This is a genomic window from Rufibacter sp. JT3400010, from assembly GCF_054956755.1.
Window position 1 is genome coordinate 173015 of sequence record NZ_JBUDXA010000007.1, and the last position, 57671, is coordinate 230685.

Genomic DNA, 57671 nt, shown 5'->3' on the forward strand with positions numbered 1-57671 from the left:
GTAGACGGAGAGTTGTTCAGTTGGTACGGCAGCAGACTGCTTTATACGGTACCCTATTTGCAGAAATTAATTAGAGAAGTATCAGGTAAAGAAACTAACTATTGAAGAAAAGAAGAGGCCCTTTGCAATGTTCTGCAAAGGGCCTCTTCTTTTCTGATTCCTCAGATGCCTATCTGGATTTTTCTACCTGCGCAACAGAATTTTTTAACTCTTGCGCTTCAGCCAAATGCTCTTTCAAGACTGGTAAGATTTGGTCAATGAAAGATTGTACATCTGGGTCAGTTACTTCTTTATCTGCCTTTTCGTAAAGCGCGATGGCCTCTTCGTGGGCGGCTACTTCTACTTCAGCAAAGGATTGGTCAAAGGCCTCGCCTTTTTTGGCTTCCAAGCTATCTACCAAGGCTTTTTTAGCACTCCCCATTTCGGCGGGTAAGGTCACGTCTTTTTTCTTGGCTATCTCGGCCAGAGCCGGAGTAGTTCTGGAATGCACGTGGTATATTTTCTGACCCAAGGCACCTACTTCTCCTGTTTCACTTTGGTCTTCGGCCATCATGCCGGCCATTAGCTGGAAGTTATCTGTGGTAGCAGCCTGTTTCAGGAACTGTTCTACTTTTACATGGTCTGCTGCGCTGGCTTCTTTCTCTACTTTATTGCAAGAAACCAATGTCATACTACTCATAAGAAACGATGAGGCGAGCATCCAAACATTGAATTTTTTCATAGTCGTATTTTTTAGTACTTACTACTAGTATGATTCTTATAACGTTAAAACGGAGGGCATGTTGGGAAAGTTCACAAGCATCTAAGTCATACATGTAAATTCACAATTATTTAATCAAAATTGTTCTATTCTTCAACACAGCAGTAATATAAAATAACAAAGACAAAACAGATGAAACCGTGCGCACCTTATTGTATTCCTGATTACAGTTACGCCACAGTTTAGCAATTGAACCAGCTTACTTATAGCTACTTGCACAACATCTTTAGACAGTAAAAACTCCTATATAACAAGAAGCCCTTTGCTGTGGGGCAAAGGGCTTCTTGTTATATCTTAGGAAAACTACTGTTCTTCTATCGCAAATCCGGCTTTCACCAGTTCATCCCAATATTTGGGGTAAGACTTGCGCACCACCTTCGGTTCTTCAATGACCAACGGTTGTGTCAACGCCAGCGGCGCGAAGGCCATGGCCATGCGGTGGTCTTCATAGGTATGAATCACGGCTTCCTTTTCGGGCTGATTTCCTAAAAAGACCTTGAAAACGTTGGGCTCCACTTCACGCAGCTCTGCTCCCAGTTTTACCAGTTCATTTTGCAAGGCAGCAATGCGGTCTGTTTCTTTTATCCGGAGGCTTTCCAGGCCGGTCATTTCAACTTCCACGCTCAACCCGGCGGCCAGCGCGGCTACGGTTTGGGCCAAATCTGGACAGGCGAAGAAATCAATGCGGGCCAGTGGCTCTTGCAAAGGTTGTTTCGTGAGCTGAACACCCTCTGGAGTAAATTGGGTCCTTACGCCAAAAGGCGCCATTAACTCGGGCAGTACACTGTCGCCCTGCAGGGAATCATTCCTGAGCGCCGGTAAAAACAAATCTGCTTCCTTCGCCAGCGCCGCCATGCTGTACCAGTAACTGGCCGCACTCCAGTCAGACTCTACCGTGTATTCCTTCGCCTCATATTTCTGCTTTTCTACGGAGATTTTCTGCCCTTCAAAGTTCGCCTGCACGCCAAAATGGGCCATTTGGGCCAAGGTCATCCTGATGTACGGTTCAGAGCTGATTTTCCCTTCCAACGTCAGTTCCAGCCCTTGCGGCAACAACGGCGCAATCATGAGCAACGCCGAAATATACTGGCTACTGATGTCTGAGCGCACAGTCAATTGGTTTGTACCCGAAGGCGCAAACCCGTTCATTTTCAACGGCGGATATCCTTCTTCGCCCACATACTCAATCTGCGCCCCCAACTCACGCAACGCGTCTACCAACACCCCAATAGGTCGCTGGCACATGCGGGGCGTTCCGGTTAGGGTAAGTTTTTGCCCGGTAGCGGCGTAATAAGCGGTTAAAAAGCGCATGACGGTACCAGCATCCTCGGCACTTACCTCTTCGCCGGCCGGCGTGGAAAGCAAGCGGTTTAGGAGTTGGGTATCATTGGCGTCCGACAGGTTGTGGATAGGAAAATCTCTCCCAGACAAGGCTCGGATGATGAGGGCACGGTTGGCTTCACTTTTGGAAGCTGGTAAGGTTACGCGTCCGCGCAACACGCCCGTGGGGTGCGATACGCGCACGGCAGCAGCTGAAATCATAGTAATTGGTAATAGCGCAAGGCACTCTGTACCTCGGGCAACGTGATAGGTTGGTCATACACGGCTTCGCCGATTTTCTGCAGCAAGGTGCAGTTAATGGTGGCGCCGTCGTTCTTTTTATCATGCAGGCACAGTTGGCTGATGGCTTGCAGGTCCGTTTCGGGCAGGGTCACTTTCTCGTAAATAGACAGCATAAAGGACTCAATCTGGGTCAACTCCTCCTCCGTCAGCAGTCCCCGCTGCACCGACAGCCAGGCTTCGCAGAGCATGCCTACGGCTATGGCCTCACCGTGCAGCAGCAGCTTGCCGGGCTTCTCCAGGTAAAAACTCTCTACGGCGTGCCCAATGGTATGTCCGAAGTTGAGGATTTTGCGGAGGCCGTTTTCCAGCGGGTCAGCGGTCACCACTTTGGATTTGATGTCAATGGAATGCCGGATTAAATCAGTCCAGTCTTCGGTGAACAGGCCAATATAGCGCTGCTCAAAAAACTTATCACCGTCCATGATGAGCCAGTGTTTGATGATTTCGGCGTAGCCAGATTTCATCTGGCGCATGTCCAGGGTTTGCAGAAACGCGGGGTTCACCAATACGGCCAACGGCTCCTGGAAAACCCCGATGTGGTTTTTGAAGCCCATGAAATCAATACCGGTTTTACCACCCACGCTGGCGTCTACCTGGGCTAATAAAGTGGTGGGCACGTTCACGAAACGGATGCCGCGTTTGTACAGACTGGCGCAGAAGCCACCTAAGTCCGTGAGAACGCCGCCGCCCAGGTTCACCAGCAGACTCCAGCGGTCTAGACCTTGCTGGGTCAATTCTTGCCACACATGTTCGCAGGTAGCCAGGTTTTTGTTCTCCTCCCCGCTCCTAATCTGCACCACGTAATGGTTTTCAGGCAATACGGGTTTCAGAAGCGGGTAGCAGTGCCGATGCGTGTTCTCGTCTACCAGCACCACCGTCTTCTTGAAAGCCCGGTTTTGCAGCAGTTCCTGAAGCTGGCTTACCGCATTGGGCCCTATGAATATCTCTTCGGTCACTATGGTTCTGTTTTAAAGGCCATTTAGGAACCGTTTTTATGAAAACAGCTCCAAAACAGGTTCATACCCCAAAGAACGGAATGACGGTGGCAGTTCAAAATAAAAAAGGCAGAAAATGCAGTAAAATAATTCCTAAAGGAATCTCCGCCAGTGCCAAATTACGTTTAGGAGGTACTATTTGCAAACGGCCTTAAAACAACTAACAACCGTTTTTACGTTATCTTTGTATCGCTTATAAGTAGCCCTTACTCTATGACTCCTGGAATAAAAGTTTCTTTTGAAGATACCGCCATTGCGTTCGCTGATAAATCTGATGCCGAACTCTACAAAACCTACCTCCTATTCGCGGCCATGAACAACAATTCTATGGTGAAAATGGGCGGCGGGCTCATGAAGAAAGCCTTAAGCTGGAACCTGCCGGTCAAGTTCCTCATCAAAAAAAGCATTTTTGAACAGTTCTGCGGTGGTGAAACCATCCAGGAATGTAAACCTACCATTGAGAAACTGGGCAGGTCAGGCATAGGCACCATCCTGGATTACTCCGTGGAAGGGGAAAGTAATGAGGCTAGTTTTGACCACACGGTGCAGGAAATTATTGCCACCATAGAAATGGCGGCCAATTCAAAACACATTCCGTTCAGCGTCTTCAAGGTGACCGGCGTCGCCGATTCTGCCTTGCTGACCAAAGCCCAGACTACCCAGGAACTCACCCAAACGGAAAAAGCAGCCTTCGGGCGGGCCCGAAACCGGGTGAAAGCCATTTGCCAGCGGGCATTTGAGCGCGGCGTACGCGTTTTCATTGACGCCGAGGAAAGCTGGATGCAGGAAACCATTGACCAACTCTGCTTAGAGATGATGGAACTCTACAACCAGGAGCGCCCCATTGTCTACAACACCTACCAACTCTACCGCCATGACCGCCTGGACGTAATTAAGCGGGACTACGAGCGGGCCCAAAAACTGGGCTTTTACCTGGGCGGGAAACTGGTGCGCGGTGCCTACATGGAAAAAGAAGGCCGCGTGGCCCAGCAACAGGGTATCAACAATCCCATCAACCCCACCAAGCAAGCGACCGATGCCCTGTATGATGAGTCGCTGCGGTTCTGCTTGGAGCACATAGACCGAATTGCCATCTGCGCTGGTACCCACAATGAGCAAAGCTGCTACCACCTCATGGAGCTCATGGATGAGTTCAACCTCCAACCCAATGATGAACGGGTCTACTTTGCACAGTTGCTGGGCATGAGCGATAACCTGTCTTACAACTTGGCACACGCCCATTACAATGTGGCTAAATACGTACCCTACGGCCCGGTGGAGGCTGTGATGCCGTACTTGTTGCGCCGGGCAGATGAAAACACCGCTATTGCCGGTCAATCTAGCCGCGAGTTCTCTTTGGTGAAAAAAGAACTGGAGCGCCGTAAACGTAAGTCCTAAACAAAGAAAGCGTTTGGGCCCTGTTTTAGGTAAAACAGGGCCCAAACGCTTTTTGCGTTCTACCGCCTAAAAGAAAAGCGTCTCTCACGCAAACCGTAAGAGACGCTTTTAATTATCTTAGTAAAAAGGTGTGCAAAGGCACACCGTAAATTACTGAGCAGTAGTTGTACCAGCAGTAGTACCAGTAGTACCTGCAGTTGTACCAGTAGTGGTAGCGTCAGTTGTACCAGTAGTAGTGGCATCAGTTGTACCAGTAGTAGTACCAGTAGCAGTAGTGTCAGCACCAGTAGTAGTAGCGTCAGTACCAGTAGTAGTAGCGTCAGTACCTTCAGTAGCAGCACCTTCAGTAGAAGTAGCTTCAGTTGAAGTTCCTTCAGTACCTTCAGCAGATTTAGACTCGCAAGAAGCGAAAACGAACATACCAGCAACTAGAGCAAGAGAAAATACCTTTTTCATTTTAATGTTTTTTTAAGGGTTTTAGCGTTAATTTCAACCTTTATACCACTACCCCCCTTGAGGTAACCCACCTTTTTCAGAAATTTTTTATTTTTTTTCTGTGGGTTACTAAATGATTGAAACTGTATTAATTGACAAGCATGATTAGTAAGGCGCTAGTGACCGATGCGGCCATAATAGAAGGAATTCTTCAAGACGATGATGCGGCACTGAGTAGGTTATACAAACTCCATTTTCCTATGGTGTTGTTCTTTGTACAGAGCAACAACGGGACGGACGATGACGCCAAGGACATTTTCCAGGAAGCGGTGATTGTCTTCTATGAGAAGATAAAAGCCGGGCAACTGGAGCTGAACTGTCAGATAAAAACCTACCTGTACTCCATTTGCCGTCGGTTGTGGCTTAAAAGGCTGTCCAGAAGCAGCCGGTTCAGCCATGGTATGATTGAAGACACCGAGTCTGAACTAACGCCCCAGATTGACGGTGACGCCGAACAGGCCGAACAGAACGAGCTTAAGTTTGAAGCCATGGGCAATGCCCTCAATCAACTGGGCGAACCCTGCAAAACGCTGCTGGAGGACTTCTATATTAGAAGCATGGGCATGCCCGAGATTACCGAGAAGTTTGGCTACACCAACGTAGACTCGGCCAAAAACCAGAAATACAAGTGCCTGATGCGCCTGAAGAAACTCTTCTTCCTAGACTATCAGGTGCCGTCTTGAATGAAAAGGAATATGTAATAACTGCATCTGAAAAGGTGCCTACCTATATATGAGTGACAGGGAATTACTTGAATTAATAGAACGCTTCCAACAGCACCAGGTGACTTCTGCTGAGCGCCGAGAGTTGCAGGAACGCATGGCCTCAGACCCCGTTTTCGCGCAACGCGTACAGGAAGCAAGGCTGTTTACTTCGGCGTTGCAGAACCACGGCCGCCAGAAATCGCTGCGCGATAGATTGAACCACCACCACCAGCAATGGCAGCAGGAAAACGAGAAAGCAACACCAGTGGCTACTCCCGTACTGCGGAAGCGTACCCCCATGCAGATTTTTATGCGCCGGTACGCAGCTACTATGGGTGTGGCGGCTACGGTGGCCATTGTCACGGTATTCAGCAGTTTACTGGGCATGGAAATGTGGCGGTCTGCGACTAAACAGCAAACGGCTCGTTACGTAGAGTTGCGCCGCGAGGTAGATGACCTGAAGCGTAAGCAGAATGCTCTCCTGAACACCAACACCGTTACTCCTAAAGCCTCTACCCTTAACCCCGGGCAATTCTCGGGCACCGGGTTTGTCTTGACGGCAGACGGATATTTTGTGACCAGCTATCACGTCATTGAAGGCGCCGATTCTTTGATGATTGAAAACAAAGCCGGTACCAAGTACAAAGTAGAGGAAATCTACTCAGACCAGGTGCGTGACCTGGCATTGCTACGGGTAATTGATACCACGTTCAGCGGCTTCGGGAAGCTGCCTTACTCTTTCAAACGCTCTGAAAGCGAACTGGGAGAAAAGGTTTTCACCTTGGGCTTCCCCAGAGAAGACGTGGTGTTTGGCGAGGGTACGTTGAGCTCTAAATCCGGCGTGTACGGCGACACCGCTTCTTACCAAATCTCTATCCCATTGAATCCCGGCAACAGCGGCGGACCATTGCTGGATGACCGTGGCAACATGATTGGGGTTATCAGCGGAAAGATGTTGGGCGTAGACGGTGCTGCCTTCGCGGTAAAATCTGCCTACTTGCTCACCCTGTTAGACCAATTACCGGAGAACCGTTTACCTAAGCCAATTTCATTGCCAAAAGTGAATAATCTGGCCGGAAATCCACGTCCGCAACAGCTTAAAAAACTGCAGGATTTTGTCTATATGGTAAAGGTGTATAATTAAAATTAGTACGCTTCTATTTAGAGGCTAAATTCTTCATAAATACCCTAAAACGCCGGTACTAAGTATCGGCGTTTTCGTTTTCATAGAATTAATAGCATGTAACTAATACGTATTGTTTGCGTTAAGCTTAGTCTAATAGCCACTTGCTGGTGTCACTACCAGCCTAGTATTTATAGCTATGTTACATCTACTAAACATTAAACAACGAACTATGGAAAACACAACAGGAAACTCTCTAAATGGCGGCATGAATGGCGGCATGGGTAGCACCGGAATGAATAGTGGAGGAGGTATGTACAGCGGTGGTATGATGACCGGTATGTTCAGAGACAGAGACAGCGCAGAACGTGCGTACAACTCTTTGCACAGCCGTGGCTACAGCAAAGATGATATCAACGTAATCATGAGCGATGATGCCCGTAAGCGCCATTTCTCAGATAGCGACAACAATGACACTGAACTTGGAAGCAAAGCCTTAGAAGGTGCTGGAGCCGGTTCTGCCATTGGTGGTACCTTGGGTGCCATTGTAGGGGCTATTGCCGCTATTGGTACTTCCATTGCCTTACCCGGACTTGGTTTAGTCATTGCTGGACCGTTAGCCGCTGGTTTAGCGGGTGCCGGTGCCGGCGGGTTAACAGGTGGTTTACTGGGTGCTCTGGTAGGTTCGGGAATTCCTGAGGAACGCGCTCAAGTATATGAGTCCGGCATCAAAGAAGGAAATATAGTGATGGGCGTAACGCCTCGTTCACACGAAGATGCTGACTATTTTGAGAATGAGTGGCGTACTAACCGCGGAGAGCACATCTATCGCTAGTATGTAAAAAATCATATAACATAAAAAGCCCCGGTCCTTTAAAGAGCCGGGGCTTTTTGTTTTCAAAACAGCTTTTAATTCTGCTATACCTTTTCTGCTTTTATTTCTGATGTATTTTAGAAAAACAACTCAAAAATCAGGTTTAATTTCAAGCGTATTTTCACCAGTTATTTACGGATTATTTAAGCTCTAACCTGATGGGCAAGGTCATTCTAACAGGTACGTTTCTCCCGTTCTGGTTACCGGGTTTCCAGCGGGGTAATTTTTTCATGACCCGTATGGCCTCCTCCTCGGTGCCATAGCCTAATCCTTTCAGCACCTGAATATCGGTGATGTCGCCGGTGGCGGCTACCACAAAACTTACCACTACGGTTCCTTCTACGCCATTGGCTTGCGCTGCTCTGGGGTAACGGATATTCTTACTCACATATTCCATCAGCTTTCCTAGTCCGCCTTCAAACTGAGGCATGTTCTCCACGCTTAGGAATGGCTCCGTTACGGCAGATGTACTTGTCTCTACTCCTGTTCCCGTACCGGTACCGTTTCCAGCGCTGGGTTCGGGGTTGTTCAGGTTTCCGCTGCCGTCTCCTTCAGAGGTAACTAACCCGGAATTAGCGGTCTGAAGTTGGTCTTTGGTTGGAATTTCATCCACAACGGGTTTCGTTTCTTCCACCACTTTAATGGTAACGTTTTTCACCGTAGGTGCCGCCGGTTTAGCCGACGCCTGTTCTGCTTCTACCTGCTTTATCTCCTCCACTTTAGGCAGGTCAATGTTCACCCAGGTTCCGGTATCTGGTTTGGTTTTACTGAAAGGCACATCGGCTTTCGCAAAGAGCTTATTGGCAATGGTAGGAACAGAAAACCCGATCAGGAAGAGGGCAATGGCGTAGAGTGCAGCCTGGCTGATGTGCCGGTTGTACAGTTTGCGTAAGACATAGGCTCCATAGGCTTTGTTTCGGCCTTCAAAGATAAGGTCATCCAAGGTGGCGGCGTAGGCGGTGTTTGTTTCCATGGCGTTGGTGGTTTGAGGTGAGGCTAAGTTTCATTTTCCTCATGATGCGCCAAACCGCCTGTTTCCACATTTCTTCGCCCGTAAATAAAATATAGAAAACGTACTATTCTGTTCTTTCTTGATACTCAGCCAGAAACAAAAACAACGCTATGATTGTTAAAAAAATAAGCGGCAAAAAGAACAACTACTGCTACGTTCTGCTTACTTGCAAGTGTTTAGCAAATAATCTTGAAACGTTCACACCTTTCTAGTGCCTGGCTACGTTTAACGTAGAGAATTGCACCCGCAAAACAGGCACTACTTTTGTATATACATTAACAGACATTCCTTAGAGATTTTATATGTTTTCATTTAAGAAAAAACTGGTTGCCTACGGTACTGCCGCCTCAGTGGTGTTCGGCATTGCCTCCTACAAACTGCTGGAGACAGATGGCGCAGTAAGGGACCAGAAAAACGAAGTACTTACCAAAGTCCTCATGCAGGGCTTAAGCTCGGCGCACTATTCACCGGAGCGTTTAGACGATAATTTCTCCAAAAAGGCCTTTAATCTGTACTTGGAGCGGCTGGACTACAACAAGAAATTCCTGTTGCAGTCAGACGTAGACCAACTGGCAGCTTACCAGACCCAACTGGACGATGAGTTCAAGAACGGTTCTTTCAAGTTCTTTGACCTTTCCATGACCCTTTTCCAAAAAAGGCTCAAAGACGCCGAAGGCTACTACAAAGAGATTCTGGACAAGCCCTTTAATTTTGACCAGGACGAAACCATTGAGGTGAAACCAGAGAAACTGAAGTTCGCTTCTTCTCCGGCTGCTTTGAAGGAAGAATGGCGAAAATACCTCAAATACCAGGCGCTCATTAGGGTGGCAGATGCCGTTGACAGCCAGCAAAAAGCAGACTCAGCTGGTTCTAAAGAAGCCAAGAAGAGCATGCCCGAGATTGAGGCCGATGCCCGTAAGAAATTACGCGAAAACTATGACGATTTGTTTAAGCGCATGGGCCAGATGGAAAACGAAGACTATCGTTCTTCTTACCTGAACTCTTTCGCCAACATTTATGACCCGCATACCGAATATTTCGCTCCTAAAGAGAAAGAAGACTTTGACTACGAGTTCTCCGGACGCTTGGAAGGAATTGGCGCGTTGCTACAGGAGAAAGACGGTGTGATCAAAGTGTCTGAGATTACCCCAGGCAGCCCTTCTTACCTGCAAGGCGAACTGAAACCCGGCGACGTGATTCTGAAAGTAGCCCAGGGCGACCAGCCTCCGGTAGACATTGCCGGCATGCGCATTGACAAAGCGGTGACCCTCATTAGAGGTAAAAAAGGCACCGAAGTTCGTCTGCACGTGAAAAAGGTAGATGGTACCATGAAAGTGGTCTCTATCATCAGAGACGTGGTGGTTCGGGAAGAAGGCTATGCCAAATCTTTGTTGATCAAAGGACCAAAACCAATTGGGTACATTAACCTACCTGCTTTCTACGCCGACTTTAAAAACGCCGGTGGCCGCAACAGCGGAAAAGATGTGGCTGTCGAAATCCAGAAACTGAAGCAGGAAAACGCCCAAGGCATTATCCTTGACTTAAGAAACAACGGTGGTGGCTCTTTGCAAGATGTGGTAGACATGGTGGGACTATTCATCAAGTCTGGCCCCGTGGTACAGGTAAAATCAGCCAATGGCCCTGCCGCTGTGCTGGAAGACAGAGATCCGCAGATTCAGTTTGGTGGTCCTCTGGTAATCTTGGTGAATGAGAACAGTGCCTCGGCGTCTGAAATCATGGCTGCTGCCATTCAGGACTACAAACGCGGCGTTATTGTAGGAAGCTCTACCTACGGTAAAGGCACCGTGCAACAGTTCTTCGACCTTGACCAAGTTTTACCAGCTTCTTTTGACGCCGTGAAACCCTTAGGTCACCTGAAACTGACCACTCAGAAGTACTACCGCATCAGCGGAAAAACAGTGCAGCTGCGGGGCGTAACGCCAGACATCGTGCTTCCAGATACCTATACTTACCTGAAATACGGTGAGAAAGAGCAGGAATACGCGCTTCCGTTTGACGAGATTCAGTCAGCGAAATACAGCACCTGGAACAGCCCTACCTTCTCTATTGAGAAGCTGAAAGCCTCTGCCAAAACCAGAATCGCGGCTAGCCCAACCTTCTCTTTGATCAATGAGAGCGCGAAACGTCTGCAAGAAAGAACCGAAGTTTCTACCCGTTCCCTGAAGTTGAGCACCTACTTAGCCGAAGAACGTCGCGCCCAAGCTGAGTCTAAGAAACTGGAGAACCTGCGTAAAAACATCCCGCAATTAGATGTAGCCGGTCTGAAACCAGATGTGACCAAATTAGCAGGTGACACCGCCGCTTCAGCCCGCTTCCAAGCGTTCACCCGTAACGCCAAGAAAGACCTCTACATTCAGGAAGCCGTTTCTATCCTGAAAGACGGTTTATAATTTAAGATCCAACAACTAAAAAAAAGGCCACTACCCCTAGTAGTGGCCTTTTTTATGCCTTTTCCTGAAAACAGGCTTAAAACCAAGATTAAACAATCGGCGCGCCTTAAAAAATGGTGAAGTGTTAAAACCTGCCCTTTGAGGAGGAGAATACGTTTTATAAGGAGGGAATGCGTGTTAAGCAGGTGTAAACATCCCCCTCGCCCCCTTCAAAGGGGGAGACTCTGCTTTAGAGGGCAGATGGGCGGATGAAAAGACCACACAGGTTTTGAAAACCTGTGTGGTCTTTTCCTTTATACACGCATTTCCGTTTCCAGCCTTTCGCTTGAGCGCCTAGAGTTCGACCGTCCCTGAGCGAGAGCAAAGTGGACGAGGAGAAATCACAGCGCGAAGGCGGAAGGCGGGGCCTCGCGGCTGTGAGCGCTTATCGCTAGAAATGAAACAATACAGCACCTGCACCCACGAAAAAAGCAGCCAATCCAAGGGAACAGCAAACTGCATGCACCCACTCTTCGCAAAAAAACAGATCTTCATCCCCTCATCTTCCCAAAAGCCTGCTCCAAATCCCTAATCAAATACTCCGAATCCTCCAATCCAATGTAAAACCGGATGAGCGTAAAAGGCACCGCAGATTTGTAATTCCCCTCCTTATACGCTGCCGCCGCCGGATAAATCAACGACTCATGCCCACCCCAGGAAGCCGCCATGAGAAAATGTTGCAAACTGTCACAAAACGTTTCTACTTGCTTGAGGTCATCCGTTTTCAGCTTGATGGTGAATTGCCCCGTGTTGTTGCGTAGCTGCTTTTTGGCAAGTGCATACTGCGGGTGCTGGGGCAGGAAAGGCCAGATAATCTCAGCCACCTCTTCTCTTTGCTGCAAATAGGCTACAACCTGCCGGGTAGTCTGCGCCACCCGTTCCATCCTGAGCGGCAAGGTGCGTAACCCTCTCAACAAAAGCCAGGCATCGTGCGGCGACAACACTGCCCCCAAGGCCATGTACTCCGTCCGGAAGATTTGACGTATCCGCTCGCGGGTTCCGCAGACCACGCCACCCAGCACATCACTGTGTCCGCTAATGTATTTGGTAGCCGAATGCACCACCAGGTCAATGCCCAGAGCCGCCGGGTTCTGGTACAAAGGGGAGGCGAAGCTGTTGTCAACCACCGTTACAATGTTTCTTGCCTTGGCAATAGACGCCACTTCGGCTAAGTCTTGTAACTCAAAGGTGAAAGAGTTGGGACTTTCCAGATAATACAGCACCGTGTTCTCCTTGCTCGCCTGCGCGAAGTTCTGGGAATTGGTGCCGTCTATCATGGTCACCTCCACCCCAAACCGAGGCAGGAAATGGCGCATCAGTTTACCCGCACCAATGTAAGGTCTCTTCACGCAGACCACATGATCACCCGCCTTCACCTGGGACAGCACCGCCGCTGCTACGGCCGCCATCCCACTTCCAAAGGCAATAGCCTGTTCCGTTCCCTCTAAAGCAGCCATCTTTTCCTCCAGGATACTTACCGTAGGATTGTTGCCCCGGGAGTAGAAGTTCACCTCGGCCTCGTGGTGCACCATATGCCGCATTTCTTCCACGGTTCTGCAGGCAAAGTTGCTGGACTGAATAATGGGCGGGGTTACGGCATTGAAGTAATTGGCTCTGTCTTCACCAAGTTCGTTCAGGATATAGGAGAGGTCCATACAGCAGGGTTCATTTTCTCTTTCTACTGACCACCCGCAGAAAGGGTTGTAAGCCTGAATAGCCTCTGCCCTACCCAAAGTAGCATCAAAGAAAAAGGCTTGCCCAACGGCAAGCCTTTTTCTTTGATGCTTTCACCAGTACTAGAATCTAACCCGAAGATTCGCTTCTACCTGAGGATCTTGCTTCACTACGCCAGGAGTATCTTTTACAAGATCAAAGGTGGTGGAGAGTTGAACGTTATTCTTAATGTTAAACCCGGCACTCACGTTCCAGGGAGCGGTTTTGTCAAACTGACCGCGGTAGTTTACCCCAGCCGTCAGGAACTTGATGTTTGCTACTGCCCCAAACTGGTATTCCTGTTTTCCGTCCTTGAGTGGTTGGCTCATGAAGAAAGAGGGCGTGAGGCTATAGTCATAGGCGAAATCTATCTTGTAACCCGCAGTCACCAACAGTTCTCTAATGCCTTCATGCTCCGCGTCTCCTACCAGGTTATAGGTTGGGCTTAACAAACTGGCAAAGGTGGCACCGGCATAGAAGTTACGCACGTTCAACCAGACACCCGCATCTACATCGGGACGTAGGTCATTGTCATGGCCTACCATTTTCTTTTCGTCGCCACGGGTTTTCTCCGCCAAGTCCACGTTCAGGTATTCTGCCGCTAATTGCGCCCCGAAAGCAAGATTACTTCTTTCTCCCAACCGGAAACGTTTGGCATAGGTAAACCCTAGCTTTCCTAACCAGTACGGGCCGAACTGATCATATACCCCCACAATACCAATTCCGTTGGGGTTGGCGTCATCTACATATCCTTGGTAATGCACAATCACAGACAAAGGAGCCGATGAATTTCTTCCAGTGATGGAGTTGAGGTGACCTGATATTCCTAATTCTTTTCTCTTCTCTGATCCAGCAAAGGCGGGGTTCAGGTAAAAATAATTATTCTGGTAAAGGCGCGGGAGCACCATACGTTGAGGGTTTACCTGGGCCTGAGAAACACGAGTAGCCAACAGGAGCAAGCCTATGACAGCAATTTGCTTCAGATTCATTGTGAAATGTTAATAAAGGGACGTAATAATTAAGCTAAGCGTAGAGGTGGGGAATAGAACCGGCACTTTGAATTTTGTAACAGATGTAGAAACAACTGGCTACTCAAAATTTAAGTTCATGCAAATGTAACCCTATATATACACTTATAAAAATATTGACAGCCAAAATTATTCTATTTGCATGCTAAAACTTTATTACACAACGCTTTAAACAACATTAAAAAAGTGCAAATACATAAAATATTTCTAAATATCTTTTGCAATTATTGAATTTTACCTCGGTGACCATCCTGCCTCTTAACCACTCAAAGGAATTCCATAGTAAGTGCCCAAATGGAAAAGAGGCCCAAACCATAGATGGTGGTTTGGGCCTCTTTTATAGAAAACAAATTAGAAACAGAGTATTGCTGTGCGGGTGCTTTTACAAAACGTGTAACAATCCATAGTTAACGTGAACTCGGAATTAAAACAGAAGAGATATCCCATCTTGTTTACATAGATTATCTTCTACTATGTCCTACACGCATTCCGTCCTTCTTTAAAGGGTAGGGCCGTTAAGTTCTACCCTTTGAAGCCTTCATAAGGTGAAGCCCATTACCATTCTTGCACAGTTTGAGGCTATCGCCTCACTGAAGTTGCAAACTTCAGCTCATTTTAGGTCCAAGTTGCAAACTTGAACCATATCAATTTTTAGAACTTAACGGCCCTACTTCCAAGGGGGACGAAATTCGTAGGTTCACGTTCGTTAATACCCCAGCGCTGTATCATCTCCTCTAGGGTCTGCGCCGCCTTCCCAAACTCCGTTCTTCAATTTCAGGATACCATCTACCGCCCCGTAGTTTCCTCTGTTCTGCAGGATATGTCCTTTCTTCTGGAGCGCTTCTCGTACTTCAGGAGAAAGAGCGCCCGGTTCTGCCTCAATTCTGTCTGGCAACCATTGGTGGTGAAAACGTGGGGCAGCTACGGCCTGCTGCATACCCATTCCGTGGTCTACCACATTTAAGATGGCCTGGAACACCGAAGTGATAATGGTAGACCCGCCAGGCGTTCCTACCACCATGAACAGTTCCCCGTCTTTCTCCAGAATAGTGGGAGTCATAGAACTGAGCATGCGTTTGCCGGGGGCAATAGCATTGGCCTCCCCTCCTATCAACCCAAACATATTCGGCACTCCTGGCTTGGCGCTGAAGTCATCCATCTCGTTGTTCAGAATGAATCCAGCGCCTTCTACCACTACTTTTGAGCCATAGCCGCCGTTCAAGGTGGTAGTGATGGAAGCCGCATTGCCCCACTGGTCTACAATGGAATAATGGGTGGTCTGGTCACTTTCATGGGCTAGCAACTTCCCGGCCATCACCTGAGCCGAAGGCGTAGCCCGCTCCATGTCAAACGTAGCCATCCGGCTTTTCAGGTAGTCTGGGTTCAGAAGACTGGTTACGGGTACTTTAAAGAAATCGGGATCTCCCAGGTAAGTAGCTCTATCGGCATACACTCGTCGTTGGGCTTCAGTCATGGCATGCACGGTGGCGGGCTGCTGCCACCCCCAGGCATGCAAGTCAAACGGTTCCATCATCTGCAGCAGCTGAAGCAGTGCAATACCGCCGCTGGAAGGCGGAGGCATGGAAATAACCTTGTACCCGCGGTAGGTACCTGTAATGGCAGACCGCCACACAGATTGGTATTCTTTCAGGTCCTGGTGCGAGATGATCCCTCCGCCCCGGCGCATTTCTTTCACCAGCAGATCTGCCGTTTCACCTTCATAAAACCCGGCGCGCCCTTTGTCCCGAATACGTTCCAGCGTACTGGCTAATTCTGGCAGGGGCAGCACGTCTCCTTTTTTCCAGGGCGAATTTCTGACCACCGACGGGGTAAATTTATTTGCTTGCAAAAAGCTTTCTTTCGCATTATTGAGCATCTGGGCTTCGCGCTCGGTCAGGACCACTCCTTTGCGGGCCAAGTCAATAGCGGGCTGCACCACCTGTGCCCACGGCAAACTGCCCAGTTTCTGATGCATGGCCACCAGCCCGTCTACCGCGCCAGGTACGCCTACGGCTAAATGCCCTAGCGTACTGGCATCTGCCACCACATTACCCTGGGCATCTAAATACATGTCACGAGTGGCCGCTTTTGGAGCTTTCTCGCGGTAATCCAAGGCACCAATTTCACCGTCCTGCTTGCGGTACACCAGAAAACCACCGCCGCCAATGTTCCCCGCCACCGGATAGGCTACCGCCAGTGCAAAACCGGTAGCCACGGCCGCATCATAGGCATTACCGCCCTTCTGCAAAATCTCCAAACCAATGCGGGAAGCCTCTGGATGCGCACTCACCACCATTCCCTTCTTTCCGGTCACCCCTGTTTCGGCTTGCGCCGAAGAGGCTGGTTTATGGGCGGGTTTGCAGCCAGTAAGCTGCCAGAACAACCACAGGCAGATGAACGGATAAGCGGAAAGTTTTTTCATGTTGGTTTGTGAGAGATATGATGAAAACAGCCCTAAAACGGGGCTTACCAGACGTGTAAGTAAAGAAATTTATCGGCACAAAAAAAGCCTGCCAACGTACCGCTGGCAGGCTTTCCATTTGATGGGTCTTGTTATTTTTTGATGATTCTGGCTTGATACGACTGCGTACCCGCCTGTACCTTTACCAGGTACATGCCTGCCGCAGCAGAGCTTAGTCTCTGGGTAAGCAACGCATTCAGGTTTTGCTCAGAACCCATGGCTTTCAGGAGCACCTCGCCCCGCAAGCTATACACGGTTACGAAGATTTTTTCCTGGGCTACGCCAGCCGGAAGACGCAGCGTTACAGTTCCGTTGGTTGGGTTAGGCGACACTCTGAACGTCCCTCGCAGATCTTCTTTCACCGCCAACGGGTCATTGGGCGTAAAAGCAAAGCGCGCGAACACCGGCAAGTGGTCTGAGGTAGTGTTGGAATAGTTGTTCACGTAGGCTCTTGGGTCTTCAATGGTAATGGAGTTCTCTACGTAATCATCTACCAACTCATTAGTGATGATGATGTGGTCCAGGAAGCTGTTAGAGCTTGGGAAAGAGAAGCCGCCGTTCTGCGCTAACGTTTGGGTCAGGGTTTTGTAATCTGCTACATCGCTTACAAAAGCATTGTAAGAAGAAACACCGCCTGCATTAATGGAGCCCACTACGTTGTCATTGAAGTCACCCAGTATAATCACGTTGTGCTCCGCGTAGTACGTATCCAGGGTATCTTTCAATACTTTCAGGTCAGCTACTCTACGGTTAAAGTCGGCATTGGCGCTACCTGACTTAGCATGAATGTCAATGACTCTGATGCGCTTGGTGATACCGCCTACGGTTACGTCAAACGTACCCATGTAAGGCAATCTACCTGAGGACCAGAAATCATCGTCAATCAGCGTGGTAGTTTTAGCAACGGCTTGTCTGTACAAACCTTCAAACATCACTCTGAAACCTACCGGCCTAACGGTGGCGGTATTGTAGATGAAGCCAATCTTCTGGGCCGGGAACGGCTCAGTAGAGCTGTTTGGCTTAATGGAATACGAATACACCGGAGAAATCTGCTTGGCGTAGGTTCCGGGCAAATTAGCAATTACCTGGTTCACGGCCGTTTCATCACTGATTTCCTCAATACCAATGATATCCATGTTGAGGGTGCGCAGCACGGTAGTGGCGTTGGTGACCTGTAAAGCGGCATCGGCGGGACCGTAATTACCGGCAATCTGCGTTCCATTGCCAAAGAATTCCATGTTGTAGGTGGCTACGTCAAAAGTCTCTGATTTAGGGAAAGAAGAACCGGTAAGGGTAATAGTTTTCACATCCAATCCGGTACCGGCGAAGGTAATCTGCCCGTCTACTTTCAGTAGCTTGGCAGTTGGAGCGAAACGAACCTGAACGGTTTTGCCCGTTGCGGCCGCGGCTTCAGCCTCTGGGATAGTAACAGTAGTCGCGAAGGAAGTGCCGTTGTCGGTAGAAAGTTGGAAACCAGCCGAAGCGGTTAACGTGATGTTTCCGTAACCTACGGCTCTAAACGTGAAGGATTGAGCGGCAGAAAAGCTTCCGGCTGCTACTTCCCCAAAGTTGAAGGCGGTGGTAGGAATGTTGTTGTAACTGCTCAGATCCTGAATTCTGAAGTCATCTACGGTCCAGCGGGAAGCGCCCGTGGCGGTGGTGTAGACAAAAGCTACGTATTTGGCCATTTTAGGCAAGACAATACCTTGTGAAAGGGTCCAGAGGTTGCTGTTAGCAGCCGGGAACACGCCGGGGATTTCGGTCCAGGTAGCATTGTTCGGGTTACCGGTTCCGGCATAGTCAGCTGAGTACATGAGTTTCAATTGGTCTCCCGCAAACGCCGAGATGGTCCAGAAGTCCAGCACCGGAGTGTTGGTAAAAGAAGCCAGGTCTAACTCCGGAGAGATCAGCCAGTCTTCATTAGGTACGTTGGTGTTGTTAGAGAAACCGTTGATCTGTACCGCCTTGTTCGGCGTAGCCGCATTACAACCCACCAAGCAATCACGCCCAAAGTTGGTGCTAGCCCACACCTGCGGACCAGTCACGCTAAACTGCGTCCAGCCGCTGTTGGTGAAGAAAGTTGGATCATTGAAGTTCTGCACGTAAGGGTTGATGCCCACTCCGGTAAGGTTCACTGTGGCGGTTTGCGCACCAGCCGAAGTATGGCTGATGGAACCTGTGGCATTACCGGCTGCGGTTGGTGTAAACTGCACATACACTTTCTGGGCAGTAGCTAATTCAGCGGCGGTAAACGTAAGAGCAGTGGCGGCAAAAGCCCGGTTGGTCTTGGAAATCTGGAAAGGACCCGTCACCGCTACGGTTACATCTCCTGTTACATTTGCTCCCGACAGGTCATAGGACATTACTTTTGTTTTACCCACAGCCGTGTAGGAAAAATCAACAGTTTCAACAGAAGCGGTGAGCACCGGTGAAGCAACGGCTGCGGTGGTAAACGTCAAAGCTGTGCCCGTAACCCCGGCGAAGAAGTTGCCTGAGGCATCTTTAAAGGCATCATTGGCGATGGTTACTGTGTAGGTAACTCCAGGAGCAAGTCCTAGGCCGCTTAAGGTAACAACAGCACCATTGATGCTATTTCCGGCATCTGAGACATTTTCAGTAAGGGTGGTTCCGTTGCCCGTGATGGTGACAATACCGGTTCCGGCAACAACCGGCTCGCTGAAGGTCAGAACCAGATCAGTGGCCGTAGATACGTTGGTAGCACCAGCTGTTGGAGAAGAGGAAGCCAAAGTTGGAGCAGTAATATCGGCCTGGGCCGAAGGAGTGACATTTGCCCAGTTAGAACTAACCTTAATCGCATCAAGGGCAAGCGTTGGGGCAAGTCCATTGGCTGTTCCCTGGCGCAATGCAATTGAACCAAGGTTAGCAGGATCACTGCCGCCGGTTGCACTCACATTACTTGTGGTAGGTTCTGCTGCTCCTAACGCAGGGTTTATAAACAACTCCACTACGTCATTAGAAGCCCCGGAAACAAATGTATGCTTAAGAACAACCAGATAGGTTTTATTCAACTCCAAGACTTCAGTTCCATAAGCAGGAGTTGCAGAAGAGATACTAGCTCCTAGCAGAACGCCACCTGTTGTACTTTTAGCAAATACCCTGGGTACATAGGTGCTTCCTATTGAAGCAGGGCCTAAGTGAAAGAAATAATCTCCGGTGGCCTGTGCGGCTGTAAAGTTTACCAGAAAAGACGCATAAACTACTCCTTCTGTATAGGTGGTGCCAATGGCTCTGTTTACATCTTCCCCGCCAGTACCTAGTCTTATAGCGTTACCAACATTAGAGCCTGCTAAAGTAGAATAAGAAAGCCCTGGGCTTACAGTTTTTATTGCGTTGGTACCAGCTCCACTATGAGCTGCCCAACCATTCTTTGTTAACTCAGAGTCTTGAGGATATTCAAAATCTTCTTTGAACGTCTGCCCAAGAGCTTTCCCGCTACTCCCCAGTCCAAGGAGTGCAACCAGCAGGAAACTTAATTTGTGTAAAGGTTTAAACATAAGAATAGAATAAGTGAAAAGGTAGAAGAACAAAGGGGGCTTCCCGCAAAAAGGCTAATACACCGCCTAAAACGAAGATCTGTTCCCTGAAACAAAAGTAACCAATCCTGTGGGAGGTCATGTTATGAATCAATTATTTTTTCCCACGCACTCAGACTTTTATCATTCGGCACCTCGCATTTCTTATGGCATACCAGGCTCATTTGTGCTGGCTACTAAGGTTGGAAAACACAGTTTGCTAACCACATGATTTTTCTAATAAATATTTTACAAGTATTTGATAACCAACAGTATATAAACCTAAAAATATTAGCAAAAATGCAACTCTAGCTACGTCAAATGTGTTTTTAAAACATGAAGAAGGTACTAGACGAAAACGTGATTCCGCTCTTTCAGGAAGAGCAAAAGCCCCAGGATTCTGCCTGGCGGCGATCCATTCCGGCGCAGGTATTCCTGAACTATTTCTTTGCGATCAATTACCACATCAGCCATAGTCCGGAAGAAGCGGGTCTGAGAAATAATGCCTTTTTCAGACAACATTCTGCCAATCTAACGGAGCAGGATCTGGAGGCACTTGCCCGCATTTTGCACAATAGCTGGAGCACGGAGTATGCCCTTCGGGCTACGGCCGAATTGGGCGACGAAACGTATCTGCGCAATGCCCTGCACTGGACCTTTCCGCAGGCGTATTATTCTATCTTTGCCGGGCTGCAGGCGTTCCTGTACACGCTGGGCACCAAGACCAACAACGAGGCGGCCATCAGAAGAGAGGCTGGCCGGTTGGTGGTGAAGAACGCCTATCCCAGAGCCATTGGGTACTATGCCGCCGGCGCGTACAATGATTTCAGCATCCATCGGTTGCCCTTGGCGGGCTACAAAGCGGGACTACAGATTGCAGGCAAAGAGATTGAGGCGCAAGCCCAGATTGGTCAGTTTCTACGCACCACCAGAAAATTGACGGCTAACGCGGTTCGGCAACAGGTGCAGCGGAATCCGGCCACGGCTATTAAGAGCAGCAAAACCGGGAAAGTCTTAGACAAATGGTCTCCGCAACACTGGCAGCAGATTACTTGGCGTTTGGGTTACACCACCTTGTTTGATCTCCTGAGCCGTTTACGTATCTCTTCCACGCAGAAAGAGATTGAGCGTTTTGTAGAAGCCCAAATAGACTTCAAGCTGTTCCATGAGTGCCTGCTGTCCATTGTCAGTTACATGAACGGCTTGCATGAAAGCTATGTGGCGCAGGCCATAGGCCTAGAGAAGTACCGCAAAGTGGTGGCCGAACTGCCCGAGCATTTACGCCACAGCTTTGTAAAAACCCGCTTGCACGAGATGGTGGAACCCCTCTTCACCGAAGGAACCCCAACCATGCAACTCTCTGCCGCCGCTTAATGGAAGAAGTATATGGGTGAATATATTTACTAGCTTTTCGGCCTGTTTTCACCAAAACAGGCCGAAATCATTTTAGAGAAGGCCATTTCATTTCTGTTTAATTTAGCACTTCTCCAATCTACACATCTCCTAATCTGCACATCTTCAAATCTACTCATGGCTGAATTTCTCAATCTGAACTCCCTTAGCTCCCGCTAACTTCAAGGCCTCCATGGCGCAATGGTTAATTTGCTTGAGTTTCAGTTCATGTCCCTCAAAAAGGGCTAACACCTCGGGGTCTACCGAGGCCGGATCGGCGGCCTCCTGCATGTGGCCTGCCTGCTCAATGGTGAAACAGATTGACTTGATTTTTTCGCCTTTCACCCGCACCTGGGCGGCGTTGAACTTTATGAGGTTTTGTTTGAGGTAATCGCGCACAAAATCACCTTCCTCAATGTCTGTCTCGGCTAGCCGAAGCACTTCCTGGTAACTGCGTTTGTGCAGAAATTCCTTTAAGGTGGGTTGCAGCATTTTGCGGACCTGCGGCTCGCTTATCTGGTGGGCGTAGATCAGAATATTGAAAATCCAGCGCAGGGTGCCATCGTTTTCCTCAAAAATCAAACTCAGTTCACACTTCATAACTTGGGGGATATTTTTCCCTCTTTAACGGCTAAAGCCGATGAAAGATGAGTATTTACCGCTTTCGTTTCGGCTTTAATTCTGAAAAACAGGCTATAAAATGCCTAAAAACGCCATTTTTCTTAGAAGTAGGTACGGCCTAGCTCTTTCGGCGCAAATCCCCAATCAAACATTCTTTCCTACTACACTTGGTAACTCAGAGACTACCATCAGTTTTCTGCTCAAAAAGGTATAATTGATTTTCTTTGGCACTCGTAAACAGGTGAGATTGCCCGGCAGGGCAGTTTCATCACATTCATCAGCTTACCTTAGAAACCATGGAATACAGAAAATTAGGAACCACAGACCTGGAAATATCAGTGTTAACCTTCGGCGCCTGGGCAGCCGGCGGCTGGATGTGGGGCGGCACCGAGCGCCAGGAAGCCGTAGACGCCATCAAGGCTGCCTATGACCACGGCATGACCTCTATTGACACGGCACCCATCTACGGCCAGGGCCTGAGTGAGGAAATTGTGGGCGAGGCCATCAAAGGCATTCCGCGCGACAAAGTGCAGATTCTGACCAAATACGGCATGCGCTGGGACCTAGCTAAAGGCGATTTCGCCATGCACAGCCAAGATAACCAGGGCAACGACATTGATGTCTACAAATACGCCGGCCGCGAAAGCATTATCAAAGAGTGCGAAGACAGCCTCCGCCGCCTAGGCACCGATTATATTGACCTCTACCAGATTCACTGGCCAGACATCACCACCCCTATTCAGGAAACCATGGAAACGGTGGCCGAATTGATAAAACAGGGCAAAATCCGTCAGGCCGGGGTTAGCAACTACAACGTGGCCCAGATGCAGGAAGCCGAAAAGTACATTACCTTGGCCTCTAACCAAGTGCCGTACAGCATGGTCAGCCGTGGCATTGAGGCCGATGTAGTGCCACACAGCCTGGAAAAGCAAATCTCCATTCTGGCCTACAGTCCAATGGAACGCGGCTTACTGACTGGCAAAATCAAACCCGGACACCACTTCAACGAGGGCGACCACCGCGCCAGCCTGCCCGTGTACCAACCCGAGAACCTGGTGAAAGTGAACGCCTTTCTGGACAAGATCAAGCCGCTAGCCGATGACAAAAACGCCACCCTCGGCCAATTGGTGCTGCGGTGGACCATCGCGCAGCCCGGCATCACCATTGCCCTGGTAGGTGCCCGCAACGCCGAGCAGACCATCCAGAACGCCAAAGCCATGGACGTGCAACTGAGTCAAGACGAGATTACTTTCATTACCGATGAACTGAACAAGTTAGAGTTGCCTAAATAGCGTTTGCTTGCCTTATTACTTTAAATCGAATGGGGCTGTTTTATGGAAAACAGCCCCATTCGATTTTTTTGGTATAGGGATTTGCTGGATGCAGATGCTTTCCCCTCACGGAAGTTGCAAACTTCCGGTCATGATGGGTCCAAGTCACAGACTTGAACCATGATACTTTGTATTTTATACCAACCCTATTTTCCCCTTTCCAGTCTTCCCCGAGCGCTCCTCGCTTTTGGCCCTGGATTGGCAGAACTAAGCGCAAAGGACACTGCAGGCCGAAAGGGCAGTGCGCGAGGGAAAGACGGGGCCTCGCGGCCGTGAGCGCACGGAGGGCAGCTATAAAACAACAAAGCATAAGGGCATCGCATCAACCAGCCGCTACGACAGCAACTGGCAAACGAAATGCACAAAGCTTTTTTCTAGAAGGGCAGCCCTTCAGGTTGTTGGTGATAACACCAACAACGGCGAAAGCAATAGCAAACTGCATGCACCAGCCAATACCCACCTTTACAACCTCATAAAACGATTCAACAGGATTACTCCTTATGTATGAGAATAATTTCCGAAATTCGCGAATTGAATTAAAACTGAAAGACCGTTTCCATGCATTTAAGCGAACAGGAACTACGCCGGCGCCATGAGCGCGAAGAGCTCCAGAAGATGGGCATCAACCCCTACCCTTCCGAACTTTTTGACGTGACTGCCACGGCCAAGGATATAAAGGACAACTACGATCCGGAGCAGAACAACTACCAGGAAGTGAGCCTGGCCGGTCGCTTGATGAGCCGCCGCGTGATGGGCAAGGCCTCGTTTGCCGAATTGATGGACAGCTCGGGCCGCATCCAGATCTACGTTTCCCGTGATGACATCGCCCCGGGCGAAAACAAAGACCTGTACAACACCGTGTTCAAGAAAATGCTGGACATCGGGGACTTCATCGGCGTGAAAGGCTACGTATTCAAAACCCAGGTGGGCGAGACATCGGTGCACGTAACTGAGTTGACGCTGCTGGCAAAGTCTTTGAAACCACTTCCTATTGTGAAACGTGAGGTGGACGAAAACGGTGTAGAGCACGTCTACGATGCCTTCACCGACCCGGAACTGCGTTACCGCCAGCGGTACGTAGACTTGGTGGTGAACCCAGACGTGCGCGACACCTTCATCAAGCGCACCAAGCTGGTGAACACCATGCGCGAGTACCTGAACGAGCGTGGTTACCTGGAGGTGGAAACCCCCATCCTGCAGCCCTTGTACGGAGGCGCCGCCGCCCGACCGTTCAAGACGCACCACAACACCTTGGACATGACCTTGTACCTGCGTATCGCCAATGAGCTGTACCTGAAGCGTCTTATTGTGGGCGGGTTTGATGGCGTGTACGAGTTCTCTAAGGACTTTAGAAACGAAGGCATGAGCCGTTTCCACAACCCTGAGTTCACCCAGGTGGAGCTGTACGTAGCGTACAAAGACTACTACTGGATGATGGATCTGGTGGAAGAGATGGTAGAGAAAGTGGCCCTGGCGCTACACGGCACTACTCAGGTACAGGTAGGTGAGAACGTGATCAACTTCGCGCGCCCTTGGAAGCGTTTCACCATGTTTGAAGCCATCCAGCATTTCACCGGCATCGATATCTCGGAAATGGATGAAGTCCAATTGCGCGAAACCGCTACCGGCTTGGGCATCAAATTGGACCCAACCATTGGGAAAGGAAAAATCATTGACGAGATCTTTGGGGAGAAATGCGAAGGCCAGTTGATCCAGCCCACCTTCATCACCGACTATCCAGTGGAGATGAGCCCGCTAGCCAAAAAGCACCGCAGCAAAGAAGGTCTGGTAGAGCGTTTTGAGGCGATCTGCAACGGAAAAGAGATCTGTAACTCCTTTTCTGAGCTGAACGACCCCATTGACCAACGCGCCCGCTTTGAAGAGCAATTGGAGCTTGGCAAACGTGGTGACACCGAAGCGATGGTTCTGGACGAAGACTTCCTGCGCGCCCTGGAGTACGGCATGCCACCAACCGCCGGTTTGGGAATAGGAATTGACCGTCTGAGCATGATCATGACCAACTCACAGTCTATCCAGGACGTGCTGTTCTTCCCGCAAATGAAGCCAGAGAATAATTAATGTGCTGATTTTTTAATGTGCTGATGTGCTAATGGTATTCAGCAGTTATATAACAAGAAAGGCCGCTCTAGTGAAAGCGGCCTTTCTTGTTATATGACTAAAAGTGAATTGGCTTTGTTTTAAGCCAGATTTGCAGAAAACAGGCTTGAGACGGCATTGGCACAGACGCTCGCAGGTCTGGAAGACACTGCGAGGTCTTTTGAGTTGGTGGTATATGTTAGACCAGCAATGCGTTTGAACGGCAGTGTAAACATCCCTCTTCGCCCCCTTCAAAGGGTAGGGCCGTTAAGTTCTACATTGGAGGTTTAAACTGCGGTAAAGTCCATTGCCTTTCTTGCAGAATTTGAGGCTAACGCCTCACTGATTTGCAAACTTCAGCTCATTTTAGGTCCAAGTTGAAAGCTTGAACCATATCAATTTTTAGAACTTAACGGCCCTGCCCTTCAAAGGGGGAATCTCTGCTTTAGAAAGGTAGAAGCCCGTTGCTACTTTCCCCTACACATTGCCAGTTCCAGTCTTTCCCGAGCGCGCCTCGCTTTTGGCCATAGATAGACTTTAACTAAGCGCAAAGGACAATCCGGGCCGAAAGGGCAGTGCGCGAGGGGAAGACGGGGCCCCGCGGCCGTGAGCGCACGGAGGGAAACCATGCAACAACAAAGCATAAGGGCGCCGCATCCACCCACCGCCACGCCAGCAACAGACAAACTGCATGCACTAAGCAAAAAAGAAAACATCAGTCCCAAAACACGCTTTTGGCTTACTATTGCCAAAACTGGCTCTAAACGCAGAAAGCCTTCCCCGTCTGGGAAGGCTTTCTTATATTGGTTAAATAACTTCTACTCGCTACTGCATGATGTGACTTTCGTCTGTGTTACTAAGCTATTCTCGTATCCCTTAAAAAGCTTAACCATACGGTCAATTTTATTTAAGTTTCAACGTCATCAAACAACTTCGTTTTACTTCATCTGTTTTACGATTTCTTATTTAACCAACATTTATACCTTCTTTAACGCTCACCACAACAGAAGGTTACAGCAGCTGTCAAAAAAGTCGAAATAAGTTAAGAAGAGGCTGCGGCTCCGCCACCTTTGGCGGTTCCTTTGGCTCTGCTGGCTCTTTTAGGCTTGGTAGTAGCTTTGGCCGCATCACCGGCATCAGCACTTGAAGCATTCACATCGGTATCACCGCCCAACGTACCAGCATCGGCACCGTAAGCACCACCGCCAATACCAGCTCCCATGTCTGACGGAGCAGTACCAGTGGCCGTATCCCGGGGATCATCACCGGTCATGGCCTCCACGTTGCCGCCAGTTGGATTGTTATCCAGGTGGGAAGTGGGAGTGGTATTGGAACCTAAGTTCACCACATCCGGATCTCCGCCGCCTGACGACTTACGACCTAAGAGCGCGCCGGCGCTGGAACCTATGCCCGATAGCGTAGAACCGAGGCCTGAACCCAGTTTTGAAGCAGATTTTTTCAGGTTTCCGCGGGTGGCTTCCCCAGCTTCAGGAGCCATTAAAATACCAGCCACCAAACCAGCACTAGCGCCGGCCAGCATAGCCAGAATTATTCTTCCATTATCGTCTTTCATGAGCTTATTGTTTAAAGGAACAATAGTTTTGATTACAAAACGTCCGTTACTTCTTAACGATAGCCGAAACTTTTGGTTATACCTGGGTTTGGCTGACGTTAGATGCTCACGTCAGGATTAAGACTGGGCACCAGCGTTGTCCGTACCGGTGGTAGTATCGTCAGCTCCGCCAGACTTAGCCGCACCGCTTCCACCTACTACACCGCTCAACATGCTGGTTAAGCCACTTACTTTCTCCAGGTAAGGAGCAATCTGTCCGTTTACGCTATCAGCTAATTGGCTTGCGGCCTTCAAGATACCTTCGCGTGATTCTTTTCCGTTACCCGGCGCCATTAAGATACCTGCAACTACACCAGCGGCGGCACCAGCGGCAGCGGCAACCAAGATTTTTTTGTCATTTTTCATAGTAATAAAGCTAAAAGGTTAAAATTACTTATTGAGTACGGGCCTCCACCTCTAATTAACGCAGGTGGATGCTCCGGCAATATGGCAAACAATAAATATATATTCTAATATATATTAAAGCTACAGCCGTATACGGACTAATACGGATACAGGTTAATCGATTTCGTTTAATTGATGCTAATTTTTGCCCTGCCCGTCAGTTAAAAACAGAATAGACTGGCAGATGGCATATTTCCGTATATTTCAGCAGACATTGACACCTATGAAAAACCAGTTCTTACCATCCTTACTCCTGCTGGGCAGCATTGCCTTTAGCTGCAAAAGCAACCAACAGACGGCCTCCGTTTGCATTGACCCCGCCAAAATTGACAAGGAACGCGCCTGTACCATGCAGTATGAACCCGTATGCGGCTGTGACAGCAAAACCTACGGAAACGCCTGCACGGCAGAAGCCCAAGGAATAACTTCCTACACCAAAGGCGAATGTGCCACCAAAGGCACCAACAACTAAGCTTATGAGCGATAAAAAATACTTCCTGCAAACAGCGCCCTTCCGGGTTCCCACCACAGACGGCAAACTCATAGAAGAGCATTTCGGGCTGGCCAGCACCCGTACCCAGGCCTTCAGCGTGGCCCACATGGTAGCGCCACCCCACTGGGGCGAACCGCACCAAAACCCCGAGTTCGACGAAGTCACCATCGTACTGCGCGGGCAAAAGCAAATTGAAATTGATGGTGAAACCGTGGTGCTCTCTGCCGGACAAACCCTGCTCATTAAAGCGGGGGCCCGCATCCGGTACTCCAATCCCTTTGACGAAGAATGCGAATACTGGTCTGTCTGCGTACCGGCCTTTGACATAAACACGGTGAACCGCGAAGACGAGGTGTAATCTTCCCCTTTGCTGCAACCTGAAACCGCTGCTTGCCTAAGTAGCTTTTCTGAATCTGAGCCACTTTCCTGAAAACTGGCCCTACACAGACCGCTTCCTTTAGCCGTGCTTTCATCTCCTTTGTTAACCAAAAATATAGACCTATGCCCCAGCCTTACTTTTCTATAAAACAGCTGAAACCCCTGGCCCCGGTTTGCTGCTTGGCGCTGCTTTCTTTAGCAGGATGCACTCGTCCGGCGGCAACGTCAAGCGGTACTCCCGCATCAGCCACTAATCCGCCTGCTTTCTCGGCTATCAAAGAAGAAGATTTACGCCGAGATCTGTTTGTCTTAGCCAGCGACAGTCTGCGGGGCAGACGGGCCGGGGAAACCGAAGAATTACAAGCCGCCACCTGGATGGCGGAACGGGCCCGCGAGGCGGGTCTGGAGCCTGCCGGCGATGATGGCACTTATTTCCAGTTTTACCCGCTCCGCCGCATGCAGGTCTCGCCCCAAAGCCAGATTACCCTGGCGGGCCAAAAGCTGCAGTTAGGCAAAGACGTATGGGTGACCTCGCCGGTGGAAGGCCAGGTAGAAGGCGCGCCGGTTTGGCTGAATGCCTTATCTGACACTACCCGGCAAAGCGTACGCGGCAAAATAGTTGCCATGAGAATGCTTCCGCCCACCACCCTTCCGGCACCGGGCATGAGTTTGTGGGGCTACCGGTACATTTTATCGGCGGTACGCCAGCAAGGAATGCTTTTGACCAGAGCCGGAGCTTCGGCCATTGTCCTGCTCGCAGATTCAACCACCCAGGCCAATATTGGGTTTGCGGGCCACGGCTTTGAAGAAGGGACGTACCAATTGGAAGGTTCTGCCGCACCCTCTACCAGCAGAGCCGTTCCCATTCTCATAGCACAACCCACCGTGAACGGCCAAAGCCTGCAAGACCAACTCCGGAAAGCAAACGGGTCTGCCAGAGTACAGGTGAAGGTAGACAGCTACGTGTATCCCTCAGCCAATGTAGTAGCCCGGGCGCCCGGCGCTGATCTCACGTTGAAAAATGAGCACGTCCTCTTCAGCGGCCACCACGACCATGACGGGGTAGGTGCATCGCTGCAAGGCGATTCCATCTGGAACGGGGCCGATGACAACGGCACGGTGAGTGTAGCCATGCTAGCCATTGCCCGCGCCTGGAAACAGAACCCTGGCCAACGCTCTGCGTTGTTTGTCTGGCACGGGGCCGAAGAACGCGGTTTGCTGGGCTCCCGTTGGTACGCCGAGCACCCAACCGTCAAGAAAGAAAGCATTGTGGCGGTACTCAACGGAGACATGATTGGCAGAAACGCCCCAGATTCTGCGGCACTGCTAGGCTCCACCAAGCCACACCGCAACTCCACGGCTTTGGTAGACATGGCCCTGCAAGCGAATAAGAACTTCTCTAAGTTTGCCATAGACACCTCTTGGGATGACCAACGCCATCCGGAAGGCTGGTATTTCCGGAGCGATCACCTTCCTTATGCGCGAGTGGGTATCCCCGCCATCTTCTTCACCACGCTCCTGCACCCAGACTACCACACGCCCAAAGACGAAGCCAACAGAATTGACTACAAGAAGCTGACCCGCATGACCAACTGGATGTACGCCACTGGTTGGGCTATTTCTAACACACCACAACGCCCTGCCCTTGATCCAGATTTCAAGTTAGAACGGTAATGTACATTTAGAGGCTATTTTCCTTGAAACAGGACCTAAACAGAAATCCCGCTGCAGTTTTGCAGCGGGATTTCTGTTTTATAGGAGCATAAGTGTTACATGACTCGATTTCCGTACGCCGTCGCTTGCCGTTGTTGGTGTTATCACCAACAACCGGAAATGGGGTAGCAACCGAATTGGGTAACCACAAGAGATTGCCCCTACTTCGGGAATGCCATGATCAGCAGATGTAAACACCCCTCTAACTCCCCTCAAGGGGAGAATCCGCTAGTAGGGAGTTAGAGGGGTTAAAAAAACAATTAAAAGTCATCAAGCGTTTACAGCCCAAATATGTAAAAACAAACCCTAAACGCTCTTCCCTGATCAAGCACTCAGCGCCAAGAGTTCTTTCGCGCTTTGGAAGGCATTTTCTGAGGGATTGGCTCCGGCAATCATCTGGGCAATTTCTACTACGCGTTCTTCGTGGCTTAACTGCCGAATGCGGCTGATGGTGCGGTCGGCGCGGTCTTCTTTGTAGACGAAGTAATGGGTTTCGCCCTGGGCGGCCATTTGCGGTAAGTGCGAGATACAGATTAACTGGTGCTTCTGCGACATCTGCTGCATCATTTTGCCTACTTTCACGGCAATCTCGCCGGAAATACCGGTGTCAATTTCGTCAAAGATGATGGTAGGCAAAGCGGTCTTGTCGGCGAGCAGGTACTTCACGCAAAGCATCAAACGGGAGAACTCACCGCCAGAGGCAGCTTTGCTCAAGGTCTGCGGGGCGGCTCCTTTGTTCGCGCTGAACAGGATGTTCACCACATCAATCCCCGTAGGAGCCGGAGCCGAAATCTTGTGTTCAAAGACCACGCGCGCGTTCGGCATGCCTAGTTCTGAAAGCAAGCTATGCAGTTCATCCTGAAAAATGGTGAACACGCTGGTACGGCTTTGCGATAAGGCTTCGGCACGGGTTTCTACTTCCTGCAGGGCAGCGGTCAGGGCTTTCCTGGTTTTCTCAATGGCGGCATCCAGGTTGTGGACACTGCTAACTTTAATTTCCAGTTCGGCCTGCAAGGTTAACAGTTCTTCTACGGTACGCACCTGGTGTTTGCGTTGGAGCGTGTAGATCAAGTCCAGGCGTTCCTGCAGTTGCTCGGCACGTTGCGGATCAGCCTCGGTTTTGCGTTCCGCGTCTTCCAGTTCACCCCCAATGTCAATCAGCTCAATAAGGCAACTGTCCAGGCGTTCTTTCAGGGTCTGGAAGGTTTCACCGTATTCGGTCACCTGGCCAATGAGGTGGCTGGCGTCTTTGAGGGCACCGGAAGCGTTGTACTCACTTTCAGAGATATATTGCAGCGCTTGGCTGAGTTTCATCTTGATCTCCTCGGCGTGCTCCAATTGCTTTAACTCCATTTCGTGGCTTTCCTGTTCTTCGGCCTGAAGATTCGCCTCTACCAATTCGTTCAGCAGAAACGTATTGTAGTCCAGCTCTTTCTGCGACTGCGCCAGTTGGCTTTCCAGGTCTTTGAACTCCTTCTCCAGCTTTCTGTAGCTGCGGTACGCGGTGCCGTAATGGGTCCGCAGATCCTCGTTCTGGGCGAAGGAATCCACAATGTTCAACTGGTAACCCTGGTCCCCCAACAGCAAGGTGTCATGCTGAGAGTGGATGTCCATGAGTTGCTCGCCAATGCGCCGAAGGGTCTCCAGCGTCACGGGTGTGTCGTTCACAAACGCCCGCGATTTGCCACTAGGGCTGATCTCGCGACGCAACAGACTCACCGGCTCAAAATCCAAGTCTTCTTCTTCAAAGAAGGAAGCCAGATCATATTCAGAAATATTGAAGGAGCCTTCTATCACGCACTTTTCATTCTGGTTGAAAAGCAGTTTAGAGTCGGCGCGGTTACCCAGCAGCAACCCGATAGCCCCCAGCATGATAGACTTACCCGCTCCTGTTTCACCGGTAATAATGTTCAGCAGCGGCGATGGTTGCAGCTCCAGCTGCTCAATAAGGGCGTAATTTTTTATCTTAAGATCTACGAGCATAAGGGATGAATGCCTCTTTCAGTTTGCGTTGTGGTGGTGTACTCCAATAGACAAAGATGCTAATTTATTTAGTTTAAAAACTAATGAATGTAGCTTATTTTCTTTGGCGGAGTCTTTTTTTTGGAAGCTTTGGGTTATGACGTTCCGGCACCAACACTACTCCCTGTACGAGCAACATAGGTAAAGGTACGGGCATCAGCTTCTAGTATAGAAACTTACATCTTTTGGAGAGAGTTTCAAAAAATCACCCGCACTTCCACTTTCCTTTAGCAGAAGTTTTACGCATTTTCCCGAAGGACATACCAGCCCCTTTTAGAGGAGATTTCTGGAAATCAAAGCTGAAATCCATAAGCGTTTAGCGGGTATTTTCCTGAAAACACCCGCTAAACAGAAGTTTAGCGTTGCACCAAGCTTTCGTAACGGGCGCGGTTGGTGGGGTCAATTTGGGTGAGCAATTCAAAGGCCTGCTGTTTTTGGGCCGGAGTGGCCGAAGCAAAGGCATTGCTCAATTCGGTGGCTTTGGCTTCAAAAAATGACCGTAGCGCCGCGCTACCGGAACGGATTCTGGCTACCTGCTGAATATTCCGTAGCGCCTCTAACATGTTCTGTCTGGCCTTCTCCGGGTCTTGCGCCATCAAATCTAGGCCTTGCCGGTGATACAAGTAAATGGCCGAGCGAAGCGGTTCAAACTGCGGGTCTTGCAGGTTGTTGATGAGCCAGTAGCGGTTTCTGGTATCTGCCGTAGCGCTCCAGCCCCCGCTGCCCACCCCTGCCGAGGTAACCAAGTTCAGGATGTTGTTGGCCTCTGCCAACGCATTAGCACCGCCCAGCCGTGAGAAACTGTCGTTGTCCATGCCAATGATGGTGTAAGCGTAAAAAGACAGAATAGCGGTGAGATTGGAGGTGTAAGTGTTAGGCGCGTATTGCAGCGGCTGCGCCGGATTGTACTCAAACTCAAACTTGGTGTCTACAAACGAAAGCACCGTGGTTTCATACCCGGTACCGTACGTGGGCCTACTAGAGATAATCTGGGTGTTGGCTTCGTACACGCCAATCTGGGGCATGGCACGCAGCGTAATGAACATTTTGCACCGGATGCGCTCTTCGTTCTGGTACACGTCACTGGTCCAGCGGGTGTTGTTTATGATCTCAGAGATGGCGTTCTGCATCTGCTGGAACACCTGCCGGTCGGTGGCTTGTACCTGGTCGCTGTTCACGGTTACTTCACAACGTAATTCCTGCGCCTGCAGGCACAACGGGAACAACAGCCCCAGTAAAACCCAACCTATTTTCTTTGCAAACATGCCCATTCAGCTTTAATGGATTCCAGAATATCTTGCGCTACCTCGTCTTTGGTCTTCAGTTCGTACTCCTCTACCGTAGCAGGTTTCACAATGGTGATTTTATTGGTGTCATGCCTGAAACCGGCCCCGGGGTCACGCAGGGAGTTGAGCACTACCATGTCCAGGTTCTTTTTTGCCAGTTTTTGGCGGGCATTCTCCAGTTCCTGATCGGTTTCCAGGGCGAACCCTACCGCAAATTGGTTCAGGCGTTTCTGCTGGCCCAAGGTAGCTGCTATATCAACGTTCTTCACCAGTTCAATGGTAAAAGAGGCGTCACTTTTTTTTATTTTAGTCAGAGCGGTATCCTTGGGTTTGTAGTCGGCTACGGCAGCGGCAAAAATCCAGAGATCGGCTGCCTCGGCTTTTTCCTGACAGGCCGCAAACATTTCATCGGCGGTCATCACAGCGGTGACCTGCACCAATGGATGGAATAACGTCATATTGGTGGGACCCGCTACCAGAAACACCTCGGCGCCTTGTTCGGCCAGGGAACGGGCCAATGCAAAACCCATTTTCCCGGTAGAATGGTTACCAATGAACCGAACGGGGTCTAGAGGCTCATAGGTGGGCCCGGCCGTAATCAGGACTTTCTTGCCGTTAAACAATGTTGTGTGACGTAAAATGCTGTTGTAAAACCTGAATGATCTCTTCGGGCTCTGCCAGGCGCCCCTGCCCTACCAACCCGCTGGCCAGCTCGCCGTGCCCGGCTTCAATGACGTGGTTACCGTAGGAGCGCAGTAACCGAAAGTTTTCCTGCACCGCCGGGTGTTGGTACATGTCCAAGTCCATGGCGGGCGCCACAAACACGGGGCAGCGCGCCGAGAGGTACGTGGCTGACAAAAGGTTATCGCACAATCCTCGGGCAAATTTCCCTACGGTGTTCGCACTGGCGGGCGCTACCACCAGGGCATCGGCCCAGAGGCCGAGTTCCACGTGATTATGCCAAAGCCCGGAGTTGTCATTCCGCACGAACTCGGTTAAGACCGGCCGTTTGGAGAGCGTGGCTAAGGTGACAGGGGTTATAAAAGCAGAAGCAGAAGTGGTCAGGATTACCTGCACTTCTGCTTCTGCTTTGATGAGGAGGCGCACCAGCAAAGCCGCTTTATAGGCCGCAATGCTTCCGCAAACTCCCAGGATAATTTTTTTATGCCGAAGCATTCAAAAACGTAAAATTAAAACGCGGAAGAGGTTTGCTCTTCGTCATCAGCGTTACGGAAGTAAACTTTTCCTTCTACAAACTCTTCAATGGCCATGTTGGTAGGCTTAGGAAGGCGCTCATAGTATTTGGAGATCTCAATCTGCTCGCGGTTCTCAAATACCTCTTCCAGGTTGTCCACGGTAGTGGCAAACTCGGCTAGTTTAGAGTTCAATTCCTCCTTCACCTTCACCGAAATCTGATTTGCCCGCTTAGAGATAATAGAGATAGACTGATACACGTTACCGGTCTCAACCGCCAGGTCAGAAATGTTACGCGTTACGATAGATGCTGGTACTTGGGCCATATGTCTAGTGAAATGGGTTTTACAATTTATTTATTGGTTGCCGTAGCCGCCGCTGCCGGGGCTTTGCTGAGTCTTTCCAGCGCTTGCCGGCTAGAATCATAGATACCTTCGGCAGTACGCAGGAATTTGCTTTGCGGGTACGCGTCCACAAACGTCTGGTACATGGTAATCACCTCGGCGTAGCGATCCCGCTGTTTGCTTTCAATGCTTTCGCGGGCATAGTTGTACTGGGCATCTATGCGCAGGTAAGCGGCTTCTTCATTGTAAATGGAAGAAGGAAAGCTCTTCCGGAAGTTCTCTAACGCCACCACAGCCGCTTTGTAGTACTGCGGATCATAGTTGGTGAGTTTGTAGTATTGCTTGGCTCCTTCAAAGGCCTTTACCTCAATCTTGCGCGAAAGCTCATCATACACTTTGTTGGCTTCTGCCATGTATTTGCTTTGCGGGTAGCGGCGCATGAACTCTTGCAAAGCAGCCATGGCCTGCGCGGTGCTCTGCTGGTCCAGATTCACCGACGGCGATTCATTGGTCAGTGACTTGGCGTTCATGAAAGCGGCTTCCTCGGCGTACTGGCTGCGTGGGAACGTCTGCCCGAAGGAAATAAAGTGGAAGGAGCTTTCCAGGTACAGTTGCTGGTGATATTTGGTGTAGGCATACAGGAAGTTTGCCTTCTCGTACTCGCTACGTCCTTTCAGCAGTGGCATCAGGTCTTCCAGCAAAGCACCGGCTTTGTCGTACTCTTCCTTTTCATAGTAAGAGAGAGCCGCGGCGTATTTCTTGTCTACGTCGTCGCTTTTCAGGATTTTATTGTATTGTCCGCAAGCGCCCAATAGCACTACTAGGAGCAGAATGGACAACCGGGAAAGAATGCGTTTGGTCATAAGCGCGCAAAAATAACGAAAATCTTTTGAATATACACAGAACGATGAGCAAGAGCTACTAAGTATACCTAAATTCCTCCTTAAGAACCTGCTTTCTTGAAACCGCCTCCCTTGATTATAGGACGCCTAGGGGTAGCAGGTTTCACTTGGGTGGGTTTAGACTGTGCAGCAGGTTGAGTTGATGACTTCTGCGGGCTTGCCGTACCTGCCTTAGGCTTGGCGGCCGCTCCTGTAACTGCCTTACTGCCGCTTTTGGCTTTTGTGGTAGCTGTTGTTGGGGTTGGTTTCGGCTTGGCCGGAGCTTTCTTGCCGCCTCTTTTCTCCAGAACATACGCGCGGGTTGGTTTTTCATCACTACGCCACACGAAGCCTTTCAGGCGAGTATCCGGCTCTTCCAGTTCATGCGGCGGAATAAGTTTAGCGTCTGGCTGTTCCAGAAACGTGATGTACTGAACCTGGCCATCGTTGAACATCATGCGCATGTCACTGCTCACCGCCCGGTTCATGCCCATGGTGGTGGTGTCTCCCTGCAGGGCGAAGTAAAGGCTTTCGGCGTTTCCGTTCACGTCAATGCGCCGGATCTTGCCATCACTGAAGCGCGCAATCATGTTGCGGCCTTTCACCTGGTTGTAGTTCTCCAAGGTGTCAATAGAAATAGCGAAGGAGTTCCCGAACATGCGCATCTGATCAATGGTGTTGTTGCGCAGTTGCATGACCACGCTATCTGCGGTCATTTGGTTTTTGTTTGCCCACAGCCGCGGGTTCCTGTCCATGTAGATGATGGAGTCGTTCTGGTCATAGGTGAGCGAATCGCACAAACCCTGTAAGTCAGACTTGAAAATCCGCACATCGCGGTACGCGAACACTTTGCCTTTCTTGGTTTTGTCTTTCACGTTCTCCACAGATACCAGCGTATCTGCTGACAGGTACATGGTATCGCGTTTCTCAATGGTGCGCATGACCGGTGAACCGAAGACTTTGGCCCGGCCCAGCGCGCGCCAGTACAAAGCGGTTTGCCCCGTAATAATGGTAGTGTCTTTGATGGAAGTCATGGACACGTTACGCGACGCCGTGTAGTATTCCTTGGTTTTGTCGTAGGTCAGGGTCTCACCTTTGATCAGGTATTCCGGGGTTTTGATGCTGGCGTTTCCTCTGAAGTTAGACTCACGGGTGGCAGTGTTGTACGTTCCGCGGTTCGCGCGTAGCGTGCCGTCAGGTGACTTGATGGTGGTAGGCCCGAAGAACTCTACTACTTTAGTCACGGTGTTGTAAGACATGGTATCACTCAGCACCTCGGCGTTTTGTCCCACGTATTTGATGTTCTTTTTAAACGTGAGTACCTTGTCATCTGAGGTGTAGGTACCCAGTTGGCTGTTGATGGTGTAGTCTGGCCCTACAATATTACCCGTGGTGGTATAATAAGCGCGTTTCGCGTTCAAATCATAATCCAGCGAAGGCGTGGTCAAGGTCATCTGCTCGTCGCGCAGCGTGACACCGCCCCGCATGGTGGCAATGCGCCGGGTACCGTCATAACTGGCGGTGGCACTGGTGGCATCCATGCCGGGCTGGGTGATGTGCACGTTACTAAACACCTCCAGTTTGTTGCGGTCACTCACGTACTGGTACGCCGAGTCTGAGGTAAGGGTAGTCTGGCCCTGTCGCATGACCACATTGCCCAGCAAACGGCGCACTTCCTCGCCGTTGTACCGACCGGATTGCAGCGTATTCGCCGACACCTCTACCGGCTGTCCGTTCCCCTGCTGCGGCGGCGTAGCCTGCCCATAAGCCAAAATAACCGAGAACAGGGAGAAAAGAGATACTAAACCTATCTTTGTGAACTTCATCAATCAATGCAATAGCTGCGAAATTACTAAAAATACCCTTCCTTTACCGATGCTCCAGAAAGTTTTACACTATATAAACGCCCATCAGTTAGCCACCTCTGACACCAAAATTCTGGCTGCCGTCAGCGGAGGGCTGGATTCAGTAGTCTTAGCCGATCTCCTGCACCGCCTCAAGCTGCCCTTTGCCGTGCTGCACTGCAACTTCGGGCTGCGCGGCGAGGAGTCAGACGCCGATGAGCTGTTCGTGCGCAAACTGGCCAAACAATACGACGCACCTTTCTACAGCGAGCAGTTCCAGACCCAGGCCTTTGCCCAACAGGAAGGCATCTCTACCCAAATGGCCGCCCGCACCCTGCGCTACCAATGGTTTGAGCAGATGCGCCAGAGTCTGGGGTATGATGTCATCGCCACGGCCCACCACCAGTCCGATGCCCTGGAAACCGTGCTCCTGAATCTGGTGCGCGGCACCGGTTTGGCCGGACTTCACGGCATTCTGCCCAAAAACGGGAACCTCATCCGTCCGCTCCTAGGTCTCACCAAAGACGATCTGTATGAGTGGCTGGTAACAAAACGTTTGGCGTGGCGGGAAGATTCCAGCAATGAGAGTACCAAATACAACCGCAACCTGGTGCGCCAGGACGTTATTCCGGTGCTCAAGAAACTCAACCCCAACCTGGAAGAAACCTTCACTTCCACTTTGGAGCGCTTGCAAGGTGCCGAGGCCGTGTTTCTGGCTTCTTTTCAGGAATTGAAGGCCAAAACGCAACGCCAGGAGAACGGCGCCACCTACCTTTCTATTGCGCCCCTGCAAACCAGCCCGACCCCCGTGGTTCTGCTGCATGAACTGCTAAAACCGTTCCACTTTTCCTACAGCCAGGCCCAGGAAATTGCCGCCGCCTGGGAGGGTATTTCGGGCAAGACATTCTCCTCTCCTACCCACGTGCTGGTGAAAGACCGCGAGGACCTGGTCATTACCGCCAAGCCGTTGGAGAAATTCGGAAGTATCACCGTGCCAGAAGAAACCACCGAACTGCGTTTTGGGCCTTATTTAGCCAAATTCACCCGTAAACCCGCTGAAGGCTACAAAGTGCCCCGCTCTAAAGACACCGCCGCCTTAGACGCTGACCTGCTGAAGTTCCCGCTGAAGCTGCGCCCCTGGAAAGAAGGCGATTGGTTTATTCCGCTAGGCATGAACGGTAAAAAGAAAGTGAGTGACCTACTCATAGACAAGAAGGTACCAGCCAACCTTAAGCCCGATGTCTGGGTATTAGTCTCAGACGCATCCTTGACCTGGGTCATTGGCCAGCAACCCGACAATCGTTTCAAAGTCACCGAAAACACCCAGGAAGTGCTGGAAATCACGGTAACCCGGAGCTAATTGTTGATTGTTAATTGCTGATTGTTTGAAAAGAAACCGAACACTCGCTCGCCTCTGGCGAGTGTGAGCTACCTGCGGCCTCTGGCCGCGTGGTGGTGGTGGTGGTGGTGGTGGTGGTATTTGTTAATTGAATCCTAAGCGGCGGGACGCCGCAGGTAGCTCACACTCGCCAGAGGCGAGCGAGGGATGTTATTACCTTTGAAGCAGTACCGGTTATTGGTTTGAGGCTTCGGAGTGACCTTATAAAAAGCCGTTTTAGGCCTGTTTCAGGAAAACAGGCCTAAAACAACAATCAGCAATTGACAATCAACAATCCTTAAAGTCACAGATATTCCCGAAATAATTTTCCGGTGACGGCCTTTTTCCTAATTTCACCGCGTAGTATATCATCTAACCAAACGTAAACAAATGAAAGTAACCGTAGTTGGAGCTGGTAACGTAGGGGCCACCTGTGCCGACGTGTTGGCGTACCGCGAGATTGCCAATGAAGTAGTGTTAGTGGATATCAAAGAAGGCTTCGCCGAAGGCAAGGCATTGGATATCTGGCAGAAATCGCCGATTAACCTGTATGACACCCGCACTGTGGGTGTTACCAATGATTATACCCGTACCGCCAACTCAGACGTGGTGGTGATTACTTCCGGTTTGCCCCGCAAGCCCGGCATGACCCGCGATGACCTTATCAGCACCAACGCCGGTATTGTTCGTTCTGTGACCGAAAACGTGATTAAGCATTCGCCGGAGGCCATCATTATTGTGGTGTCTAATCCCTTGGACGTAATGACTTACGCGGCGCACGTAACTTCTAAACTGCCTCGTACCAAAGTAATGGGCATGGCCGGTATACTGGACACCGCTCGTTACCGTGCTTTCTTAGCCGAAGAATTGAACGTGTCTCCTAAAGACATCCAAGCGGTATTAATGGGTGGCCATGGCGATACCATGGTACCACTTCCGCGTTACACTACCGTAGGCGGTATTCCGGTTACCGAACTGATTGACTCTGCCAAACTGGACGCCATTGTAGACCGCACTAAAAACGGCGGTGGTGAACTGGTGAAACTGATGGGCACCTCGGCTTGGTATGCACCAGGTTCTGCGGCTGCGCAGATGGTAGAAGCCATTGTTCGTGACCAGAAACGCGTGTTCCCGGTTTGTATTAAACTGGAAGGCGAATACGGCATCTCTGGTACCTACCTGGGTGTACCGGTGGTATTAGGTAAAAACGGAATTGAAAAAGTAATTGAACTGCAATTGAACGAGGACGAAATGGCCTTGTTGAAAGCCTCTGAAAAAGCCGTGCGTGAAGTAATGGATGTGTTAGACAACATGCCTGCCAACGCATAAGCGCTAGCTATAAACAGTTAAAACAGGAGAGCCCGGCCAATTGGCCGGGCTCTCCTGTTTTAACTGTTCTATTCTTTTCTTTTTGTCATCTTGAAAAGATCTTGTGGGCGAATTAGACAGACTTTATAGTAATCGCAGTCACAGCTCCTTTCAGGATGACAAATGAAGGGAAATCACTCTCTATGGCGCGGAAGTTACTTCCGTGACTTTCTTTACCTCCTCTTTGTCATCTTGGAAAAATCTTGAGAACGAACTAAGAATGCATTTACTCAGACGTTATTACAGTTCGCCCACAAGATCCTTTCAGGATGACAAAAAATGAATAATGTGTATGGGTAAAAACCCTACTGCTTGTACACCACTCCGTCCTTCATCACAAAGTTCACTTGCTGTAGAACCTTTATATCCTGCAACGGATTCCCGTTTACGGCCACAAAGTCAGCGAACTTCCCTTTCTCTACGGTGCCCAGTTTATCAGACATACCCAACAAATCAGCGGCGTAGACGGTGGCTGCCTTGATGGCTTCCATGGCAGGCATACCGGCTTCCACCATGTACTCAAACTCTTTCGCGTTTTTACCGTGCATGAACACCCCGGCATCTGTCCCGAAGGCGACCTTCACGCCTTTCTTATACGCTTTCGCGAAAGTACCCTGTAACTGCGGCCCAATGGCTAAGGCTTTGGGAGTCACCAGCGGCGGATAGTACCCTTTGATCTTCGCGGAATCGGCCACGGATTTGCCTGCAGTGAGGGTGGGCACGTACCAGGTTCCGTTTTTCTTCATAAGGTTCATGGTTTCCTCGTCCATCAGGGTGCCGTGTTCCACAGAAGTCACCCCGGCCCTTACAGCGCGTTTCATGCCTTCGGCTCCGTGGGCGTGCACCGCTACTTTCAGCCCCAGATCGTTGGCGGTCTGCACAATGGCTCTGATTTCCTCTTCGGTGAACTGAGGCGCGGAACCATCTTTGGCTACGCTCAGCACCCCACCGGTAGAAGCTATTTTAATAAGGTCGGCTCCGTTTTTGTATTGGTAACGCACGGCTTTGCGGCATTCATCGGGTCCGTTTGCTACTCCTTCGGCGGGGCCGGGATCACCTTGCAAATCTGCGCGGTACCCGTTGGTGGGGTCCATGTGCCCGCCCGTGGCCGAGATGGCCTTGCCTACCACGAACATGCGCGGCCCTTTCACCAAGCCTTGATTGATGGCGTCGCGGAGCTGCACATTCACGCCGCTGCCGCCTAAATCCCGAACTGTGGTAAAACCGGCCAGCAGCGTCCGCTCTGCATAATTAACTGACCGGAAGGCCACGGTTCCTTTGTTCAACGAGATGGCCTCCGCAATGGCATTGGGCTTGGTTTCGCTTTCAAAATGCACGTGCATGTCCATGAAGCCGGGCATCACGGTTCTGTTTTTCAGGTCAATGACCTTGGCACCGGCAGAAGGCGTTGTGTAGCCTTTCTCCACACCCACAATCTGGTTTTTCTCAATAATCACGGTCATCTCAGACTGGGGCTGGTTTTTAATTCCGTCAATCAGTTGGCCGCAATGCAGGTAGGTTCTTTGCGCCATCGTTTCAAAGCCCGCAAAAGTCAGCAACGCCATGGTAGCCAAGGAGTAGAAGTGTTTCTTCATAGAGAATCTGGTTTGTCTGTTTAGGTTATCCAAAATAGTAAAATCTAAGACAATTCTAACCTTGGCACTCTTGCACCAGTCAGTTTAGACCTATTCTCGCTACATCGGCTTCAAAACAATTCTACTTCTGCTGTTATATTTTACATCCGCCAACGACTAATACCCCAAACAGGCGTTCATAATCAATAGCTTAAAGTAGAAAACGAAAAGACGATGGAGATGGAAGCATGGTGGATATGGCTCATAGCGGGCATTTTGCTGCTGATAGCCGAGATGGTGACTGGTACTTTCTATTTGCTGTGGCTGGGTATCTCCGTATTGGTGGCCGCCGTTTTGGCGTACCTATTCCCCCAGGCCCATTGGCTACCTCCTGCCGCCGCCAGCGTTTTTGCTTTGTTTTTGATATTTCTCACCAAACCGCTCACAGCCCGTCTGCGCCAAGCCAAAGGCTACGCCGATCCGGCCCACCAACTCACCAACCAGCAGGGCGAAGTACTGGAACCCATCTCCTCTACCCGCCTGGGCATTGTGCGGGTGGGCACCGAAATTTGGTCGGCGAGTGCGCAGGAAGATCTTTCGCCGGGGCAGCGCATTCTGGTCATCGGCCAAAGCAGCACCGTTTTGCAAGTAGTTCCTATCAAGTAAACCTTCCTTTTCAGGCCATTTTTAAAGAATTCAGCTAAAACCAACATACCTCAGAACTATGACTACCTCTCTCATTATTCTTGCCGCCGTCATTGTGCTCATGGCGCTCTCTATCCGCATTATACCGCAGCAACGGGTAGGCGTGGTAGAACGGCTGGGTAAATTTCAGCGCCTCATGCACCCCGGCCTGAACCTGTTCATCCCCATTGTGGACCGCGTGCGGGTGTACCACGATTTGCGCATCCAGCAGACGAACGTTCCGCCCCAGAGCGTGATTACACGTGACAACGTGCAGGTGCTCATTGACACCATTGTGTTCTACCAGGTAGTAGGGCCAGAGCAGGCCACGTACGGCATTTTTGACTACGTGTTGGGCGTGCGCAACATCACCACGGCTACCATGCGGCAAATCATCGGTAACCTGGAACTAGACGAAACCCTATCCGGCCGCGAGCGGATTTCCGCAGAGATCAGAACCGCTTTAGACGAGGCTACCGAGAAATGGGGTGTGCGCATTGAACGCGTGGAGGTCATTGACATCAAACCACCGCTGGACATTCAGGAAGCCATGGACAAGCAGATGAAAGCCGAGCGGAACCGCCGGGCCACTATTCTGGAAGCCGAAGCCGCCAAACAAGACATGATTCTCCGCGCCGAAGGGGATAAAACCAGTAAAGTACTTCGGGCGGAAGGGGACCGTGCTTCCGCTGAACTTCAGGCCTTGGGGCAGGCCCGCGCCATCGCTGACGTGGCGGAAGCCGAGAAAAGACGCATCCAATTGTTGATTGAAGCGGGCCTAGATGAGCGGGTACTGACCTATAAATCGTTTGAAGCCTTGGAAAAAATCGCCATGGGTCCGGCCAACAAGATCTTCATTCCTACCACTGCCGTGGAAACCTTGGGTAACATAGGTGCCATAGGCGATATGCTCAAGAGCAGCAAAAGCTAAGCTGTTTAAGGGTAGGTTTCCAGAAAACAGCTTTAAATCAGCCTACAATAAAGTACGCCTCGCAGATCTTGTCTGCGAGGCGTTCTTTATTATATTTCACACTCCATCCAACTCGTACGGACAGGTCGTGACCTGTCCTTTCTTCTGCGGGCGTTTCTCGTGGAATGTGTTTGCATTAGACAGCTACCGTGGTGGACAGGTCACGACCTGTCCGTACAAACAAAATCTGCCACACCTGGAAAGAAGCCGGTTTCGTTTGGGCAAGAGTATGTTTTTTTAGCCTCTTTTTAGAAAAAGTGCCCTAAAGCAAAAAGCTGAAAACCAGCAATTACCAACTATTTCTGGCTGGCCTTAAACAGCTTCTGCTTTTCTTCTTTGGTCAGGCTTTCATACCCCGAGACAGAAATCTTATCCAGAATCTGGTCTATCTCCAATTGCGACGGATTACCCGGAATATTGGAAGCTGCTGACACGGGAGACGAAGCTGATGAGGTGTACGGACGGTTAGGGTTTTTGTATGCCACTTTCAGCGGGGAGCGGCGCTGGAACAGGCCTCTGAAAAAGCCGAGGACTGCTTGCACGGGTCTTCCCCAGTCTGAGCCACTCTGTAACTGCCGCACGTAAAAGAAGCCTAGGAGCGCGCCGCCTAAGTGCGCAATGTTTCCACCCGCGTTCCCACCGGTAGCCCCAGAAATAGACAGCAATACCATGACCAAAGCAATGTATTTGATCCGGATGGGGCCAATCAGAATCAGGTTGAAGGTGTAGTTGGGCAACAACGTGGCCGCGGCTACCATAATGGCAATCACACTACCGGAAGCCCCCATCATGAAAGAACCTTCAGCCCGAATCTGCAGGTAAGGAATAGTGTTGTAGCTGATCAGGTAAATGAGACCACCGGCCAAGCCGCCCAAAATGTAGAGGTTCACCAGACGCTTATCGCCTAAATATTCCCGAATCAGCATCCCGAACCAGTACAGGTTGAGCATGTTGAAGAGTATATGGAAGAATTCCAGATGAATGAAAAAGTAAGTAAAGATGGTCCAGAACCGGTACGCGAAGAGCTGCAGGTTGGAAGGCACGCTCAAAAAGGTCATGAGGTAGGCAAACAAGCTGCCTGAGCCGCTGAGCGTCATGATGGTGCGCAGGATAATCAACACTGCAAACACCACCACATTGATGAAAATGAGCTGGTGCAGGGCATTGTTGCCTCTGCTAAACGCCGAACGGATATCGTCAAAAATGCTAGTCATAGGTTAGTAAAAGTTGTTGCGTTGTTTTTCCCAAAGCTTCAATAGAATATACGCAAAAAGCATTCCGCCCAAATGCGCGAAGTGGGCTACATTGTCGCCGGGCATGCGGTTCAAGCCCGAGTAAATCTCAAAGCCCCCGTACATGAGCACAAAATATTTGGCCTTGATGGGCACCGGAAAGAATAGCAGCATGAGCTCGGTATTGGGGAACAACATCCCGAACGCCATCAGAATCCCGAACACCGCGCCGGAAGCTCCCAACATCTGCCCATTAAGCATCCTAGTAAATTCCTGCTGTACCAAAGCACTTGTCTCTGCGATTTTGATTGGATCTTGGGGATTTCGCTGAAACTCAACGAGGTAATCAGTATTATATCTAACAGTTTGTAAGCTGTCTAAAATCTTCTTAAAGTCAAATGGATCTGGGTTTTGCAGATACGCTGCTACTAAATCTTGTATGTTACTCACTTCCCAATAGTGTACCCCCGAGTACAGCAAACTGGCCCCCAAGCCTGTTATCAGGTAGAAGACTAGGAAGCGCTTTTCGCCCCAGTACCGCTCCAGCATGGGTCCAAACATAAATAAACTGAACATGTTGCCGAACAGGTGCATCAAACCTCCGTGCATGAACATGTGGGTGACAAATTGGTACGGCCGGAAATAGTCTGAGCGGATATCATGCAGCGCAAACATTTGTGAAGGAAACAGCCTATCACTTAGAATGAACATGATCACGTTCAGAATAAGCAGGTTACGCACCATGGGCGTGATGGGTGGCATAGCAGAGTCTTATAGTATGGTACAGGTGTCAGGAAACCAAAAAGCCAGGCAAAACCAGCACTTTCTCCTTCCCTGCTTAGGATAACAGCGGGCGAAAGTAATAGTTATGTTTCAAACAGTACGGAGAAACGCCCGCTATTGGTACCCCGCCCCGATTAAATAATCAGCTTGCCGCATATTTCACGCCAAAAACCTGTACCAGACAGAATGCTAGCCGCGCAGAAACAGGTCCTGTAGCTGTTCGGTTTGCAGAATTACCAGCGTTTTCTGCCCACTGGGCGTGTAATTGGGCACTTGGCAGCCAAACAACCGGTCTACCAGGGCGTTCATTTCCTGGTCACTCAACCTGCCAGTTAGGCGGGAAGCCACACGTCTGGCCATGGCCCGTGCCAAATTTTCCTGCCGGTCTACCTTCAACGCACTCAGGTTATTTTTGTACTGCTCCAGCAAGCCTTCAATCAGCTCCTTTTCATCGCGCAGCGGAATCTCTGCGGGAATACCGTTCACCACCAGCGTATTATTCCCGAAATCATTGAACACGAAGCCCAGCGCCGTGAACTCGTCAGACAATTCCATCACCAAAGAGAAATCGGCGGGCGAGAGTTGGAGGGTCTGCGGAAAGAGCAGTTGCTGCGAGGCCCCGGTGCGTTTGCCCAAAGCCTGGCTGTATTTCTCGTACAGAATCCGTTCTTGCGCGGCCTGTTGGTCCACCACCATCAAGCCAGATTTTACCTGCACCATCAAATACTTCTGATGCACCTGCAATGTCTTGGAGCCTCCGGCCAGGTTCGCGGTTGCCGAGGAAAACGAATCTTCCTCCGGAAACAAATGACTGTCCTCGGTATTGGCGCGGGAAACCTCGCGGGTAGGGGCCGTTGGGGCAAAATCATCCCTCCCACCGCCGCCCGAAGCGCGGGAAGTAAACGTGGTGGACTGATTCATCTTAGACGAAGTTCTGGGTGCCAAAGCAGGCGCGGTTTCAAAATCCATGGAAGCAGGAAACTTCATGGGCTGCAAAGGCATATAATTCACATCGGCGCCAAAGTCCAGCGATGGGGCAATGTTGTGCAAACCTAGGCTCTGTTTCACGGCCGCCCGCACAATAGCGTAGACGGTTTTCTCGTCCTCAAACTTAATCTCGGTCTTGGTAGGGTGCACGTTGATGTCTATCGTTTCCGGGGCTATTTCCAGAAAGAGCACGTAAAACGGAAAACTGTCTTTGGGCAGCAGGCCTTCAAAGGCGGTGAGCACGGCGTGGTTCAGGTACTGGCTTTTGATAAAGCGGTTGTTCACGAAGAAGAACTGCTCTCCGCGGCTTTTCTTGGCAAATTCCGGCTTGCCTATGTAGCCGCTAACGGTCAGAAATGGCGTAGTCTCTTCGCAGACCGCCATTTGTTCTTTGTACTCTTTGCCAAAAATGCTCACAATGCGTTGGCTCAGTTTCCCGGCGGGCAAATTCATCACCTCCACCTCGTTCTGGTACAGCACAAAGGCTATTTCAGGATTTGCCAAAGCCACGCGCTGAAACTCGTCCAAAATGTGGCGCATCTCCACGGGGTTGCTCTTCAGGAAATTGCGACGGGCGGGTACGTTGAAAAATAAATTCTTCACGCTTACCACCGTCCCCTCGGCCATGGCCACCGGCTCCTGTTTCATAACCTCGTTGCCTTCAATAGTGAGGCAGGTGCCCAGTTCTGAACCCCGGGCGCGGGTTTTCATCTCCACTTGGGCCACGGCCGCAATGGAGGCCATCGCCTCGCCCCTAAAGCCCATGGTCTTTATGCGGAACAGGTCTTCGGTAGATTTTATTTTAGAAGTGGCGTGCCGCTCAAAACACATGCGGGCGTCGGTCTCGGTCATGCCTACGCCGTCGTCCACCACCTGAATGAGCTGCTTGCCTGCGTCTTTAATGATCAAGGTTACGCTAGTACTGCGCGCGTCTACGCTATTCTCCAACAACTCCTTTACCACCGAGGCCGGGCGCTGCACCACTTCGCCCGCGGCGATCTGGTTGGCCAAATACTCGGGTAACAAACGGATGATATCTGCCATACAAACTTCCCTGCGTAGTGTAAATTGAAGGCTTTCTGAGCCGGTTTTTCAAACCAGAACGAAAAGGGTCTGGCTATTTTTCGGGCACAAAAGCAAAATTTTGAGTAATATTACCAGCTTAAACAGCGGCCTAACGTCCCTCGCCTTCTGCAAGTTCTCTCTTCCTGGTCTCCGGTGCCCTGGTCATTTACGCCAGATGGCTCCATGAGACGCGCTAGAAAGAACCCTGGCAAGGGAAAGACTCTGAACCTTAGGCGTTTTCAGTCGTTTTATGCAAAACGGGCGCAAAACGCTTCAGAGTTACGCAGCCGCGGCTAGTTTTCCTCTGCGAAATTAGCCCTATGAAACAGTTATTCAAATTAAATTACGCGTTGCGAAATGCTAAAGCGATATAGCCTGTGGCTGCTGACCGTGGTGATGGGCGTCTGGTGGGGATTGTCGGGGTTTGTGCCGAAGGGCCGGGGCAATGTCACCGTTCAGGAGCAGCGCTGGGTAGACAGTGTGTACCAGACACTTACCCCAGACCAGCGGTTGGGCCAGCTCTTCATGGTGGCCGCTTACTCCAACAAACCGCAGAGCCACGTCCGTGAGATAGAACACCTTATTACCCAGTATGGCATTGGCGGCGTCATGTTCATGCAAGGCGGCCCGGTGCGCCAGGCCAACCTCACCAACCGCTACCAAAGCATCTCCAAAGTACCGCTGTTGGTGGCTATTGACGCCGAGTGGGGCTTAGACATGCGCCTGGACAGCAGCATGCACTTCGCCAAGCAGATGACCTTGGGGGCGCTGCCCGATGACCATTACGTGTACCTCATGGGCCGGGAAATCGCGCTGAAATTGAAGCGCTTGGGTATTCACGTGAATTTCTCGCCGGTGGTGGACGTGAACAGCAACCCCAAAAACCCGGTCATCGGGAACCGCTCTTTTGGCGAAAGCAAGGAGAAGGTGACTGCCCGAAGCATCGCCTACATCAAAGGACTGCAGGACCACGGCATCATCGCAGTGGCCAAACATTTCCCCGGCCACGGCGACACGGATTCTGATTCGCACTTCTCCTTACCGGTTCTGTCCCATGACATGGCCCGCCTTACCGAGGTGGAGTTATATCCCTTCAAGCGCTCTTTTGACGCGGGCGTGATGGGCGTAATGGTGGCGCATTTGCACGTACCCAAGCTGGATTCCATCGCGAACCGCGCCGCTACGTTGTCGCCGTATTTGGTAAATGACCTGCTAAAAGGCCAGATGCAGTACGAAGGCCTGGTGTTCACCGATGCCCTGAACATGAAGGGCGTGACCCGCTACCACAAACCCGGCGAGGTAGACGCGCTGGCCCTGAAAGCCGGCAATGATGTGCTGCTTTTCTCTGAGGATGTGCCCAAAGCCATCGCCAACATCAAACAAGCCATTGCCGACAGTACCATTAGTGAGCGGGAGATTGAGGTGCGGGTGCGCAAAATGCTGCACGCCAAGTACTGGGCCGGCTTAAATCAATATGCGCCTATTGACCTTACCAATTTATCACAAGACCTGAGCCGCCCGATAAGCCAGGTATTGCAGCAGCAGTTGTATGAGCAGGCAGTTACGGTGGTGGCCAACAAAAACAACCTGTTGCCCTTCCGGGTACTGGATACCACAGAATTCGCCTCGGTGTCTGTGGGCGCAGGCCTGAACAACGTGCTCACCCAGACCCTGGACAAGTACGCGCCCTTCCAGAAGTTTGCGGTGACCAGCCGTTTTGCCCCAGACAGCACCTATGCCCGCATCAAGCGCGATTTGGCTACCGCCGATGTGGTAGTAGTTTCCTTGCACAAACTGAACAACAGCCCCAGCAGCAACTACAACCTATCGGGCTCTTCCTTAGAGTTCATCAGAGATTTGCAGCGCGACCCTACCAAGAAAGTAGTAGTGGTCGTAATGGGTAATGCCTACAGCCTCAAGAACTTTGAGAACAGCGACTGGCTGGTGTGTGGGTACGAAGACAACGACATTACCCGTAAGGTCATTCCGCAGATTCTGTTTGGAGCGCTTCCGGCCAACGGCCGTTTGCCGGTGACCGCCTCCCCTAAACTGAAAGCCGGCATGGGCGTTTCCACTCCGTCTTTGAGTCGCCTGAAATATTCCCTGCCTGAGAGCGTGGGCATGAACTCCACCATTCTGAAGCAGATAGACAACATTGCCCTGGAGGCTATTGCGTACGCGGCCACCCCGGGGTGTCAGGTACTGGTGGTGAAAGACGGCACGGTGGTCATGGAAAAAGCCTACGGCTATTACACCTATGACCGCAGCCAACCCGTCACGGAGAAAACCATCTATGACCTGGCGTCCATCACCAAAGTGGCCGCCACGTTGCAGGCGGTCATGTTTTTGAAAGACCAGGGCCGCCTGAAACTGGATGAAAAACTGGTGACCTACCTGCCCGAATTAAAAGGCTCCAACAAGGCCAACCTTACCGTGCGTGACGTGCTACTGCACCAGGCCGGGTTGAAGGCGTACATTCCCTTCTGGACCAAAACCATCAAAGATGGCAAGCTGAATCCCCTCTATTATGACAGCCTTCCGTCCTCTACGTACCATAACCTGGTAGTGCCGGGCGTTTACAGCAACCAAAAGCTGGAAGATTCCATCTGGAAGTGGATCGTACAATCTGACCTGGAGGGAAAACGCGCCGCCAACGGCAAGTTCGACTACCGGTACTCAGACTTGGGGCTGCACCTTATGAAACGGGTGGCCGAACGGCTCTTAAACCAACCCCTTCCTGATTTTCTGGAACAGAATTTCTATGCGCCTTTGGGTGCGGCTACGCTTACGTTCAATCCTTTAGACAAATTCCTGAAAGAGCAGATTGCCCCTACCGCCCCCGGTTCCCAATTCAACCCAGATGTTCCTCTGCAAGGAACAGTGCATGACGGTAACGCCGCCATGCTGGGCGGTAAAGCCGGGCACGCCGGTTTGTTTTCCAACGCTAATGACCTGGCCATTCTCATGCAGATGGATTTACAAAACGGAAAATACGGCGGACAGCAATACTTCAAAGGCCCCGTTGTGACCGAGTTTTCTGAAAACGGCAGCAAAACCAGCCGCCGCGGCATTGGCTGGGACAAACCAGAACCCGAGGGCAATGGCCCTACCTCAGACCTGGCTCCCTTGAGTACCTTCGGCCATACCGGCTTCACGGGTACCGGCGCCTGGATTGACCCCGAGAACAATATTATTTACATCTTCCTTTCAAACCGCGTCTACCCTGACTCTGAGAACGATAAGTTGTTGCAGTACAACATCCGGACACGTATTCACGACGTAGTATATCAATCGTTAGCCCCTAACCCGTAACTTCGCGGGAAACAGATACGCGCATGAAGATTGGAATCGTATGCTACCCTACTTTTGGCGGTAGCGGAGTGGTCGCCACTGAACTAGGCAAAGCCTTGGCGCAGAAAGGTCACCAGGTCCATTTTATCACCTACAGCCAACCGGCCCGACTGGATTCTTTCAACGAGAATCTGTTTTACCATGAGGTTAACATTCCCAACTATCCGCTTTTCCAGTACCCGCCGTATGAGCTAGCACTGGCCAGCAAGATGGTAGATATTGTTCAGTTTGAGCACTTAGACGTCTTGCACGTGCACTATGCCATTCCGCATGCCTCGGCGGCCTTCATGGCCAAGCAGATCTTGCAGACCAAAGGCATTCAGATTCCGGTCATTACCACGTTGCACGGCACAGACATCACCCTGGTGGGCAAAGACGCTTCTTATGAGCCGGTTGTCACGTTCAGCATCAATCAGTCAGATGCGGTTACCTCTGTTTCTGAAGACCTTAAGCGAGAAACCTACGAACACTTTCCTATAGAGAAGGAGATTGTGGTCATCCCTAACTTCATTAACCTGGAGCGTTTCCAGAAACAACGCAAAGACCACTTTAAATCGGCCATTGCGCCGTTCGGCGAAAAGCTGCTGGTGCACACCTCCAATTTCAGGGGCGTGAAACGCATTGGCGACATCATCAAGATCTTCCACAAGGTGCGGGAGAAGATTCCGTCCAAGCTGATTTTGGTGGGCGATGGCCCCGAACGCCCCAAAATGGAAAACCTGTGCCGCAAACTGGGCATCTGCCAGGATGTGCGTTTTCTGGGCAAACTGGAAGCTGTGGAAGAACTGCTCTCCATTGCCGATGTCTTCCTGATGCCTTCTGAAAAAGAAAGCTTCGGCTTGGCCGCCCTGGAAGCCATGGCCTGCGAAGTGCCGGTCATTTCCTCCAACGCCGGCGGGTTGCCCGAACTGAACGTGCACGGCGTTACCGGTTTTGTGAGCAACGTGGGTGATATAAAGGACATGGTCAAGAACACGCTCTTCCTGCTGCGCGATGACCAACTGCCTACCTTCAAAGCCAACGCCCTGGCCCGCGCCAAAGAGTTTGAAATCAGCAAGATTGTCCCCCTTTACGAAGACGTTTACCTGCAAGCCGCCGAGGCGGTGCGTACGCAGGTGTAAACCAATTCTCTTGTTTGCATATGCTGTTTTAAGGCCGAATTTCAGAAAATAGCGTTACAACAGCTCTTAGTATTGACATAAAATACTCCCCATATGAGCCACGAAAAACCTCAGCACTCGCTTGAAAACCCTTGGAAAACCTTGGAATCCACGCCTATTTACAGCAACCCCTGGATAAGCGTCCGGGAGGAGCAGGTAATTAACCCGGGCGGCGGAAGAGGCATTTATGGCGTGGTTTCCATGAAAAACAAAGCTATTGGGATTATTCCGGTGGATGAGGAAGGCAATACCTGGCTGGTAGGGCAATACCGCTATACGGTGAATGAATACTCCTGGGAAATCCCCATGGGAGGCGGACCGATTGGGATAGACCCGTTGGAATCCGCGAAGCGGGAATTAAAAGAGGAAACCGGCTTTACCGCCGCCGAATGGACCAACATTGGCCGGATTCATACTTCCAACTCAGTGACTGATGAAGAAGGCTTCATCTTTTTGGCTGAGGAACTGACTGCTGGTGAGACGGAGTTTGAGGAAACGGAAGACCTTAAAATCTGGAAGCTGCCTTTGAATGAGGCGGTTCGCATGGCCATGGACAGCGAGATCACGGATGCTATCAGTATTGCCGGTTTATTGAAAGCCGAGAAGATCCTTTTAACCCGCCGACCCAAATAACAGCACGCCCGTGGCACTAAGTCTACGTGAAGTGCGTTTGCCGTTTTAGAGCCACTTTTCTGAAAACAGGCAATAAGGCTTTAAGGGGTGCACTTGTGGTGCTTTTCATACTAATTTGTAATTTTGGGGAAGATGAACGGATTAAAAGGAATTGGCAAAAAGGCATATTCAGTGTGGTGTACCGCCTGGTTTGTGTTACCTTTTCTCACCTCGTATCCGCTTTTCAGGTTACTCATTGCCAAGCCCAGCCGGTACAAGCACGCCCATCACCTGAACCGCCTTTGGTCTAAGTTCCAGTTGCGCATGTACCTGATGCCGGTGAAAGTAAAAGGCGTGGAGCAACTGGACCCCAACCAGAAGTACGTCCTAGCCCCTAACCACAGCTCGTACATTGATATTCCCATGATTCTGGCGGCCGTACCGGGCTTTCTGAATTTCGTGGGGAAGAAATCCCTGACCAAGGTGCCGTTGTGGGGCAAAATCTATGATGCGCTGTACATTTCTGTGGACCGCGACAGCCCCATCAGCAGCGCGAAAGCCTACATTGCCAGCAAGCAGAGCCTGGAGGCAGGCCGCAGCGTAGTCATTTTCCCGGAGGGCAGGATTTCCCCGGAATCTGGCCATAAACTGTTGCCGTTCAAAGACGGGCCTTTTAAACTGGCCATTGAGAAGCAGGTACCCATTGTACCCATCACCATGCCGTACAACCACCTGTTCCTGCCTGATGTTAAGGGCAAACTGATTATCCGGTACCATTCTTTGGAGATGATTATTCATCCGCCAATTTCCACCAAAGGCTTAACTTTGCAGGACCTGGAAGCCCTCAAGAACCAGACTTTCTCTATCATTCAAGAGACTTTAGACCAAAAGAACCATGAGCACGAACATAGAAACCTTACGGCAGTTGGCGCACTTAGCCCGGCTTGAGTTTGACGAAACCAAAGAGCAGGAAATGCTCCAAGATTTGAACAACATTCTGGACTGGGTAGACCAACTGCGCCAACTGGACACGCAGAACGTGGAACCACTCATCCATATCTCAGAGGAGTTGAACGTGATGCGCGAAGATGTGGCCCAGAACACCGTGCGCCACGAAGATGCCCTGCGCCTGGCTCCGCGCAAAGACTCAGATTATTTCAGAGTTCCTAAAGTTCTGGAGTAAGCCTGAATGCCGCTATTTTCCTTCTGGCCATCGGTAGAGCCTGGCCGTCGTTTTCTGTACTTTCTTTTAGCGGCCCTGGCGCTGGCTTCGGTGGCCTTTGGCGTCTACGGATACCTGCACGGCCAGCAAACGGTGTTTCCGCTGGAGAAGCAAGCCGAGTTGTTTCCCGCCGAAGCGCACCTTAGCCCTTCTTCGCCCCTGCTCACGCCAATACGCGTGGAAGTAAACGCCTACCTCGTCACAGAGCGGTACGCCATAGGTGATATGCAGCTTCCGCTGTGGGCTACCTGGGTTTACTTTGCCGGACTAGCCGTTGCCCTCACCTTCTTCTGGACGCTGGCCAGTACGCTCAAGCGGATTCCGTATTACGCGGCCGTACTGCTGGGCATGCTCTGGCTTTCTACCTTCAACTTGGATTTACTGGGCATTTTCTCCCAAACCAGCCGAATCCTGCTCCTCATTGCCTTGGGTACGCTGGGCGTGGTAAGCTTTGTATTCCAGGCGTTCTGGACGAAAGTCTCGTTTCTGGGGCGTTTTCTGGTTTTCGGCCTGATTATAGGACTACTGAGTTTAGCGCTGTTCCATTTTTCACCGCTGGAAGCGCCGCTGACGGCTTTGCACGTGGTCAACTACAGCACGCTGGCCAGTTTTGTGGCCTCGGTGTTGTTTATGGTGCTGGTGGCGTACGAGAATTTGCATGGACTGCTTTGGTTCAACACGCAGGCCCAACAACCTCAGCGACGGTTTGGACTAGTGCAGTTTGTACTCATTAGTGTGTTGTATATGGGCAATTTGCTGCTCCTGTATCTGCGACAAACCGGCATGATTCAGTTTGAGTTCAGTGGTTTAGACGCACTTTTGATATTCGTCTGCTCAGCGCTGGTGGGTCTGTGGGGACTCAAACAGCGGCAGGCATTCTACACCCGTTTCTTTCGTTTTGAGACCGAAGCCGCTCCGCTGTATTTGGTCCTGGGTTTACTTACCTTCCTGAACCTGGGCTACGCCTTCATGCTGGCAAATGACCCTTTGGTGCAGGCGTACCGCAGCGCGGTAGTTCTTACGCATCTTTCCTACGGAGTGGCGTTCTTCATTTACGTGCTGGTGAACTTCGGGCCGTTGATTAAGCAGAAACTGCGGGTGTTCAAAGTGGTGTATGACCCAAGACAACTGCCTTACTTTACGGTGTACCTCATGGGTACCGTGTTACTAGTAATACTTGTCTTACGCAGCAATTATAGCTTCTTTTTCCTGCACCAAGCCGGGTACTATAATTACTTAGGCGATTTGTACAGGCAAACCGAGGAGCAGCCCCTTCTAGCTGAGCAATTCTATAATGAGGCCAGTATCCAGTCGCGCAACAACCAGCGAGCCAGCTTCTCTCTGGCCGATATGTACCACCAGGCCGGCATGCGGACGCTGGAGCGAAACCGCTTGCAAGAAGCGTTGGAGAGAAGACCATCGCCGGAAGGCTATTTACGTCTAGCTAATCTTTATACTTCTTCCGCAGACCTATTTGACCATTTGCGGGTGCTGCAGGAAGGCGTGAAAAACTTTCCAACGCACGCGCCGCTTCTCAACAATTTAGGGCTGCTGTACGGCACCACTTCTTTTGCTGACTCGGCGGGGTTTTACTTAGATGCGGCGCTGGCGCAGAGCAAAGAACCCGAGGTAGTGCAAGCCAACCAATTGGCGTTTCTGGCCAGCCATAACTATCCGCAGCAGGCCAAGGCATTTGCCAATCAATATGCTTCGGGCACCTATGCGCCTCTGCTCACCAACCGCATGGCCATCTCGTTAACCTTGGGCGCTCCCAAGCCCCAGAACATTCCGGCGCTGCCCCAGGACAGCACCTTGAGCACGCAAACCTTCGCCAGATTCTATAACCAGCAGCTTTTCCCAGGAAACCCGAAAGACAGCACGGCCACTTTCTCCAAGCTAAATGCCCTGCTAAGGCAAGAGGAAAACCAAGCTTTTCTGGATGATTTGACGCTGATAAAATCGCTTCTGCTGAACCAAGGCACCGCCTCTACCCCACAGCCTACCCAAGCCAAAGCAACGCTGGAGTTTCTGGCGGCCAACAGTGGCGGCGCGGCCGGTTACTATTATGACATTTTAGGTCAATGGATGCTGCAAGGCAAACTCTACTCCTTAGCCGCCGACTACTTCCAGAAAGCCCGCGAAGCCGGTTACCGGGATGCGCATTTGCACGCCGTAGTAGCCAATGCGTTGGCTGGTAATTTTCAGCAGGCCGCGCAGATTGCCTTTACCACGCCTAATTTCCCGGAACCGTGGCAGAAGAAAGCGGCTACGCAACTGGCTTTCGCCACGCAGTTAACGACAGAGCAAGCCCTCACCGCCCCAGATTCTTTGAAAGTACAGTTCCTGCAACTACGGGCGGCTACCCTGCCCTTGGCACAAATGGAGAGTGTCGCCAATGCCATCACCACCCCTGCGTTGGCCCCGGTGGCAGCCTTGCCTTTGGTGGAGCGGTACCTTCAGGAAAATAATTTCACAACTGCCCAGAACCTTTTGCGCATCCATTTTCCGGGTAGTTTTCCCAAAAACAACTTAAAATCAGAAGCCAATAGATTGCAGGCCGACCTGTGGTGGAAAAACAACCAGGCGCAGGAAGTGGCTTCCCAACTGCCTGACCTCTATTTCACAAGGCAAGACGCGGGCGTGAAACTTTATTACCAAGCCTTGCTGGCGCAGCGTAATAAAAACCCCAAAGCGGCGACTAATCTATTCAACCAGTTACTGCAACGGGCCCCATGGTTGGAAAAAGGGCAATTGGCTGCCGCCGATTTCTTTGTAGACCTGAAGCAACCCATGCGTGCCTATAACCTGCTGCTGGAAGCTATTGGGTACAATCCGCGCTCCGTGGTTTTGCGGAAAGCATATGTAAAAGTGGCCCTTCAACAAGGTTTGCGGGAGTATGCGTTGCAGGGTCTGGAGCAACTGGAACCGTTGGTAAGTCCTCAGGAATACCTTACTTTTAGAAAAGAAATAGCCCCCCAATTGCAGGCCAGTGAGGCTCTGCAGCAGGAATGGCAATAAAGAAACCGTATGAGCACCATCATCAAAACCGAGAATATCTCCAGGATGTACCAGATGGGGACTGAAACCATTCACGCCCTTCGGTCTATTTCCATCGAGATTAAAAGAGGCGAGTACGTGGCGTTCATGGGCCCGTCTGGTTCCGGTAAATCTACGCTCATGAACATTGTGGGCTGTCTGGATACCCCTACCTCCGGCACCTATATCCTCAACGGGAACGATGTCAGCAACATGGCCGACAATGAATTGGCTACGGTGCGCAACAAAGAGATTGGGTTCGTGTTCCAGACATTCAACTTGCTGCCCCGCTCCTCTTCCCTGGAGAATGTGGCCTTGCCATTGATATATGCCGGTTACGGAAAATCGGAGCGCGAAGAACGAGCTATGGAAGCGTTGACTAGCGTGGGGTTGGGTACCAGAGCGCAACACAAGCCCAACGAGCTTTCGGGCGGGCAGCGCCAACGCGTGGCCATTGCCCGGGCGCT

General features: G+C 50.7%; 46 protein-coding genes (2 of these 46 running past the window's edge). 23 read left to right on the forward strand and 23 right to left on the reverse strand.

Features of this window, described 5'->3' with window-relative positions; genetic code table 11:
- Positions 1-105, forward strand: the final stretch of a protein-coding gene (locus ACY0JR_RS09650) for an ABC transporter substrate-binding protein (protein WP_462633813.1). The gene continues 696 nt to the left of window position 1, outside the view; the window shows 105 of its 801 coding nt (coding positions 697-801); its start codon lies beyond the left edge, outside the window; the stop codon is at positions 103-105.
- Positions 106-169: 64 nt separating this feature from the next.
- On the opposite strand, the gene ACY0JR_RS09655 is transcribed toward ACY0JR_RS09650, so the two are convergent.
- The 3 genes from ACY0JR_RS09655 to aroB all read right to left on the reverse strand — a co-directional run bounded on the left by ACY0JR_RS09655 (position 170) and on the right by aroB (position 3339).
- Positions 170-721 (reverse strand): DUF4142 domain-containing protein, encoded by a 552-nt coding sequence (locus ACY0JR_RS09655; RefSeq protein ID WP_462633814.1) that lies wholly within the window; start codon positions 719-721, stop codon positions 170-172.
- Between the two features lie 342 nt (positions 722-1063).
- The gene (locus tag ACY0JR_RS09660; protein WP_462633815.1) at positions 1064-2302 is read right to left on the reverse strand and encodes a 3-phosphoshikimate 1-carboxyvinyltransferase; all 1239 of its coding nucleotides are present in this window, start codon (positions 2300-2302) and stop codon (positions 1064-1066) included.
- Positions 2299-3339: a 3-dehydroquinate synthase gene (aroB, locus tag ACY0JR_RS09665; protein WP_462633816.1), complete on the reverse strand. Its 1041-nt coding sequence runs from the start codon at positions 3337-3339 to the stop codon at positions 2299-2301. The genes ACY0JR_RS09660 and aroB overlap by 4 nt, the downstream gene beginning before the upstream one ends.
- A gap of 252 nt (positions 3340-3591) precedes the next feature.
- Between aroB and ACY0JR_RS09670 the strand changes: the two genes are divergently transcribed.
- The gene (locus ACY0JR_RS09670) at positions 3592-4776 is read left to right on the forward strand and encodes a proline dehydrogenase family protein (protein ID WP_462633817.1); all 1185 of its coding nucleotides are present in this window, start codon (positions 3592-3594) and stop codon (positions 4774-4776) included.
- Between the two features lie 150 nt (positions 4777-4926).
- Here ACY0JR_RS09670 and ACY0JR_RS09675 read toward each other — a convergent pair whose 3' ends face one another.
- Positions 4927-5232: a hypothetical protein gene (locus ACY0JR_RS09675; protein WP_462633818.1), complete on the reverse strand. Its 306-nt coding sequence runs from the start codon at positions 5230-5232 to the stop codon at positions 4927-4929.
- 140 nt (positions 5233-5372) lie between these two features.
- Between ACY0JR_RS09675 and ACY0JR_RS09680 the strand changes: the two genes are divergently transcribed.
- The 3 genes from ACY0JR_RS09680 (at position 5373) to ACY0JR_RS09690 (ending at position 7933) form a co-directional block, all read left to right on the forward strand.
- The gene (locus ACY0JR_RS09680; protein WP_462633819.1) at positions 5373-5954 is read left to right on the forward strand and encodes an RNA polymerase sigma factor; all 582 of its coding nucleotides are present in this window, start codon (positions 5373-5375) and stop codon (positions 5952-5954) included.
- A 49-nt stretch (positions 5955-6003) separates the two neighbouring features.
- A complete protein-coding gene (locus ACY0JR_RS09685; protein WP_462633820.1) occupies positions 6004-7119 on the forward strand; it encodes a trypsin-like peptidase domain-containing protein in 1116 nt (371 codons plus the stop codon).
- Positions 7120-7411: 292 nt separating this feature from the next.
- Entirely contained in the window at positions 7412-7933 is a 522-nt protein-coding gene (locus ACY0JR_RS09690) for a hypothetical protein (RefSeq protein ID WP_462633893.1), read from the forward strand.
- A gap of 178 nt (positions 7934-8111) precedes the next feature.
- On the opposite strand, the gene ACY0JR_RS09695 is transcribed toward ACY0JR_RS09690, so the two are convergent.
- Complete coding sequence (locus tag ACY0JR_RS09695; protein ID WP_462633821.1) at positions 8112-8945, reverse strand: energy transducer TonB; 834 nt, start codon at positions 8943-8945, stop codon at positions 8112-8114.
- A gap of 341 nt (positions 8946-9286) precedes the next feature.
- Between ACY0JR_RS09695 and ACY0JR_RS09700 the strand changes: the two genes are divergently transcribed.
- Positions 9287-11395: a carboxy terminal-processing peptidase gene (locus ACY0JR_RS09700; protein WP_462633823.1), complete on the forward strand. Its 2109-nt coding sequence runs from the start codon at positions 9287-9289 to the stop codon at positions 11393-11395.
- Positions 11396-11925: 530 nt separating this feature from the next.
- Here ACY0JR_RS09700 and ACY0JR_RS09705 read toward each other — a convergent pair.
- The 4 genes from ACY0JR_RS09705 to ACY0JR_RS09720 all read right to left on the reverse strand — a co-directional run bounded on the left by ACY0JR_RS09705 (position 11926) and on the right by ACY0JR_RS09720 (position 19671).
- Positions 11926-13089 carry a trans-sulfuration enzyme family protein gene (locus tag ACY0JR_RS09705; protein ID WP_462633824.1) on the reverse strand — a complete coding sequence of 388 codons (1164 nt, stop codon included), beginning with the start codon at positions 13087-13089 and terminating at the stop codon, positions 11926-11928.
- A 141-nt stretch (positions 13090-13230) separates the two neighbouring features.
- Positions 13231-14136 (reverse strand): PorP/SprF family type IX secretion system membrane protein, encoded by a 906-nt coding sequence (locus ACY0JR_RS09710; RefSeq protein WP_462633825.1) that lies wholly within the window; start codon positions 14134-14136, stop codon positions 13231-13233.
- Positions 14137-14881: 745 nt separating this feature from the next.
- Complete coding sequence (ggt, locus tag ACY0JR_RS09715; protein ID WP_462633826.1) at positions 14882-16597, reverse strand: gamma-glutamyltransferase; 1716 nt, start codon at positions 16595-16597, stop codon at positions 14882-14884.
- 131 nt (positions 16598-16728) lie between these two features.
- Positions 16729-19671 (reverse strand): Ig-like domain-containing protein, encoded by a 2943-nt coding sequence (locus ACY0JR_RS09720; RefSeq protein WP_462633827.1) that lies wholly within the window; start codon positions 19669-19671, stop codon positions 16729-16731.
- 834 nt (positions 19672-20505) lie between these two features.
- Between ACY0JR_RS09720 and ACY0JR_RS09725 the strand changes: the two genes are divergently transcribed.
- Positions 20506-21543 carry a hypothetical protein gene (locus ACY0JR_RS09725; protein ID WP_462633828.1) on the forward strand — a complete coding sequence of 346 codons (1038 nt, stop codon included), beginning with the start codon at positions 20506-20508 and terminating at the stop codon, positions 21541-21543.
- Positions 21544-21693: 150 nt separating this feature from the next.
- Here ACY0JR_RS09725 and ACY0JR_RS09730 read toward each other — a convergent pair whose 3' ends face one another.
- Positions 21694-22161: a hypothetical protein gene (locus ACY0JR_RS09730; protein ID WP_462633829.1), complete on the reverse strand. Its 468-nt coding sequence runs from the start codon at positions 22159-22161 to the stop codon at positions 21694-21696.
- 317 nt (positions 22162-22478) lie between these two features.
- Here ACY0JR_RS09730 and ACY0JR_RS09735 point away from each other — a divergent pair, with 317 nt between their 5' ends.
- Positions 22479-23474, forward strand: a complete 996-nt coding sequence (locus ACY0JR_RS09735) for an aldo/keto reductase (protein WP_462633830.1) — start codon at positions 22479-22481, stop codon at positions 23472-23474.
- A gap of 597 nt (positions 23475-24071) precedes the next feature.
- Positions 24072-25592, forward strand: a complete 1521-nt coding sequence (gene lysS / locus ACY0JR_RS09740; RefSeq protein ID WP_462633831.1) for a lysine--tRNA ligase — start codon at positions 24072-24074, stop codon at positions 25590-25592.
- Positions 25593-26652: 1060 nt separating this feature from the next.
- Here lysS and ACY0JR_RS09745 read toward each other — a convergent pair.
- The gene (locus tag ACY0JR_RS09745) at positions 26653-27183 is read right to left on the reverse strand and encodes a YtxH domain-containing protein (protein ID WP_462633832.1); all 531 of its coding nucleotides are present in this window, start codon (positions 27181-27183) and stop codon (positions 26653-26655) included.
- A gap of 117 nt (positions 27184-27300) precedes the next feature.
- Positions 27301-27588, reverse strand: coding sequence for a YtxH domain-containing protein (locus ACY0JR_RS09750; protein ID WP_462633833.1), 288 nt, complete (start codon positions 27586-27588; stop codon positions 27301-27303).
- 262 nt (positions 27589-27850) lie between these two features.
- On the opposite strand from ACY0JR_RS09750, the gene ACY0JR_RS09755 reads away from it, so the two are divergent.
- The 3 genes from ACY0JR_RS09755 (at position 27851) to ACY0JR_RS09765 (ending at position 30172) form a co-directional block, all read left to right on the forward strand.
- Positions 27851-28099 (forward strand): Kazal-type serine protease inhibitor family protein, encoded by a 249-nt coding sequence (locus ACY0JR_RS09755; protein ID WP_462633835.1) that lies wholly within the window; start codon positions 27851-27853, stop codon positions 28097-28099.
- A 4-nt stretch (positions 28100-28103) separates the two neighbouring features.
- The gene (locus tag ACY0JR_RS09760; RefSeq protein ID WP_462633837.1) at positions 28104-28478 is read left to right on the forward strand and encodes a cupin domain-containing protein; all 375 of its coding nucleotides are present in this window, start codon (positions 28104-28106) and stop codon (positions 28476-28478) included.
- 143 nt (positions 28479-28621) lie between these two features.
- A complete protein-coding gene (locus ACY0JR_RS09765) occupies positions 28622-30172 on the forward strand; it encodes a M28 family metallopeptidase (protein WP_462633838.1) in 1551 nt (516 codons plus the stop codon).
- A 363-nt stretch (positions 30173-30535) separates the two neighbouring features.
- On the opposite strand, the gene recN is transcribed toward ACY0JR_RS09765, so the two are convergent.
- The 7 genes from recN to ACY0JR_RS09800 all read right to left on the reverse strand — a co-directional run bounded on the left by recN (position 30536) and on the right by ACY0JR_RS09800 (position 37764).
- The gene (recN, locus tag ACY0JR_RS09770; protein WP_462633839.1) at positions 30536-32194 is read right to left on the reverse strand and encodes a DNA repair protein RecN; all 1659 of its coding nucleotides are present in this window, start codon (positions 32192-32194) and stop codon (positions 30536-30538) included.
- Between the two features lie 395 nt (positions 32195-32589).
- Positions 32590-33498: a type IX secretion system protein PorD gene (gene porD, locus ACY0JR_RS09775; RefSeq protein ID WP_462633841.1), complete on the reverse strand. Its 909-nt coding sequence runs from the start codon at positions 33496-33498 to the stop codon at positions 32590-32592.
- Entirely contained in the window at positions 33480-34142 is a 663-nt protein-coding gene (gene coaBC / locus ACY0JR_RS09780; RefSeq protein ID WP_462633843.1) for a bifunctional phosphopantothenoylcysteine decarboxylase/phosphopantothenate--cysteine ligase CoaBC, read from the reverse strand. The genes porD and coaBC overlap by 19 nt, the downstream gene beginning before the upstream one ends.
- The gene (locus ACY0JR_RS09785; protein WP_462633844.1) at positions 34135-34695 is read right to left on the reverse strand and encodes a flavoprotein; all 561 of its coding nucleotides are present in this window, start codon (positions 34693-34695) and stop codon (positions 34135-34137) included. The genes coaBC and ACY0JR_RS09785 overlap by 8 nt, the downstream gene beginning before the upstream one ends.
- 14 nt (positions 34696-34709) lie before the next feature.
- Positions 34710-35039, reverse strand: coding sequence for a DNA-directed RNA polymerase subunit omega (locus tag ACY0JR_RS09790; RefSeq protein WP_462633845.1), 330 nt, complete (start codon positions 35037-35039; stop codon positions 34710-34712).
- Positions 35040-35065: 26 nt separating this feature from the next.
- Positions 35066-35920, reverse strand: coding sequence for an outer membrane protein assembly factor BamD (locus ACY0JR_RS09795; protein WP_462633846.1), 855 nt, complete (start codon positions 35918-35920; stop codon positions 35066-35068).
- 80 nt (positions 35921-36000) lie between these two features.
- Positions 36001-37764 (reverse strand): OstA-like protein, encoded by a 1764-nt coding sequence (locus tag ACY0JR_RS09800; protein ID WP_462633848.1) that lies wholly within the window; start codon positions 37762-37764, stop codon positions 36001-36003.
- A gap of 49 nt (positions 37765-37813) precedes the next feature.
- On the opposite strand from ACY0JR_RS09800, the gene tilS reads away from it, so the two are divergent.
- Positions 37814-39142, forward strand: coding sequence for a tRNA lysidine(34) synthetase TilS (tilS, locus tag ACY0JR_RS09805; RefSeq protein ID WP_462633849.1), 1329 nt, complete (start codon positions 37814-37816; stop codon positions 39140-39142).
- A gap of 408 nt (positions 39143-39550) precedes the next feature.
- Positions 39551-40489 (forward strand): malate dehydrogenase, encoded by a 939-nt coding sequence (mdh, locus tag ACY0JR_RS09810; protein WP_462633850.1) that lies wholly within the window; start codon positions 39551-39553, stop codon positions 40487-40489.
- Between the two features lie 344 nt (positions 40490-40833).
- Here the strand turns inward: mdh and ACY0JR_RS09815 are convergent, their stop codons facing one another.
- Entirely contained in the window at positions 40834-42123 is a 1290-nt protein-coding gene (locus tag ACY0JR_RS09815) for a metal-dependent hydrolase family protein (RefSeq protein WP_462633852.1), read from the reverse strand.
- Positions 42124-42336: 213 nt separating this feature from the next.
- On the opposite strand from ACY0JR_RS09815, the gene ACY0JR_RS09820 reads away from it, so the two are divergent.
- The gene (locus ACY0JR_RS09820; RefSeq protein ID WP_462633853.1) at positions 42337-42768 is read left to right on the forward strand and encodes an NfeD family protein; all 432 of its coding nucleotides are present in this window, start codon (positions 42337-42339) and stop codon (positions 42766-42768) included.
- A gap of 58 nt (positions 42769-42826) precedes the next feature.
- On the forward strand, positions 42827-43717 hold the full coding sequence (locus ACY0JR_RS09825) for an SPFH domain-containing protein (RefSeq protein WP_462633854.1): 891 nt from the start codon (positions 42827-42829) through the stop codon (positions 43715-43717).
- Between the two features lie 335 nt (positions 43718-44052).
- Here ACY0JR_RS09825 and ACY0JR_RS09830 read toward each other — a convergent pair whose 3' ends face one another.
- The 3 genes from ACY0JR_RS09830 to mutL all read right to left on the reverse strand — a co-directional run bounded on the left by ACY0JR_RS09830 (position 44053) and on the right by mutL (position 47802).
- The gene (locus tag ACY0JR_RS09830; RefSeq protein ID WP_462633856.1) at positions 44053-44970 is read right to left on the reverse strand and encodes a rhomboid family intramembrane serine protease; all 918 of its coding nucleotides are present in this window, start codon (positions 44968-44970) and stop codon (positions 44053-44055) included.
- 3 nt (positions 44971-44973) lie between these two features.
- Complete coding sequence (locus tag ACY0JR_RS09835; protein ID WP_462633858.1) at positions 44974-45750, reverse strand: rhomboid family intramembrane serine protease; 777 nt, start codon at positions 45748-45750, stop codon at positions 44974-44976.
- Between the two features lie 210 nt (positions 45751-45960).
- The gene (mutL, locus tag ACY0JR_RS09840) at positions 45961-47802 is read right to left on the reverse strand and encodes a DNA mismatch repair endonuclease MutL (RefSeq protein WP_462633859.1); all 1842 of its coding nucleotides are present in this window, start codon (positions 47800-47802) and stop codon (positions 45961-45963) included.
- A gap of 378 nt (positions 47803-48180) precedes the next feature.
- Between mutL and ACY0JR_RS09845 the strand changes: the two genes are divergently transcribed.
- From ACY0JR_RS09845 to ACY0JR_RS09875, 7 genes are all read left to right on the forward strand, one after another.
- Complete coding sequence (locus ACY0JR_RS09845) at positions 48181-51135, forward strand: glycoside hydrolase family 3 N-terminal domain-containing protein (protein WP_462633860.1); 2955 nt, start codon at positions 48181-48183, stop codon at positions 51133-51135.
- 23 nt (positions 51136-51158) lie between these two features.
- Positions 51159-52295 (forward strand): N-acetyl-alpha-D-glucosaminyl L-malate synthase BshA, encoded by a 1137-nt coding sequence (bshA, locus tag ACY0JR_RS09850; RefSeq protein WP_462633861.1) that lies wholly within the window; start codon positions 51159-51161, stop codon positions 52293-52295.
- 93 nt (positions 52296-52388) lie between these two features.
- Positions 52389-52967: an NUDIX domain-containing protein gene (locus tag ACY0JR_RS09855; protein WP_462633862.1), complete on the forward strand. Its 579-nt coding sequence runs from the start codon at positions 52389-52391 to the stop codon at positions 52965-52967.
- A 132-nt stretch (positions 52968-53099) separates the two neighbouring features.
- The gene (locus ACY0JR_RS09860; protein WP_462633863.1) at positions 53100-53894 is read left to right on the forward strand and encodes a lysophospholipid acyltransferase family protein; all 795 of its coding nucleotides are present in this window, start codon (positions 53100-53102) and stop codon (positions 53892-53894) included.
- The gene (gene gatC, locus ACY0JR_RS09865) at positions 53842-54129 is read left to right on the forward strand and encodes an Asp-tRNA(Asn)/Glu-tRNA(Gln) amidotransferase subunit GatC (protein WP_462633865.1); all 288 of its coding nucleotides are present in this window, start codon (positions 53842-53844) and stop codon (positions 54127-54129) included. Before ACY0JR_RS09860 ends, gatC begins: the two co-directional genes overlap by 53 nt.
- 6 nt (positions 54130-54135) lie before the next feature.
- Positions 54136-57186 carry a hypothetical protein gene (locus ACY0JR_RS09870; RefSeq protein WP_462633866.1) on the forward strand — a complete coding sequence of 1017 codons (3051 nt, stop codon included), beginning with the start codon at positions 54136-54138 and terminating at the stop codon, positions 57184-57186.
- A 9-nt stretch (positions 57187-57195) separates the two neighbouring features.
- On the forward strand, positions 57196-57671 hold the 5' portion of the coding sequence (locus ACY0JR_RS09875; protein WP_462633868.1) for an ABC transporter ATP-binding protein. It continues 259 nt past the right edge of the window; the window shows 476 of its 735 coding nt (coding positions 1-476); it begins with the start codon at positions 57196-57198; its stop codon lies off the right edge, out of view.

What these genes read in the sequence shown, in the direction of transcription:
- ACY0JR_RS09655 (WP_462633814.1), bottom strand. Translation starts at nt 721, where the DNA reads ATGAAAAAATTCAATGTTTGGATGCTCGCCTCATCGTTTCTTATGAGT.
- ACY0JR_RS09660 (WP_462633815.1), bottom strand. Translation starts at nt 2,302, where the DNA reads ATGATTTCAGCTGCTGCCGTGCGCGTATCGCACCCCACGGGCGTGTTG.
- ACY0JR_RS09670 (WP_462633817.1), top strand. Translation starts at nt 3,592, where the DNA reads ATGACTCCTGGAATAAAAGTTTCTTTTGAAGATACCGCCATTGCGTTC.
- ACY0JR_RS09675 (WP_462633818.1), bottom strand. Translation starts at nt 5,232, where the DNA reads ATGAAAAAGGTATTTTCTCTTGCTCTAGTTGCTGGTATGTTCGTTTTC.
- ACY0JR_RS09680 (WP_462633819.1), top strand. Translation starts at nt 5,373, where the DNA reads ATGATTAGTAAGGCGCTAGTGACCGATGCGGCCATAATAGAAGGAATT.
- ACY0JR_RS09685 (WP_462633820.1), top strand. Translation starts at nt 6,004, where the DNA reads ATGAGTGACAGGGAATTACTTGAATTAATAGAACGCTTCCAACAGCAC.
- ACY0JR_RS09690 (WP_462633893.1), top strand. Translation starts at nt 7,412, where the DNA reads ATGTACAGCGGTGGTATGATGACCGGTATGTTCAGAGACAGAGACAGC.
- ACY0JR_RS09695 (WP_462633821.1), bottom strand. Translation starts at nt 8,945, where the DNA reads ATGGAAACAAACACCGCCTACGCCGCCACCTTGGATGACCTTATCTTT.
- ACY0JR_RS09700 (WP_462633823.1), top strand. Translation starts at nt 9,287, where the DNA reads ATGTTTTCATTTAAGAAAAAACTGGTTGCCTACGGTACTGCCGCCTCA.
- ACY0JR_RS09705 (WP_462633824.1), bottom strand. Translation starts at nt 13,089, where the DNA reads ATGGACCTCTCCTATATCCTGAACGAACTTGGTGAAGACAGAGCCAAT.
- ACY0JR_RS09710 (WP_462633825.1), bottom strand. Translation starts at nt 14,136, where the DNA reads ATGAATCTGAAGCAAATTGCTGTCATAGGCTTGCTCCTGTTGGCTACT.
- ggt (WP_462633826.1), bottom strand. Translation starts at nt 16,597, where the DNA reads ATGAAAAAACTTTCCGCTTATCCGTTCATCTGCCTGTGGTTGTTCTGG.
- ACY0JR_RS09725 (WP_462633828.1), top strand. Translation starts at nt 20,506, where the DNA reads ATGAAGAAGGTACTAGACGAAAACGTGATTCCGCTCTTTCAGGAAGAG.
- ACY0JR_RS09730 (WP_462633829.1), bottom strand. Translation starts at nt 22,161, where the DNA reads ATGAAGTGTGAACTGAGTTTGATTTTTGAGGAAAACGATGGCACCCTG.
- ACY0JR_RS09735 (WP_462633830.1), top strand. Translation starts at nt 22,479, where the DNA reads ATGGAATACAGAAAATTAGGAACCACAGACCTGGAAATATCAGTGTTA.
- lysS (WP_462633831.1), top strand. Translation starts at nt 24,072, where the DNA reads ATGCATTTAAGCGAACAGGAACTACGCCGGCGCCATGAGCGCGAAGAG.
- ACY0JR_RS09745 (WP_462633832.1), bottom strand. Translation starts at nt 27,183, where the DNA reads ATGAAAGACGATAATGGAAGAATAATTCTGGCTATGCTGGCCGGCGCT.
- ACY0JR_RS09750 (WP_462633833.1), bottom strand. Translation starts at nt 27,588, where the DNA reads ATGAAAAATGACAAAAAAATCTTGGTTGCCGCTGCCGCTGGTGCCGCC.
- ACY0JR_RS09755 (WP_462633835.1), top strand. Translation starts at nt 27,851, where the DNA reads ATGAAAAACCAGTTCTTACCATCCTTACTCCTGCTGGGCAGCATTGCC.
- ACY0JR_RS09760 (WP_462633837.1), top strand. Translation starts at nt 28,104, where the DNA reads ATGAGCGATAAAAAATACTTCCTGCAAACAGCGCCCTTCCGGGTTCCC.
- ACY0JR_RS09765 (WP_462633838.1), top strand. Translation starts at nt 28,622, where the DNA reads ATGCCCCAGCCTTACTTTTCTATAAAACAGCTGAAACCCCTGGCCCCG.
- recN (WP_462633839.1), bottom strand. Translation starts at nt 32,194, where the DNA reads ATGCTCGTAGATCTTAAGATAAAAAATTACGCCCTTATTGAGCAGCTG.
- porD (WP_462633841.1), bottom strand. Translation starts at nt 33,498, where the DNA reads ATGTTTGCAAAGAAAATAGGTTGGGTTTTACTGGGGCTGTTGTTCCCG.
- ACY0JR_RS09785 (WP_462633844.1), bottom strand. Translation starts at nt 34,695, where the DNA reads ATGCTTCGGCATAAAAAAATTATCCTGGGAGTTTGCGGAAGCATTGCG.
- ACY0JR_RS09790 (WP_462633845.1), bottom strand. Translation starts at nt 35,039, where the DNA reads ATGGCCCAAGTACCAGCATCTATCGTAACGCGTAACATTTCTGACCTG.
- ACY0JR_RS09795 (WP_462633846.1), bottom strand. Translation starts at nt 35,920, where the DNA reads ATGACCAAACGCATTCTTTCCCGGTTGTCCATTCTGCTCCTAGTAGTG.
- ACY0JR_RS09800 (WP_462633848.1), bottom strand. Translation starts at nt 37,764, where the DNA reads ATGAAGTTCACAAAGATAGGTTTAGTATCTCTTTTCTCCCTGTTCTCG.
- tilS (WP_462633849.1), top strand. Translation starts at nt 37,814, where the DNA reads ATGCTCCAGAAAGTTTTACACTATATAAACGCCCATCAGTTAGCCACC.
- mdh (WP_462633850.1), top strand. Translation starts at nt 39,551, where the DNA reads ATGAAAGTAACCGTAGTTGGAGCTGGTAACGTAGGGGCCACCTGTGCC.
- ACY0JR_RS09815 (WP_462633852.1), bottom strand. Translation starts at nt 42,123, where the DNA reads ATGAAGAAACACTTCTACTCCTTGGCTACCATGGCGTTGCTGACTTTT.
- ACY0JR_RS09820 (WP_462633853.1), top strand. Translation starts at nt 42,337, where the DNA reads ATGGAGATGGAAGCATGGTGGATATGGCTCATAGCGGGCATTTTGCTG.
- ACY0JR_RS09825 (WP_462633854.1), top strand. Translation starts at nt 42,827, where the DNA reads ATGACTACCTCTCTCATTATTCTTGCCGCCGTCATTGTGCTCATGGCG.
- ACY0JR_RS09830 (WP_462633856.1), bottom strand. Translation starts at nt 44,970, where the DNA reads ATGACTAGCATTTTTGACGATATCCGTTCGGCGTTTAGCAGAGGCAAC.
- ACY0JR_RS09835 (WP_462633858.1), bottom strand. Translation starts at nt 45,750, where the DNA reads ATGCCACCCATCACGCCCATGGTGCGTAACCTGCTTATTCTGAACGTG.
- mutL (WP_462633859.1), bottom strand. Translation starts at nt 47,802, where the DNA reads ATGGCAGATATCATCCGTTTGTTACCCGAGTATTTGGCCAACCAGATC.
- ACY0JR_RS09845 (WP_462633860.1), top strand. Translation starts at nt 48,181, where the DNA reads ATGCTAAAGCGATATAGCCTGTGGCTGCTGACCGTGGTGATGGGCGTC.
- bshA (WP_462633861.1), top strand. Translation starts at nt 51,159, where the DNA reads ATGAAGATTGGAATCGTATGCTACCCTACTTTTGGCGGTAGCGGAGTG.
- ACY0JR_RS09855 (WP_462633862.1), top strand. Translation starts at nt 52,389, where the DNA reads ATGAGCCACGAAAAACCTCAGCACTCGCTTGAAAACCCTTGGAAAACC.
- ACY0JR_RS09860 (WP_462633863.1), top strand. Translation starts at nt 53,100, where the DNA reads ATGAACGGATTAAAAGGAATTGGCAAAAAGGCATATTCAGTGTGGTGT.
- gatC (WP_462633865.1), top strand. Translation starts at nt 53,842, where the DNA reads ATGAGCACGAACATAGAAACCTTACGGCAGTTGGCGCACTTAGCCCGG.
- ACY0JR_RS09870 (WP_462633866.1), top strand. Translation starts at nt 54,136, where the DNA reads ATGCCGCTATTTTCCTTCTGGCCATCGGTAGAGCCTGGCCGTCGTTTT.